Origin of the sequence: Micromonospora sp. NBC_01740, from assembly GCF_035920365.1 — a bacterium.
GTDB lineage: Bacteria > Actinomycetota > Actinomycetes > Mycobacteriales > Micromonosporaceae > Micromonospora > Micromonospora reichwaldensis.
Window position 1 is genome coordinate 7256253 of record NZ_CP109150.1, and the last position, 57003, is coordinate 7313255.

Here is a 57003-nt window from a genome sequence, read left to right on the forward strand (position 1 = left end):
CTCGACCGGGTACTTCCTGTCGGAGGAGGGACGCGAGGGCGTCCTGGCGTTCCGGGAGAAGCGGCCGGCGCGCTGGGTGCCCGCCGACGGCGACGCGGGCGCCGACCGGTGACACCGGGCCGGGGCGGGGGTGTGGCCGCGCGGTGAGCGGGGACTGCGGGTTGCGTCCCGGCGGCCCGCCGGGGCGTCCGCCCGGCGGGCCGGTGCCACGCCCGGCGCTCTTGGAGAACCGGTCGGACGACCCGGAAGGCACCACGAGGGACGTACGCTTGTCGGACTGTCGATCAGGGGGTGTGGGTGCGTACTCGGGCAGTCGTGGCGGGCGGTGTCGTCCTCGTCGTCCTCGTCGCGGTCGGGATCTGGATCGTCATCCGGCAGATGGGCGGGCAGCTGCGCCTTCCCCTGGCCAGCCGGACCTGCACGGTGCAGGCGGACGGCCGGGTGGCGCTGGACCCCGACCAGATGGCCAACGCGGCGACGATCGCGGCCATCGGCATCCAGCGGAAGATGCCCGAGCGGGCCGTCGTCGTGGCGCTGGCCACCGCCTACCAGGAATCCGGCCTGCGCAACCTCGCGGGCGGCGACCGCGACTCGGTCGGGCTGTTCCAGCAGCGCCCCAGCCAGGGGTGGGGCACCCCGGAGCAGATCCGCGACCCCCGCTACGCGGCCAGGAAGTTCTACGCCGGGCTGAAGAAGGTGCGCGGCTGGGAGCAGATGCGGGTCACCGACGCGGCGCAGAAGGTGCAGCGCTCGGCCTTCCCGGAGGCGTACGAGAAGTGGGCCGACGAGTCCGAGGTGCTGACCCGGGCCCTGGTCGGGCACGCCACCGGCGCGGTCGCCTGCACGGTGGGCCGCGACCCGGCGATGCGCGGCGAGGCCGCGGCGACCGCGCTGACCCGCGGCCTGTCGTTGGACTGGGGCCTGGCCGGCGCGACCACCGCGGCGGACCTGACGGGCCTGACGGTCCCGGCCGCCGACGAGCTGCGGGGCTGGCGGTACGCGCACTGGCTGGTCTCGCACGCCCAGGACCACGGCGTGAAGCGGGTGCGCTTCGGCGACCTGGAGTGGACGGCCCGCGACGGCACCTGGAACCGGACCGACGACACGCCGGCCACCGGGCGGGTCGTCGCGGAGGTCTTCGCCGAGGCGTAGTGGCCCCCGATCTCCTTACCGGCAGTCACCGCATAAACCGGCATTACCGGCGATAACTCTCGCCACGCCACCCGGCTCTGACAGATCGTCACCGCGCCGCTCCCCACAGTCCGGACAACGGTCGCATATCGTGCTGGGCAGTACCCCGCCCCGAAACCAGCGGGTTACGATCGGCGGCCTGTGCCAGCAATGGTTTCGCCTCATGGGGAGGGGTACGTCGAAGTGTTCGACTACGGCGACCGGACCGGTTACGAACCGATCAGTGACACCGACCGCAAGGAGTTCCACGAGCAGGGCTTCCTCCTGCTGCGCAACGTCCTGACGGAGGACCACCGGGCGGCGCTGGAGGCGGCGGTGGACCGCGTCTACGCCGAGGAGAAGGCGAAGGGCACCACCACCAAGGACGGCACCCTGCACCTGTTGGGCTTCCTGGAGCGCGACGAGCTCTTCGGCGACCTGCTGACCCACCCGATCGCCTTCCCGTACATGTGGGGCCTGGCCGGCTGGAACATCTACACCCACCACAACCACCTGGACGTCACCCCGCCGGCGGCGGAGCCGGAGAAGCCCTACTGGGGGTGGCACCAGGACGGCTACCGGCAGAACTCCGACCCGGAGACGATGGACCCGAACCTGCCCCGGCCGATGTTCTCGCTCAAGGTGGCCTACGTCCTCTCCGACCTGTCGGAGAACGGCCGGGGCGCCACCAAGGTGATCCCGGGCAGCCACCTGTGGAACTCGCTGCCCCGCCCGGCGGACACCTCCGTGCACAACCCGGACCCGGAGGGCACGGTGGAGATCACCGCCAACCCCGGTGACGCCTTCATCTTCGACCGCCGCCAGTGGCACTCGCGGTCCACCAACCTGTCGACCATCACCCGCAAGATGCTCTTCGTCGGCTACACCTACCGGTGGATCCGACCGCTGGACGAGCTGCACATCGACAAGGACGGCGAGTGGTGGGCCAACCGCACGCCGGTGCAGCGCCAGCTCTGCGGTGAGGGCACCCACACCGCCAACTACTGGGGCATCAACTGGGACGGCTACATCGACGACGAGATCCCGCTGCGCAAGGAGCTCAAGCAGCGCGGCCTGCTCGACCGCAACGTGCCCTGGCTGCGCTGAGCCGGTCACCCGGCGCGCGCCGAGCCGACGTCGGACGGGCCCCCTCCCCCACGGGACGGGGCCCGTTCCCGTTCACCCGCCCGCCGTCAGCTCCGGCCGGCGAGCCGGCGGCGCACCTTCTCCCGGACCCCGTCTGGCAGGTCGGGCGCGTCGAGCAGCCGGGGCAGCAGCTCAGGCTCCAGGCTCAGGGCCCGGAACACCTCGCCGATCGTCACCCCGTGCGCGGGCCGGTCCACCACCTCGACCGGGTCCCCCGCGCCGACCTCCCCCTCGCGCAGCACCCGCAGGTACGCCCCGGGCGTCGCCCGTACCGTGAACCGTTTGATCAGGTCGGGTACGCCCCAGAAGCCGGCGAAGGTGGTGCACGGCGTGCGCGGCTTGGTCACCTGGAGCAGCGCGGACCCGACCGCCCACTGCTCGCCGATCACGGCCCCCGTCACGTCCACCGCGTACGTGGTCAGGTTCTCCCCGAAGCCGCCGGGGCGGATGCTGCGGCCCATCTCCCCCGCCCACCAGGACGCGTCCTCCTCGGCGTACGCGTAGACCGCCTGCTCCGGACCGCCGTGGTGGGCGCGTTCGCCGATGAAGTCGCCGGCCACCCCGTCCACGCGCAGCAGCACCGGGCCGCCGACGGGCCGCTTGTCGATGCCGCTGCGGCCGCTCGCGTCGCCCGCCCATTCCGCCTCGGTCACGCCGCCGAGGTTCACCGAAGCCAGCCTGCCCGTCATGGCGGTCAGCCTAGCCCGCTGCCGAACGCCCCCGACACGCGAAGGAAGGGCCCTCGTACACGAGGGCCCTTCCTTGCACTGCGCGTTTGGAGCCGGCCAGGGCCGGCTCCTCCCCGTGCGGGGGGTCAGCCCTTGACGGCGCCGGCCACCAGCCCGGAGACCATCCGCCGTTGCACCAGCAGGAAGAAGATGATCACCGGCAGGGTGAACAGCGTGGACGCGGCCATCACCGGGCCCCAGGCGGTGTCGTCGCGGCCGAAGAAGAACGTCATCGCGACCGGCAGGGTGTAGCTCTCCTGGTCGTTGATGAAGGTCAGCGCGAAGATCAGCTCGTTCCAGGCGGTGATGAACGAGAAGATGCTCGTCGCCACCAGGCCGGGCGCCACCAGCGGGAAGAGGACCTTGCGGAAGATCTGCGCCCGGCTGGCCCCGTCGATGGCGGCGGCCTCCTCCAGTTCCTTGGGCACCGCGGCGACGAAGCCGCGCAGCATCCAGACCGCAAACGGCAGCGAGAAGCCGAGGTAGGTGAGGATCAGGCTCGGCAGGGTGTTGTAGAGCCCGAGCCGCTGGATCATCAGGAACAGCGGGATGACCAGCGCCTCCAGCGGGATCATCTGCACTATCAGCAGCATGATCAGGAAGGTGGTCCGCAGCTTGAACCGGAACCGGGCCACGGCGGTGGCGGCCAGCAGCGCCACCAGACCGCTGAGCACCACGGTGGCGACCGCCACCAGCGCGCTGTTGAGGAAGAAGTCGCCGAAGGTGACGCCCGGGATCAGGTTGCCGGTGAGGATCTGCCGGTAGTGCTCCAGGGTCGGCTCGGTGGGCACCGGCCGGGGGGTGGACGAGAAGATCTCCGAACTCGGCTTCAGCGAGGTCGCGATCATCCAGTAGACCGGGAACGCGGCGAAGAGCGCCACCAGCAGCCCCGCGCCGTTGAGCGCGAGTCGCTTCGCGCCCCCGCCGCCTCCGCGTCGGGTCACGCGTCCTCCTCCTGCTTGAGCACCATGCGGACGTAGAGGCCGGTCACCACCAGCAGGATCAGGGTGAGGATCACCGCGATCGCGGCGCCGAGACCGTACTTCGGCGGGGGTGAGAACGCCTCGGCGTACGAGTAGATGGAGAGCATGAACGTCGGCCGGTCCTGCGTGCCGCCGGCCAGCACGAACTGCTGGGTGAAGACCTTGAAGTCCCAGATCGTGGAGAGCACGATCAGGATCCCGAAGACCGGCCGCAGCAGCGGGAAGGTGATCTTCCAGAACACCTTCCACGGTCCGGCTCCGTCGACCCGGGCCGCCTCGTGCAGCTCACTCGGCACGCTCTTCAGCCCGGCGAGCACGCTGACCGCGATGAACGGGAACGAGTGCCAGACCACCACCAGCGTCAGGATCGAGAAGAACAGCAGCGGCGAGTTGAACCAGCCGTAGCCCGTCCAGTCGCTGCGCCCGAAGAGGCTCTGCGACAGCCCGTCGGGCAGCGCGTTGAACAACCAGGTGACCAGGCCGCTGGTGTCGTCGAAGATCCATTTCCAGACGATCGTGCCGGTCAGCGCCGGGGTGGCCCAGGCGAGCATCACGCAGCTGGCCACGAAGGCGGCCATCTTCTTGCCGAGCCGGTTGAGCAGCAGCCCGACCAGGGTGCCCAGGATCATCGTGAGCACGACGTTGGCCACCGCGAAGAGCACGGTGTTGCGCAGCACCGTCAGGAAGAACGGATCGCTGAGGATCTCGGCGTAGTTGCCGAAGCCCACCCACGGCCACTCACGGTCGCCGCGCAACTGTCGGACGTTGTTGAGCTGGTGGAAGGACATCACCACCACCTGGCCGAGCGGCCAGAGCAGCAGCACGCCGATGATCACCAGGCAGGGCAGGAGCAGCAGGTAGGGCAGGCGGTCCACCCGGCGACGCCGCCGCGCGGGGGTCTCCCGCGCGGCGGCCGTCTCCGGCGCCTCGGTCAGCGTGGTCACTTGGCGTTGAGGATGCTTTCCATCTCCGCGGCCGCGTCGGCGATAGCCTTCTCGACCGTCTTCTGACCCTTCATGACCGAGCTGTTCATCGCCTGGGTCACCGTCTTGGTCCGGCTGACCTCCACCCACTTCGGGGTGAGCGGCGTGAGCTTGGTGTTCTGCATCGTGGTGGCGAACGCCGACATGATCTTGTCGTTGGCGTACTTGTCGCCGCCGACCAGGTCCTTGTAGACCGGGAAGAAGCCGAGGCTGTCGGCGAAGGCCTGGTCGTTCTTCTTGTTCACCAGCACGGTCAGGTAGTCCCAGGCGAGATCCTGCCGCTCGCTGTCCTTCCAGACCGCGACGTCGGAGCCGCCGGCGAAGCCGGGTGCCGCCTTGCCGTCGGGGCCGGGGATCGGGAACGTACCCCAGACCTTCTCGATCTCCGGGTTGTCCTTCTTGATGGCGCCCTGCTGCCAGCTGCCGCCGAAGGCCATCGCCGCCTTGCCGGTGGCGAACTGGGTCCGGGCGTCGATCTCGTTCCAGCCCGCGGCGGCCGGCGGGGCCACCTTGTGCACGGTCACCAGGTCCGTCCAGAACTTGACGGCCTTCTGCGCCTCGGGCGTGTTGTAGCCGGACTTCCAGGAGTCGCCCTGCTGCGTGGCGATCTCCGCGCCGGCGCCCCACAGGAACGAGTAGAACGGCAGCTCGGAGTTGCCCGGCAGTGCGATGCCGTAGGTGCCCGGCTTCTTGGCCTGCACGGTCTTGGCGGCGGCGACCAGCTCGTCCCAGTTGGTCGGCGGCTTGACGCCCGCCTCGGCGAACCAGTCGGCGCGGTAGTACATCCCCCGGACACCGGCGTACCACGGGACGCCGTACTGCTTGCCGTCGAGCTGGGCGTTCTTGACCAGGTCGGGGAGGAGGTCCTTGCCCTCGGTCCAGCCGTTCATCCGGTCGGTCACGTCGGCCAGCGCCTCCTGCGCCGCCCAGCCCTGGGTCTCGGTGTTGCCCAGCTCGGTGATGTCCGGCCCCTCGCCACCGGCGAGCGCGGCCTGGAACTTCTTCGGCGCCTCGAGCCAGGGGATGTACTGGACCACCACGTCCGTGTCCGGGTGCTTCTGCCGGAACTCGGTCTCGACGCCGTCGAGGAACTTGGTCTGCGCCTCGCTGCCCTCGCCCATCATCCAGACCGTCAGCTTGCTGTTGTCGGCGGCCTTGTCGTCATCCGAGCCACCGCAACCGGCCAGGACCATCGCGGCCGAGGCCACGACGGCGGTGACCGGGGCCAGCCGCTTCCACCTGTTCACGCCACATCTCCCTCGCGCCGCTTGGCACTAACCTTCTCCGCCGCACCTTAGTAGGAAAAATTCCTTTACGACAGTGGGCGGTTGGCGAAAGAGAGGCGACGGTACCGCAGCGGGTCGGTCACGCGCGGCCGGGCGCGGGGGGCGAAACCGGGCGCACCCAGACGATCGGGCGTACGCGAAACGGGCGCCCGACCTGTGCGGTCGGACGCCCGTCGAGCGGTACGGGAATTACCGGTGGGTGACGCTGCGGCGACGACCCACACCGGCGACCAGCGCCACGGCGATCGCAGCCAGCACCACCTGGACCAGCAGCTCGCCCCAGTCGACACCGGCGGTCGAAGTGGCGATACCCATCGCCCGGGCCAGCACGGTGCCCAGCAGCGCGGCGCCGACACCGATCAGCATGTGCAGCCACATCGGCATGTTCTGGCGGCCCGGCACGAGCAGGCGACCCAGAGCGCCGACAATGAGACCGACGATGAGCGCAGTGACGATGCCCCAAACGGTGAGCTCCATGTCGCCCTCCTCCTTGAGAAAGTCAGTTCCACGATCTGTGGTGTTCCTGTCGTGACCGCTAAGTTCCCGACCCGCCGAAATTCCAAACCGCTTTTCTGGGGCACCGGTTCGGCACGCTCCAGACCGGACTTCCGGCACCGCCGCAGCGCCGCCGGGTCCGGCCGGGACCGGGCGGACGGACGCCCCGGACTGCCCGTGAAGGGCCCCGGGGCGTACGCGAAACGGGCGCCCGACCTGTGCGGTCGGACGCCCGTCGAGCGGTACGGGAATTACCGGTGGGTGACGCTGCGGCGACGACCCACACCGGCGACCAGCGCCACGGCGATCGCAGCCAGCACCACCTGGACCAGCAGCTCGCCCCAGTCGACACCGGCGGTCTCCGTGGCGATACCCATCGCCCGGGCCAGCACGGTGCCCAGCAGCGCGGCGCCGACACCGATCAGCATGTGCAGCCACATCGGCATGTTCTGGCGGCCCGGCACGAGCAGGCGACCCAGAGCGCCGATGATAAGACCAACGATGAGCGCAGTGACGATGCCCCAAACGGTGAGCTCCACGTCGCCCTCCTCCTTCAAAAAGAATCAGTTCCACTGTCTGTGGTGTTCCTGTCGTGACCGCTAAGTTCCCGACCCGCAGAAAACCCAAACCGGTTCGACCGACGAAGACGACGTCGTACATCAATGGCGCACCGGCGGTGACCGCACCCGCGCGATCATTCGCGCAGGTGGCGCCCTTCTGCCCGGCGGGCGGAGCCCGGGGGCCACGGGGCCGAAAAATTCCTCCGACGCGAACGGCCGGCGCCCCGGGACGGGCGGGACCACCGAGGGTCCGCAGCCCGGCCGGGGCGCCGGCCGTCGTACGTCGTCATCCGCCGGACGCACCGGCGGCAGGTCACTTCTTGCCGGGGGCCTTCCCGTCGCCGGAGTCGGAGGAGAGCGCGGCGATGAAGGCCTCCTGGGGGACCTCCACCCGGCCCACCATCTTCATCCGCTTCTTGCCCTCCTTCTGCTTCTCCAGCAGCTTGCGCTTGCGGCTGATGTCACCGCCGTAGCACTTGGCGAGCACGTCCTTGCGGATCGCCCGGATGGTCTCCCGGGCGATCACCCGGCTGCCGATCGCCGCCTGGATCGGCACCTCGAACTGCTGGCGCGGGATCAGGTTGCGCAGCTTCGCCGCGATCGTGACGCCGTAGTTGTACGCCTTGTCCTTGTGCACGATCGCGCTGAACGCGTCCACCGGCTCACCGTGCAGCAGGATGTCGACCTTCACCAGGTCGGACGCCTGCTCGGTGGAGGGCTCGTAGTCCAGCGAGGCGTAGCCCTTGGTACGGCTCTTCAACTGGTCGAAGAAGTCGAAGATGATCTCCGCGAGGGGCAGCGTGTAGCGCAGTTCCACCCGGTCGGCGGAGAGGTAGTCCATGCCGAGCAGGCTGCCCCGGCGGCCCTGGCAGAGCTCCATCACCGCGCCGACGTAGTCGTTCGGGGTGAGCACCGTGGCGCGCACGACCGGCTCGTACACCTCGGCGATCTTGCCCGTGGGGTACTCGCTCGGGTTCGTCACGACGATCTCCTCGCCGTCCTCCGTGATGGCCCGGTAGACCACGTTCGGCGCGGTGGAGATGAGGTCGAGGTTGTACTCGCGCTCCAGCCGTTCCCGGATGATCTCCAGGTGCAGCAGGCCGAGGAAGCCGCACCGGAAGCCGAAGCCGAGCGCGCCGGACGTCTCCGGCTCGTAGTCGAGCGCGGCGTCGTTGAGCTTGAGCTTGTCCAGCGCCTCGCGCAGGTTGGGATAGTCGGAGCCGTCGATCGGGTAGAGGCCCGAGTAGACCATCGGCTTCGGGTCCTTGTAGCCGCCGAGGGCCTCCTTCGCCGGCCGGGAGTTGATGGTGATCGTGTCACCGACCCGGGACTGGCGGACGTCCTTCACGCCGGTGATCAGGTAACCCACCTCGCCGACGCCGAGCGCGTCGCCCTTCACCATCTCGGGCGAGATGACGCCGATCTCCAGCAGCTCGTGCACGGCGGCGGTCGACATCATCTTGATCCGGTCGCGGGCGCTGATCCGCCCGTCGATGACCCGGACGTAGGTGACCACGCCCCGGTAGACGTCGTAGACCGAGTCGAAGATCATGGCGCGGGCGGGTGCCTCCGCGTCGCCGACCGGGGGCTTGAACTGCCGGACGATCTCGTCGAGCAGGTACGGCACGCCCTCGCCGGTCTTGCCGGACACCTTGATGCAGTCCGCCGGGTCGCCGCCGATCAGGTGCGCCAGCTCCTCGGCGTACTTCTCCGGCTGGGCGGCCGGCAGGTCGATCTTGTTGAGCACCGGGATGACGTGCAGGTCGTTCTCGAGCGCCAGGTAGAGGTTCGCCAGGGTCTGCGCCTCGATGCCCTGCGCGGCGTCGACCAGCAGGATCGCGCCCTCGCAGGCGGCCAGCGACCGGGACACCTCGTAGGTGAAGTCGACGTGGCCCGGGGTGTCGATCATGTTGAGCACGGCGGTCTCGCCGGCCCGGTCGCCCTCCCGGATGGTCCAGGGCATCCGGACGGCCTGGCTCTTGATCGTGATGCCGCGCTCGCGCTCGATGTCCATCCGGTCGAGGTACTGCGCACGCATCTGCCGGGGGTCGACCACGCCGGTGAGCTGCAACATCCGGTCGGCCAGGGTCGACTTCCCGTGGTCGATGTGGGCGATGATGCAGAAGTTCCGGATGCGCGCCGGGTCGGTGGCACCAGGAGCGTTCGCGCCGGAATCGAGCGTCGGTGGCACAGCGGTCCGTTCTGATCGGCTGACGTGAGCGGGCCGGCACGACGCCGGCTCCCTCTATGCTCCCACGTCGCCGCCGCGCGTCCGCTGCGCGGGCGATCCCCGCCGCCGGGACCGCCCCGGGAGCGCCGCCTCGCCCGGCGTCGCGAGCACCGCCCCCTCACCCGGCGTCGCCTCCCGCGCCGCGCCGAGCGGCGAAGGGGCGAGCGGCGGAGGGGCGAGCGGGGTCACTCGGCGGGGGGCTCGACGAAGAGGGCGGCGAGCTTGGGCAGCCGCCGCTTCGCCTCCTCCTCGTCGTCGAAGTCCCAGAAGTCGTTGAGGTCGGGCACCGGCGCCAGCTCCGGGTCCGCCGGCAGCTCGGCGGCGGTGACCCGGCGGTACGCGTCCCACGGCGCCGCCAGCATCTCGGCGGCCGAGAACTCCTCACCGCTGAGCGAGGCCGCCCTGACCTGGGACAGCCCGGCCAGCGAGTCCGGGTCGGCGACGGCACGTGCGAACACCTCGCGACCCTGGGTCATCAGCCAGCCCCGGAAGTGGTGGAAGCCCTCGTCGGACACACCACCGTTGATCAGGTAGGCGGCACCCCAGAGGTCGACCTTGTGGGAGGCGGACAGCACCCGCGCCTGGTGGCGGGCGTACCCGACGATGTCCTCCGGGTCGCGCTCGGCGAGCAGGGCGACGGCCCGCGCGGCGACCGCGTGCGGCTCTCCCCCGCCGCCGGCCCGGGCCCGGTCGATCAACTGCCAGAAGTCGTCGGTCCTCATGGCCTGGCAGTCTGGCAGACCTCGCGCCGCTCCCGCCCCGCCAAGGGAGGCACGGCGGGTCGCGGGCGCCGGGCGCAGTGGCGGTGCGGGCCGATGCCCCGCCAGGCAGCATGGTGGCGTGACCCCGACGTCCCCGCCGCCCGTGCCGTACCACGCGACCGCCCGCCGGCCGGAGTGGGCGACGCTGCCGGCGGCGCTGCGTACCGCCATCGGCGACCGCCTCGGCGCGCCCGTGGTCGCGGCCCGGGTCGCCGGCGCCGGCTTCACCCGCGGCTTCGCCGCCGTGCTCCGCACCGCCGCCGGGGACCGGGCCTTCGTCAAGGCCGCGGCCACCGCCGAGCAACCGCGACTGGTCGACTGGTACGCCCGGGAGGCCGCGATCCTCGACCGGCTCCCGGCCGGGCTGCCGGCGCCCCGCCCCCGGTGGACCCTGTACGAGGCCGGCTGGTTCGCGCTCTGCCTCGACGCCGTCGACGGGCACACGCCCCGACTGCCCTGGGACCCCGCCGAGCTGACCGCGACCCTGACCGGGTACGCCGACGTCGCCGCCGCGCTGGCCGGTGCGCCGGCCGGGCTGCGCGAACTCGGGCTGCCCCACCTCGCCGACCTGGCCCGCGACGACATCCTCTGGTGGGGCGAGGTGGCCGCCGGCCGGGAGCCGGCACCGCCGCTGCCCGCGCCGCTCCGGGACCGCCTGCCCGAGCTGGTCGCGCTGGAGTCCCGCCTCCCCGCGTACGCCGCCGGCGCCACCGGCCTGATCCACGGCGACCTGCGGCTGGACAACGTGCTGATCGACGGGGCGGGGCGGGCCTGGTTCTGCGACTGGACGTGGCTCTGCCAGGGGCCGCCCTGGTTCGACCTGGTGACCCTGCTGCTCACCGCGTACGCCGACGGCCTGGACGCCGACGCGCTCTTCGCCCGGCACCCGGCATCGGCGGGCGCGCCTCCCGACGCGCTGGACGCCAGCCTCGCCGCCCTCTCCGGCTACTTCCTCACCACCGCCGCCTCGGCGCCCGGTACCGCGTCACCGCACCTCCCGGCGCACCAGCGGTGGAGCGGCGAGCAGTCACTCGGCTGGCTCGCCCGCCGGCAGGGCTGGACCTGACCGTTCGCCGTGGGGCGCGGCGCCCACCAGGGCGGGGACCGAGCCGTTTTGGCTCGTCCCGGGCGACCTGGTAACCTGGCTCTTCGCGCAGCGATGACGCATGCTCGTCGCGCGCGGAATGCAGACCAACCCGAGCTATCAAGACGAGGCTGTCGCGTGGCGAACATCAAGTCCCAGATCAAGCGCAACCGGCAGAACGAGAAGCGCCGGCTGCGTAACAAGTCGGTCAAGTCGTCGCTGAAGACCGCCGTCCGGAAGTTCAACGAGGCCGCTGAGGCCGGTGACGTCGAGAAGGCCACCATCCTCATGCGGGACGCCTCGCGCAAGCTGGACAAGGCGGTCAGCAAGGGCGTGATCCACTCGAACCAGGCCGCGAACCGCAAGTCCGCGATCGCCCGGCGCGTGGTGTCGCTCTCCGCCTGACGAGGCGACCTCAGACCTGACCGGAAGCCCCGGGCACGACCCGGGGCTTCCGGCTGTCTGCTTTTCACGCGCTGCGCTGCGAACGCGCCGCCGTTCGCCATGGCCTGGCGTCGTTCGCTGCGGCTCGCCGTCGGTCGCACAGCAGATCTTGGCGGGAACAGGCCCTCACCGGGGCCGTTTCCTTCCAAGATCTCAAGCGGGGCGGCCTCGGGTGGGCCACGGCCTGCTGGGCACCGATCGGTCGCCGGGTTCGCCGTCGGATCGCTGTGACCGGCCTCCGGTCGGCGGCGGATCGTCAGCCCAACGGATCGGGGTGGGCACGCTGCGGGCCGAACTCGGCGTCCGCGCGGCCACCGTCGCGCTCCCCCGTGCCGTACTGCGCGTCCAGGTACACCTGCCGGTCGCGTACGGCCCGCGCGGTGTGCGGCACCGGCGACGCCGTGACGACGACGCCCTGCACGGTGTGCGCGACCCAGTCGACCCTGGCCCGCCCGACCACCGGCTCCATCTGCTGGCGGAAGCGGTCCCGTTCCTGCTCGGGCACGAGGGCGGCGGTGCGGACCACCATCGCGGCCACCATGTCGTTGAGCTTCACCATCGCGGCCACCGTGGCGGGCAGGACGAGCACCGACCACCAGGTGACCAGCTCGGCGAGGGCGAGCAGCGCGGCGAGCGCGACGGCGCCCTCGAAGAAGAGGAAGCAGAGCACCCCGCCCGGGTTGACGAAGCGCAGCCGGAGCAGGCGCGCGTAGAGCGGACGGTACCGCTCCTCGTCGGCGGGGATCGTGGCCCACGAGCCGCGGGGTGCTCCGCTCACCGGGCGCCACCCTGCCGGGCGGCGGCGACCGAGAACACGGCCCGCTCCAGCGCGTACGCGCGGTCGTCCGAGCCGCCCTTGACGGCCGCGTTGCACTCGGCCGCGGCCCGCATCGCCTCGACCAGCCCTTCGGGCGTCCAGCCACGGGCCCGCTGCTGAGCGGACCTGATCTTCCATGCCGGCATGCCGAGGGTGCTCGCCAACTGGAAGGGGTCGCCCCGACCGGCGGCGGCGACCCGGGCCACGGTGCGGACGCCGTCGGCGATCGCGTCGGCGATCGGCACCGGGTCGACCCCCACGTGCAGCGCCCAGCGCAGCGCCTCCAGTGCCGCCGGCACGTCGCCCACCATGGCGGCGTCGGCGACGGTGAAGCCGGTCACCTCGACCCGCCCCCGGTAGTAGCGGGCGACCGTGTCGGCGCCGATGCGCCCGTCGGTGTCGGCCATCAGCTGGGAGCAGGCGGCGGCCAGCTCGCGCAGGTCGTTGCCGACCGCCGCGATGAGCGTCTCGGCCGCGTCGTCGGTGCACTTCCCGCCAGCCCGGCGGATCTCGTCCCGGACGAAGGCCACCCGGTCGCGGTGCCCCTTGAGCTTTGCCGCCGGCACCACCGTCGCCCCGGCCGCCTTCAGCCCGTCGGCGAACGCCTTGCCCTTGGCCCCGCCGAGGTGCAGCACGATCAGCTGCACGTCCGGGTCGGGATTCTTCGCGTACGCCAGCAGGGCCGCCACCAGGTCCTTGCGGGCGTCCTGGCCGGCGCGCAGCACCAGCACCCGTCGCCCGCCGAAGAGGGACGGGCTGAGCATCTCGGCGATCTCGCCGACGACGAGGGCGCCGGCCTGGTATTCGCGGACGTCCACGTCGGGGTCGACGCTGCGGGCCTTCACGACGGCTTCGGTGACCGCGCGCGTGGCGAGCAGCTCCTCGTCGCCGAGGACGAGCAGAATAGGAGCGAAGCTGGCGGCGGTCACGCCGCCCATATTCGCACGGCCGGCGGCCGGATCCAGTCTGCTCGTCCGCACTCCGGTTGCGGAGCCCGCACTCAGCGCAAATCCAGACATTTACCTCAGTGCACCGCTAAAGCGAATAATCGGCGTCGATTCCTACCGTTGTCGGCCCGGCGGCGTGCCTCGTGTCGCCACCCCCAGGCCGGCCCGGCCGAGCACCGCCGCCACGTCCCCCTCCGTGTCGGTACGCAGCACCCGCGCCCCGCCCCGGGCCAGCCGCCCGAGCACCGCCGGATTGGGGTGCCCGTAGGTGTTGCCCGTCCCCACCGGCACCAGGGCCACCACGGGACGCACCGCGTCCAGGAAGGCCGGGTCCTGGTAGGCCGACCCGTGGTGCGCGACCTTCAGCACCTCGGCCCGCAGGCCGCCCGGCGAGCTGTCGTCCAGCAGCGCCCGCTGCTCCTCGGTCTCAGCGTCCCCGGCGAGCAGGATCCGTACGCCGGAGACGGTGGCGAGCAGCATCAGCGAGTTGTTGTTGGGATCCGACCGGGTGCCGCGCATCGGGCGGGGCGGGCCGATGACGGTGAACTCGACGCCACCCTCCCGGTACCGCCACCCGGCCGCGCCCGCCACCACGTCGACGGAGTGCGCCGCGGCCTCGGCGAGGACCAGTTCCCGCCCGGCGGCGGGCTCGGACCACTGCGGGGTGAGCACGGCACCCACCGGTCGACCCCGGAACACGCCCGCCACGCCGCCGGTGTGGTCGACGTGGAAGTGGCTGACCACCAGCAGCGCGACCTCCCGTACGCCCAGCCGACGCAGGCAGCCGTCCGCCGCCCCCGGGTCCGGCCCGGCGTCGACCACCACCGCCCGGCCGGCCGCCACCGGCAGCACGACGGTGTCGCCCTGGCCGACCGCGCAGGCGGCGACCACCCAGCCCGCCGGGGGCCAGCCGGGGGCGGCCAGCCGTACGGGCAGCGTGCCGACCACGACGGCGACGACGACCACCGCCACCAGCCGGCGGACGACCGGGTGCCGGGTGGCCACCAGCAGCGCGACGGTCAGCCCGGTCAGCAGCAGGGCCCCCGGCACCCCGCCCGGCCACGGCAGCGTGCCCGCCGGCAGCCGCGCGCCGTGCCGCGCCACCATGACCAGCCACCAGGCCGGCCAGCTGGCCAGCCACGCGACGAACTCCGCCCCGGCCGGCCAGACGGGCGACACCGCCGCCGCCAGCACCCCGAGCACCGTGGCGGGCGCGATCGCCGGCACCGCCAGCAGGTTCGCCGGCACGGCGACCAGGCTCACCGTGCCCGAGATCCCGGCCACCACCGGGGCGCAGGCGAGCTGCGCGGCCGCCGGCACGGCCAACGCCTCGGCGAGCCCGGCCGGCACCCCGCGCCGACGGAGCCCGTCGCGCCACCTCGGGGCGAGCAGCAGCAGACCACCGGTGGCCAGCACGGAGAGCGCGAAGCCGGCGTCGCCGGCCAGCTCCGGGTCGACCAGCACCAGCACGGCCACCCCGGCGGAGAGGGCGGGCAGCGCCGCCCGGGGACGTCCGGCCGCCAACGCCGCCAGCCCGATGGCGCCCATGGTGGCGGCGCGCACCACGCTCGGTGAGGGACGGACCAGGATGACGAAGCCCACCAGCGCCAACCCGCAGAGCCCGGCGGCCAGCCACGGCCCGGCCCGCGCCCACCGGGCCAGCAGCAGCACCGCCCCGACGACGATGGCCACGTTGGAGCCGGAGACCGCGTTCAGGTGGGTCATGCCGGTGGCGAGGAAGTCCTCCTCGACGGTGGGCGGCAGCCGGCTCGTGTCGCCGACCACCAGGCCGGGCAGCAGCCCGCCCTGCTCGTCGGGGAGCGGCAGGCAGGCGCGTTGCAGGCCGGCCCGCAACGATCCGGCGGCGCGCTGCGGCGACGGGGCGGCCCCGTGCGGCACCGGCGGTCCGGCCGCGCTCAGCACCGCCGCGGTCAGGTCGCCGCCGCGCGGGGCGGCGAGCCGTCCTTCGGCGGTCAGCCGCTGACCGGGCAACTGCCCCCGCCAGGCGGGATCGGTGGCGAGGACCAGCACGTGGGCCGGCGTCGCGACCCGTCGTCCGTCCGGGCCGGTGAACCAGGTCAGCTCGGCCGGCACGAGCAGGGTGGCCGGGCGCCCGGCGACGCCGCGTACGGGGCGGGGGTCGTCGCGGACGACCAGTTCGGCGGTGACGACCGCCCGCTCCTCGACCAGGGCGCGGACGGGACCGGAGTCGCGGACGGACAGCCGCGCGGCGGTGGCCGTCGCGCCGCAGACGACGCCGAGCAGCACGGCGACGGCGATCCAGCCGTACCGCCGGACGGGGTCGGCCGGCCGCCCGAGGACGCCGGCCAGGTGCAGCCCGCCCAGCACCGACCCTCCGGCCGCCACCGCCGCCAGGAGCAGGGTCCGGCCGACGGTCAGGTGCAGCCCGGCCAGCGCGGCGAGCCAGGTGGCCACCGCCAGTCCGGCCAGCCGCAGGTCGATGGCCGCCGCGACCCGCTCGCCCCCGGCGTCGACGCCGGAGGCCGCGGGGCCGGCCGGGCCGGAGCCGGACGAGCCGAGGCCAGGGCCAGTGCCGGACGGGCCGAGCGCGCCGCCGGTCGTCACACCGTCACCAGGTCCTTGAGCTGCTCGTAGCGGGCGTCGCCGATGCCGTCCACCTGGCGCAGGTCGCCGACCGAGCGGAAGCCACCCTGCTGGTCGCGGTGGGTGAGGATGCGCTGGGCGAGCACCGGCCCGACGCCCGGCAGCGCGTCGAGCTGCGCGAGCGTCGCGGTGTTCAGGTTGAGCCGGCCGCCCGCGCCGGGCACCCCCGGCGCACCGCCGGAAACTGCCCCGGGCGGGGGTGCCGCGCCCGGCGGTGCCGCGACGCCGACCAGGATCAGTTCCCCGTCGGTGACCTTGCGGGCGGGGTTGAGCAGGGCCACGTCCACCCCCGGCAGCGCCCCGCCGGCCGCCTCCACGGCGTCGGCGACCCGCGCGCCGGCCGGCACCCGGACCAGCCCGGGACGGCGTACCTTGCCGGCGACCGCGACCACCAGCTCGCCGGCCGACGTGGCGGCCGGTTCCGCGAGGCCGGTCACCGTCGCATCGGATGCCTCGGCGGTGGCGACCGGGCGGACCGGCTCGGTCTGCGGCCGGGACCGCCAGGCCCAGAAGCCGGCCCCGAGCACCACCAGCACGGCGACGACGGCCAGCGCCCGCACTCCCCGCCGGCCGGGGTCGAACGCCCCGGGCCCCGGCAACCGGGACGCCACGCCGGCATCGACGGCCCGGGTCGGCGGGTCGGGTTCCGGCGGCCCCGTCGCGCCGGCCGGCGACGCCGGTGCGCGGGACGGAAACGCCGGTGTGCGGGGCGGCAGCGCCACGACCGGCTCCGGCACCCCGACCGAGCCCGGACCGTCGACGGACAGTCCGGCGAGCCTCCGATGATCGCCGGACAGCCCGGCCGGCCCGTTACGGTCGCCGAACGGCCCGGCCGGCCCCTGACGGTCGTCGAACTGCCCGGCGGGTTCGCCGGTCCGTTCCAGGGGATCGGCGGACTCGCCGAGGTGCGCCGGTGCGGCGCTCGACGGCCAGCCCGCCACGAGCTGGCGCAGTCGTTCCCGGACCACCGTCTCCTCGTCTTCTGACACGACGCGAAGCTAGGTCCGCGAGCCCGGGGCGCGCGGCCGGCCGGGGCACGGCTGTGGATGACGGCACCGCCTGTGGACAACCGCCTGATCATGCGGGTGATGTGCTAGGGCGGCGAAGAACGGCAGCTCAGCGGTTGCTGGCGTCGAGGGCAGCCTGCTCCACCCGCTGGCGGTGGTCCCGCCACCACGGCTCGTCAGCAGGTGGCAGGTTGTCGTTACTCGGCAGCAGCCCGGCCGCGCCGTCGACCAGCTCGCGCACGATGTCCGCGTGGCCGGCGTGCCGTTGTGTCTCCGCGACGACGTGGACCAGGACGCGGTGCAGTGTGACCGCGGCATCGCCCCACCACGGCACCCGGCCGATGTCGTCGAGCGCGAGGGCTTCGATGGTGGTGTCGGCGTGGGAGCTGGCGCGACGGTACAACGCGACGATCTCTTCGCGACTCTCGTCCGCGGTCGCCCACATGTCGGCATTGGTCTCGGCGCCGTCGCCGACGTACGGCAGCTCCTGCTCGAACGGCCGGCCGAACACGACGCCGAAGTAGAGGATCTCCATGGCCGCCGCGTGCTTCACCAGGCCGAGCAGGTTGGTCGCGGTCGGGGTCAGCGGGCGCCGGGCGTCGTACTCGCTGAGCCCGTCGAGCTTCCACAGCAGCGCGTCACGGCCGCCCTTCAGGTAACTGTGCAGGTCGTCCTTCATCGGGTCACGATGGCATCCGGACGGGTGCCGGCGCTGCCCCGCATGATCGACAGAGATCACGAACGAGAGGACGCACCTTGGCCGGCGGCCGGCGGCCGGCGGTGCACGACCACGCAGGCCAGGCCGGGCCCGGCGTGCGCGGCGACCACCGCGCCGGCCTCCGAGACGTACGAGTCGTGCAGCCGGTCGCCCAGCCGGGCCGTCAGCGCCTCCAGCAGCGCCTCCGCCCGCTGCGGCGCGGCGAGGTGGTGCACCGCCAGGTCGACGTCGGCGTCGCCGGCGGCCTCGACGGCCAGGTCGGCCAGCCGCGCCACGCCCCGGCTGGCCGTACGCACCTTGTCCCTGAGGACGATCGCGCCGTCCGGCATGTGCATGATCGGCTTGACCGACAGGGCGGTGCCGAGCAGCGCCTCGGCGGCGCCGATCCGGCCGCCCCGGCGGAGGAACTCCAGCGTGTCGACGTAGAACCAGATGCTGGTACGGGCGATGGCGTCGACGGCGGCGTCGCGTACCGCCGACAGGTCCTCGCCCCGCTCGGCGGCCGTGGCGGCGGCGACGGCGGGGAAGCCGAGGCCCATGCCGGTCGAGCGGCTGTCGACCACGGCGACCCGGTCGTCGAACCCGGCGGCGGCCAGCCGGGCGGCCTCCACCGTGCCGGAGAGTTCGGCCGACAGGTGCACCGAGACGATCCCGTCGGCGCCCGCGTCGAACAGCTCCCGGTACGTCTGGGCGAACTGCTCCGGCGCGGGGCGCGAGGTGCTCACCGAGACGCGCCGGCCGCCGAGCACCCGGGTGGCGTCGGCAGGGGTGGTCTCCACCCCCTCCAGCCCTTCGGCGCCGTTGAGCACGACGGCCAGCGGCACCACCGTCAGCCGGTGCACGCGCAGCAGCTCGGGCGGGAGATAGGCGGTGGAGTCGGTGACGACCGCGACGGGCATGCCCGGCACGCTAGCCGATGTCGTCGGGGAACGCCCGGGTCAGACGGCCTCGGTGGCCGGGACGGTGATCAGGCCGACGTTGTGGGCGCGCAGGTGCCAGCCCCGGGCGGCGTCGTGGCGCAGCTCGGTCCAGTGGCAGTTCTGCAGCGAGCCGATGGTGCGCAGGACGGCGTGCTCCCAGCCGAGCAGGTGGCCGCAGCCCTGCCGGGCCGCGCCGCCGTGGGTGGCGACCACCACGGTGCCGCCGGGCACGGCGTCGGCGGCGTCGGACAGGGCCGCGCCCATCCGCTTGCCGAGGTCGTCCAGGGTCTCGATGCCGGCGCCCGGGTCCGGGTCGCCGGCCCGCCAGCGGGCGAACTCGGCGGGATGGCGCTCGGCGGCCTCGGTGAGGGCCAGCCCCTGCCAGGAACCGAAGTGCCGCTCCCGCAGCCGTGGGTCGGTGCGCACCGGCAGCCCGGTCAGCGCGGCCAGCGCGCCGGCGGTGTCCGCCGCGCGGCTCAGGTCGCTGGCCACGATGGCGTCGGGCCGCAGCCCGGCCAGCAGGGGCGCCGCGGTGCGGGCCTGCTCGCGGCCGAGGTCGTTGAGCGGTACGTCGGTCTGCCCCTGGACCCGGCTGGCGGCGTTCCAGTCGGTGTTGCCGTGCCGCCAGATGATCAGGCGGGTCATTCCGCGGTGGTGGAGCCGGTGCCGGACTCGGCGTCGACGAGGTCGCGGTCGACGAACGGGATCGTCGGGCAGTCCTTCCAGAGCCGGTCGAGGGCGTAGAACTCGCGCTCCTCGGTGTGCTGGACGTGCACCACGATGTCGACGTAGTCGAGCAGCACCCACCGGCCGCCCCGCTCGCCCTCGCGCCGGATCGGCTTGGCCTTCTCCGGCAGCTCCAGCAGCCGCTCCTCGATGGCATCGACGATGGCGAGCACCTGACGCTCGTTGGGAGCCGCGGCGAGCAGGAACGCGTCGGTGATGGCGAGCTGGTCGCCCACGTCGATGATGACGATGTCCTGCGCCTTCTTGTCGGCCGCGGCCTGGGCGGCGGCGATGGCCAACTCGTGGGCGCGTTCGGAAATTGTCACCGTTCTCCTTCGATCAACCGTGCGATCCTCCAAGCGTCTCACACCCGGTGGAATCCCGACTCGTCAGTTCTGGCGCGTTACCCGCCCGAACCGCCCCATACCGGGCCGAATCACGTCTGATAGAGGCGTCGCTTGGCGATGTACTGCACCACACCGTCCGGCACCAGATACCAGACCGGCTCCCCTCGGGCGACCCGGGCCCGGCAGTCCGTGGACGAGATGGCCATGGCCGGGACCTGCACCAGGCTCACCGTGTCGGCCGGCAGGTGCGCGGCGGTCAATTCGAAGCCAGGCCGGGTCACCCCGATGAAGTGGGCCAGTTCGAAGATCTCGTCCAGGTCCTTCCAGGAGAGGATCCGCTCCAGCGCGTCCGCCCCGGTGATGAAGAACAGCTGCACCTTCGGGCCGTACTCGGCGTGCAGGTCACGCAGGGTGTCGACGGTGTAGGTGGGCCCGCCCCGGTCGATGTCCACCCGGCTGACCTGGAAGCGGGGGTTGGAGGCGGTGGCGATGACCGTCATCAGGTAGCGGTCCTCCGCCGGGCTGACCGGCTCGTCCGCCTTCTGCCACGGCTGGCCGGTGGGGACGAAGACCACCTCGTCCAGCCCGAACCGGTCCGCCACCTCGCTGGCCGCGACGAGGTGCCCGTGGTGGATCGGGTCGAAGGTGCCGCCCATGATCCCGACCCGCCGGATGTCTTCCTCCACCCCGCGATCCTAGGCCGGGCGGAACCGGCGGCCCCGAGGGGTCGCCGGACCGTCCCGTCCGGCGACCCGGCCCCTGCGCGCTCACGGTGGCCGCCGGCGACCACCCTCTTCGGCCGTCAGGCCGCCGCCGCGGCGACCGCCGTCCGGGCGACCAGGGCGCGGCGCAGGTCGTCGTCGGCGTCGGTCACCACGCGGCGCAGGCCTGGGGTGACGTCGTCGCGGGCGAGCAGCGCCGCGGCCGCCTCCCGGGTGGGCTGCGCGACGGCGTGCCGGGGGAAGGCCAGTCTCGCGACATGGTCGGCCACCCAGGGCGTACGCGCCCGCGCGGCGGCCGGCATGTCGGCGAAGTAGCGCGCCACGTAGCCGGCGGTCAGCTCGGCCTGCTCCGGCTGCCAGAACCCCTCCGCGGTCGCCTCGACGAGTCGGTTCGACAGCTCGGTGTTCGACACGACGATCTCCCATGCGGCCCGCTTGGCGGCCGGGTCGGGCAGCGCCGCGCGGCAGCGGGCGGCCCGCTCGGCACCGGCGGCGCTCGGGTCGGCCGCGGCCTCGGCGGCGACCTGCGCCGCGCCGGCCGCGCCGAGCACCACCAGCCGCAGCAGCAGCGCCCAGCGCAGCTCGGCGTCGACCGCCAGCCCCGGCGGGACGTCCCGGCCGGCGAGCCAGCCGGCCAGCCGGTCCGCGTCGGTGCTGGCGGCGATCCAGCCCCGGGCCGCCGCGAGCTGGAGCGAGCCGCCTGCCGGGGCGCCGTCGAGCAGTTTCCGGCAGGCGGCGGCGACCTGCGCCAGGGCGGCCTCGCGGGCGGGCGGGTCGAGGTAGCGGTCGACCAGCGAGCGGCTGAGCGTGAGCACGTCCTCGGCGATGATCACCTCGGTCTCGGCGGGGAGGGCGGCGGCGATCAGGGCCACCAGGCCGGCGACCGGGCGCTCCCCGTCGGTGGCGGCATCCAGCGCCTCGCCCCAGAGCAGTGCCCGGGCCAGCGGGTCGGCCAGGCCGGGCAGCACCAGCGGCACGGCGTCCGCCGACGCGGGATCGAGCCGGATCTTGGCGAACGTCAGGTCGCCGTCGTTGGGCAGCAGCAGCCGGGCCGCCGGCTCGCCGACCAGCCCGGTCAGCACCGTACGGCCGCCGTCGGCGTCCGGGTCGAGGTCGACCTCCGCCCGGACGACCGTCCCGTCGGCGGCGTACCGGCCGACGCCGATGCGGTGCGGGCGCAGCACCGGGTGCGAGTCGGGGGCGCTCTGCCGGATCGCCACCTGGGTGTAGCGGCCGTCCGCGTCGACGCTGACCTCGGCGCGCAGCGTGTCGACCTGCGCCGTACGCAGCCAGCGCTCCGCCCAGCCGGACAGGTCCCGCCCGGCGGCTGCGGCAAGGCTGCCGAGCAGGTCGGTCAGGGTGGCGTTGCCGAAACGGTGCTTCGCGAAGTGGGCGTTGAGGCCGGCGAGGAAGGCGTCGTCGCCGAGCCAGGCGACCAGTTGCCGCAGCACGCTGGCGCCCTTGGCGTACGAGATGCCGTCGAAGTTGAGCAGGCCCTCGGCGGCGTCGGCGACCTCCTCGGGCGCCACCGGGTGGGTCGAGGGGCGCTGGTCGGCCGCGTAGCCCCAGGCCTTGCGCCGCAGGGCGAAGGTCGTCCAGGCCTGGTCGAAACGGGTCGCCTCGGCGGTCACCCGGGTGCCGAGGTACTCCGCGAAGGACTCGTTGAGCCACAGGTCGTCCCACCAGCGCATGGTGACCAGGTCACCGAACCACATGTGCGCCATCTCGTGGGCGATGGTGGTGGCGCGCTGCTCCCGCTCGGTGTCGGTGACCGCGGAGCGGAAGACGTAGTCGTCGCGGAAGGTGACGAGGCCCGGGTTCTCCATCGCGCCGGCGTTGAACTCCGGCACGAACGCCTGGTCGTACTTGTCGAACGGGTAGCGCTCGGCGAAGAGCTGGTGGAACCGGTCGAGGCACTGCCCGGTGACCGTGAGGATCTCCTCGGCGTCGGCGTCCAGGTGTGCCGCCAGGGAGCGCCGGCAGTAGACGCCGAGCGGGATGCCGTCGTGCTCGCCGCGCCGGACGTGCCAGGGGCCGGCGATCAGCGAGACGAAGTACGTGGCCAGCGGCGCCGTCGGGGCGAACTCCCAGCGCCCGGGGCGCGGCGTGGCGGCGAGCTGGCCGTTGGCCGCGACGGTCCACTCCGGCGGGGCGGTGACCGACATGGTGACCGGAGCCTTCAGGTCGGGCTGGTCGAAGGCGGCGAAGATGCGCTGCGCGTTGTCCAGGAAGGACAGTGCGTAGACATAGGTCTCGCCGTCGGCGGGGTCGACGAAGCGGTGCATCCCCTCCCCGGTGTTCGAGTACGCCATCTCGGCGGCGACGGTGAGCGTGTTGGCCTCGGCCAGCCCGGTCAGCGGCAGCCGGTTTTCGTCCAGCGTGGCCGGGTCGACGTCGCGGTCGTTGAGTCGTACCGCCAGCAGTTTCGCGGGTTGGACCTCGACGAAGGTCTCCGCGCCGGGGGTCGCCCGGAAGCGGATGGTGACGTCGGAGCGGAATCGCTCGCCGTCGCCGGTCAGGTCGAGGTCCACCTGATAGGACTCGACGGTGATCGCCGCGCCACGCGCGGTCGCCTCTACACGGGTCAGGCTCGGCATCCGCTTATCCTGCCCGATGGGGAACCGTGCGTGTTTCCCTCATGACCCCTGGCACTGGAGGACTGAACGATGGCTTCGCACCCCAAGGGTGACTTCGACCTCTCCCGGGCGGTCTGGCAGCGGGCCGAGGGCGACACCTCCGAGAGCGCCGTCGAGGTCGCCTTCGTCGACGACCTGATCGGCATGCGCAACTCCGCCGAGCCGGAGGGCCCGGTCCTGGTCTTCACCCAGGCCGAGTGGGACGCCTTCGTCGCCGGCGCCCAGGACGGCGAGTTCGACCTGGACTGAGTCGGGCTGACCGCTTGCCTGCCCGAGCGTGCGGGCCGGGCTGACCGCGCCCGGCCCGCACGCCCGGCCGTCAGGTGGCGGTGCAGGTCAGCGGCGGTACGGGGTTGGTGCCGCTCCACGAGCCGAGGAAGCCGATGACCGTGTCGGCACCCGGGCCGAGGCTGCCGTTGTAGCCCACGTTGCGCGCGGCGACGGCGGATCCGCTGGTGGTGACCGTCGCGTTCCAGGCCTGGTTGACGGCCTGGCCGGAGGCGAGGGCCCACGTCACGGTCCAGCCGCTGATCGCCGCGCTCCCGGCGGTGATCCGGATCTCCCCCTGGAAGCCGCCCGGCCACTGGCCCACGATCCGGTAGGCGGCGGTGCAGGACTTGCTGCCGCTGGTCGGGGTGGGCTGAGCCGTCGGGCTGACCGTGGGCGTCACCGTCGCGGTGGGGCTCGGCCCACCGCCGAAGATCGTGGCCTCCCTGGCGGTCGCCCTGATGCCGTTGGCGCCGTTGAAGATCCGCTCGCCCCAGGTGGTGAGCCGCGTGGGGTCGAAGCTGGTGGCCATGTCCAGGATCGGGTCGGTGTTGCCGCTCCAGGACCAGCCGAGGTAGCCCAGGCCACGGGCCTGCGACTCGGCCAGGATCGTCTCGTGGTCGACCTCGTTGGCGTTGAACCGCCAGCCGAACTCGCCGATGACCAGCGGCCAGCCGTTGTCCTCGAACCGGTCCAGGTAGTCGGTGATGGCCGCGGCCGTGTTGAACACCGCGTACATGTGGATGGAGAGCACGGTGTTGTGCCGGCTGTCGGCGTCCAGGATCGCCTGCGCGTTGTCCCGCATGACGTACTGCCAGTCCTGGCCCCAGTTCGGCCCGTCGACCATGAGCAGGTGCTCGAAGCCGTTGGCCCGCATCTTCGTGATCGCGGCGGTGGTCGCGGCGGTCCACTGACCGGCGTTGACGTTGCCGATCGGCTCGTTGCCGATGTTGATGACGACGTGGTTCTCCTGGCCGACGAGCGCGTTCTTTTGGCTGATCCAGTAGTCGACCGCCTCGTCGAGCGACGCGGCGGTGCCCTCCTCGCCGTAGCCGGTGGTGTCGTGGACCTCCAGTACGCAGATCAGCCGGTTCTGCTTGCACAGTGAGATCACGTCGGCGACGTCGGTGGACGGACCCCAGCGCTTGCCGCTGCCCAGCACCACCCGGACGGTGTTGGCGCCGAGCGCCTTGACGTCGGCGAACGAGTCGGTCTCGCCCGTGTACCAGACGTGAGGGTGGTTGACGCCTCGCATGACGAACGGCTGGCCGTTCGCCTCGACGATGTTGCGTCCCTCGACGTGCAGTCCCACCGCCGCGTCCGCCGGCTTGACGAACATCAGGACGGACGCGGCGACGGCGAGCAACGCGGCGCCGACGGAGAGAAGTCTTCTCTTCATGGCCTACCTCAGGGTGAGGCCCCGACGGATCGGGGCACAGGCACGCCTGCCCAGGCGCACGCGGATGGCGGTGCGCGGCGCGCTCGTGACGAGTGCGACGTACGGGTGCGAGGCCGGCTCGGCTCTGCAACGGTGCCAAGCTACTCGTGGTCACGCAGGCTTCGCAATAGGACATTGTCGATGGGTCGGCTGTTCCCCCGGCCGGCGGCGGTACGGGACCGGGCGCTCCGCGTACCCGGCCCCGCACCGGTGGTCGGTCAGGTGGCGGGGCGGGGCCAGGCGCCGCTGGCGGGCCCGCTCACTGGCTCGGTCGCCGTGCCCGCACCCGCTTGGCCACCGCCGACCAGAGCCGGCCACCGAGCCGGGTCCGTTTGACCCAGCGCAGTCGGGCGACCGCGCCGCCGGCCGGCTGGCGTTGCTGCGGGGGCGCGGTGATCCGGGCGTACGCGGCGCCGGTGGCGGCCCGGGTGGTGCCCGGTTCGAGCTGCTCGGAGGCGAGCGCCAGCCAGGTGAACTGTTGCAGCGTCCGCTGGTCGGGTCGGCCGCCCCGGGCGGCGGTGCGGAGCGCCTTCTCCACGGCGGGCCGCCGGACGAGACCGGTCAGCGGGCCGTGGGCGGTGTCCAGCAGTTCGGCCATGGCCTGGAGGCCGTCGCCCTCCCACACCCGGGTGGCGGTGGACGGGCCGGTGGAGACGCTGACGAACGGGACCTGCGCCCACTCGGGCACCAGGCGGGCGATCAGCCCGGTGTGCATCAGCCGCTCGCGCTTCTGCCCGGGAGTCAACGCGAAGGTGGCGGCGACGAAGCCGGGCGAGAGGAACGGGGTGACCATCCCGATCGCGTAGGCGGAGGTGTACCAGCGGCGGACCCGCTCCACCAGGTAGATGTAGTCGACCAGGCGCAGGTCGTGCAGGCCGAGCCCGCTGCCGTGGTCGAGCAGGCCGCGGATCCTCTCCCGCTCCGCGGTGACGACGGCCGCGTCGGCCACGCCCGTCGGCACGGCGTTCAGCAGCCGGGCCAGGGCGGTCTCCTGCGGGGACGGCTCGCCGTCGTCGCCCGTCGGGGGATACCAGTATTCGGTGGCGAGCTCCCCGGCGGCACCGGTGAAGGTCGCCGGGCCGGCCTGGTCGACCAGACGCCCGGGGCCGGCGGGGCGCACCAGGTAGCTGGAGGGGAACTGGTGGTCGGTCAGCTGTTGCAGTCGCCGGGCCCGCTCGTACAGGCCGGTCCCGAGCACGTTGGCCCGCGCCCCGGCGAGCCGGAGCGTGTGCTCGGGGTGCAGTCCCCGCTTGTCGCGCAGGATCCGCACCAGTTCGCGGGCGACCTCGCCCTCGGCGCGGGTGTCCTCGTTGGTCAGGAACCTGGGGGTCCGGCCGGCCGCGATCAGCGACGCGGCGATGAGCCGGGAGTCCTTCCCGCCGGACAGCCCGAGGGTGATGTCCTCGTCGTAGAGGCCGTGGATGCTGGCCGCGGTGGTCGTGATGGCGTCGGCGGCGCGGTCCAGCAGCTCGGTCACCGGTCGCCCCTGCGCCGCCAGCCCGTCCCGCACCACGTCGTCGGTCGCGTACTTCGTGGTGGTGGTGAGCTGCCACCCGCCGCCGTCGCGCCGGCGGCCGGTCACCCGCTCGCCGGGGCGGAGCAGTCGGGCGCCCCGCACCGGGGAGCTGTCGCCGCCGAAGTGCCCACAGAGGGTGTACGACGCCCAGCCGTCCAGGTCGGGCCGCAGGTCGCCGTGCAGGAACGCGGCCAGCAGGCTGGGCCGGGTGCAGAAGGCCGTCAGGCCGGCCGACCGGCCCGTGAAGACCCGGCACATGCCGATCCAGTCCTGTTGCAGGGCGAAGTTCCCGGCCGCGTCGAGGGCCAGCAGGCCGAACGGTGGCACCACCTCGCGGTGCACCTCCTCGCCCACCAGCAGGCGCCCGGCCAGCGCCGCCGGGCCGCCCGTCACGTCGACCCCCACGGGCAGCCCGAGCGACACGGCGGTGACCGGCCCGACGGTGTCGACGGTCGGCCACCGGTAGGCGCCCCGGTCGCTGCGGTGCAGGACGGTCACGCCCCAGTCGTCGGCGCCGAATTCGTGCCGTACGAAACTGTCGGGCACCACGTCGGCGACGGCCGTTTCAAAGCGATGTCTCGCGGCGCGCCGGGCGCTCTCCGACAGATTGTCGTCGGCGAACCAGGCCAACATCACGTGCATGTGCGATTCCCCCGAACTCGCAGGAGCGGTCGTTTCCGCCTGATGGGGAGTCAACCTCCGGATCACCTGGCGCGGTTGCCTCAGTGAACAAACGAGGTACTTCCGGCATTGGTGATCGGGGCCGACCTTTCGGCGTCGCCGCCGCTGCGAATTCGACCACTAAATAACCACAAAACGGGCTACTGGCGAAGAGGTTGCTCCGGCGCGGATCTTGAGATCAATTCCTCAGCAGAGCTGTCGCCGCTTCGAAATGAGCCGCTGGCGGGATTCCCGGCACGGCATTTCTTCGATGACGGCAAATACGATGTCCCCGCTCCCGGATTCACGTCCGCGACGGGTATCCGACAGCCGCGCACGGGTCGATCTTTCCCATCGCCCGCGCGCGCGACTGCCGCATCGGTGATCTCGAATGGCGGGCTAGTCGCCGTCGCCCCAGCCGAGCCCGCCCGGACCCGGAGCGTGATGGAAGCCGGGATGGCCGGCGACGTCGGCGCAGCGCTCGCCGTCCGGGCCGGACGCGCCGCAGAACAACCGCTCGGCCTGCTGCCACGCCTCGGCCGGCGACAGCGCCGACGCGCCCAGGGCCACCTCGGACCGCAGCAGACTCAGCGCCTCCGCGTACCCGACGGCCAACTCCCGGGCCGACGCCAGGTCGGCGGCGGTGAAGCCGAGGTGCACCGTGAAGAACCGGCCCGGCCGGGCAGAACGGCGGGGCGGCGCGATCAACGAGGCGCGGGCAACCTCCCCGGCCGCGCCGAGCGCCTCCCGCGCCTGCCGTTGCCGCCAGTACGCCGGCCTGTTGTCACGCATGTGTCCTCCCCGTGGCGATCGTGGGCGGCCTCGTCCTGCGGTGGACCGCCCGCGTTCCGTCCCGGCCACCGCCGCGGTCGTGCCGGCGGCGGACCGGCGCGGACCGCTCTCCCGAGACAACCAGCTCGCCGCGTCCCTGGGAGGGGCCAGCAGACGCGTCGTCCGCTGGCCCCTCCCCCGGGCACCACCCGCCGCCCGCCCCGCGCCCGCGGCCGACCCGGCGGCGGGGTTCAGGCACGCCGGCCCGGGTAGACGCAGAGGTACGGACAGGACCCGGCCGGCAACGGCCGCCACCTTCGGTCAGGAGGCCCGATGGCGACCATCCCGACGGAGCGCAGCCCGGACAGCTCGGTGGCGTTCCTGCGCGACGGCTACCGCTTCGTCGGCCGACGCTGCGACCGCCACGGCACCGACATCTTCCAGGCCCGGCTGCTGCTGGAGCCCACCATCTGCCTGCGCGGCCGGGCGGCGGCGGAGCTCTTCTACGACACCGAGCGCTTCGTCCGGGCGGGCGCCATGCCGAAGCGGGCGCAGCGCACCCTCACCGGCCGCGGCGGTGTGCAGGGCCTGGACGGGGCGGACCACGCCGACCGCAAGGCCATGTTCATGTCGATCATGACGCCGGCCGCGGTCCGGCAGCTCGCGCAGCTCTTCGACGACGAGTGGCGGGCCCGCGTCCCGTCCTGGGAGTCGGGCAAGCCGGTGGTGCTCTACGACGAGGTCGGCCGGATGCTGACCCGCGCGGTCTGCGCCTGGGCCGGCGTGCCGCTCGCGAACTCCGAGGTGGACCGGCGTACCGCCGAGCTGCACGCGATGATCGAAGGGCCGGCGGCGCTCGGCCCCCAGCACTGGCGTGGCCTGTGGGGCCGCCGCCGGGGCGAACGCTGGATCGGCCGGATCGTCGACCGGCAGCGCGCCGGCACGCTCCCCGCCCCCGACGGCAGCGCGCTGCGGGTGGTCGCCGAGCACCGCGACGCCCACGGGCGGCTGCTCCCCCGCCGGATCGCGGCCGTCGAGCTGCTCAACGTGCTGCGGCCCACGGTCGCCGTCGACCGCTTCATCGTCTTCGCCGCGCTGGCCCTGCACGACCACCCGGCCTGGCGGGAACGCGTCCGGGAGAGCGACGAGGCCGCCGAGAGCTTCGTGCAGGAGGTACGCCGCTACTACCCCTTCTTCCCCGTGGCCGCCGCCCGGGTCCGGCGCTCGTTCGACTGGCAGGGCTACCACTTCCCGCGCGGCCGGCGGGTGCTGCTCGACCTGTACGGCACCAACCACCACCCGGCGCTCTGGCCGGAGCCGGAGCGGTTCCGGCCGGAGCGCTTCACCGGTTGGCGGGGCGACCCGTTCGCCCTCGTGCCGCAGGGCGGCGGCGAGCACCTGACCGGTCACCGCTGCGCCGGGGAGTGGATCACGATCGAGCTGATGAAGCGGGCGGTGACGAACCTGACCACGACGATGCGGTACGACGTGCCACCGCAGGACCTGGCGTTGAGCCTGCACCGGATGCCGGCGCTGCCGCCGAGTGGGTTCCTGGTCACCAACGTCCGCCGCACGGCCTGAACGCGACACCGCCCCGGGGACCTCGACGGCCCCGGGGGCGGTGCGGTCGCGACGCGCTCAGGCCGGGTGCAGGACGCTGCGCAGGCAGCCGTCCTCCTTCTTCTCGAACATCTCGTAGCCCCGCGCGCCCTGCTCCAGCGACATCGGGTGGGTGGCCAGGTAACCGGGATCGATCTCGCCGGCCGCGATCCGGTCCAGCAGCATCGGGATGTAGCGCTGGGCGTGCATCTGCCCCATCCGCAGCACCAGCGCCTTGTTCATCGCCGCGCCGAGCGGGAACTTGTCCACCAGGCCGGCGTAGACGCCGACGATGCTCACCGTGCCGCCCTTGCGGCAGGCCATGATCGCCTGCCGGACCGACGTGGGGCGGTCGGTCTGCAGCCGGGCCGTCTGCTTCGCCTTGTCGTACGCGTACACCGGCCCGACGTCGTGCGACTCCATGCCGACGGCCTCGATGCACGCGTCCGGCCCCCGGCCGGCGGTCATCTCCCGCAGCGCCTCCAGCACGTCGGTCTCGGCGTAGTTGACCGTCTCCACGCCGAGCCGGTCGGCGGCGGTGGCGAGCCGCTCCGGCAGCCGGTCGATCACGATCACCCGCTCGGCGCCGAGGAGCTGGGCGGAGCGGGCCGCCATCTGGCCGACCCCGCCGGCGCCCCAGACCGCGACCACCTCGCCGCCCTTCAGCGCGCAGAAGTCGGCGGCCATCCAGCCGGTGGGCATGGCGTCGGAGGCGAACACCACCGAGTCGTCGGGCACCCCGTCCGGCACCTGGAACGCCCCGATGTCGCCGAAGGGCACGCGGACGTACTCGGCGTGGCTGCCGGAGTAGCCACCGGCGGCGTGCGAGTAACCGAGGATGCCGGCCGGCGAGTGGCCCCAGAGCTTCTCGGTGAAGACCGGCTGCGGGTTGGAGTTGTCGCAGAGCGAGTACTGCTCGGTGCGGCAGTACCAGCAGCCGCCGCAGGCCACCACCGAGCCGACCACGACGCGGTCGCCGACGCGCAGCCGCCGTACGCCGGGACCGGTCTCCACGACCTCGCCCATGAACTCGTGGCCGAGGACGTCGCCCTCCCGCATCGCCGGCAGGAAGCCGTTGATCAGGTGCAGGTCGGAGCCGCACACGCTGCTGGCGCCGACCTTGACGATGATGTCGCCCTCGGCGCGGATCCGCGGCTCCGGCACGTCGCGCACGGCCAGCTTGCCGACGCCTTCCCAGCAGAGCGCCCTCATGCCCGCCCTCCCGTCCTCAGCCTCTCCCGCACCTTGTCTGTCGCCTTCTCCTGGGCCGGGCCGCGCCCGGACGGGTCCCGCCGGGTGTCGATGACCTGGCCGCACTCGACCAGCGCCTTCACCCGGCGCAGCGCGTCCCGCAGGGCCTGGTCCGGGTCGTCGCCGCCGAGGAGTCCGAACGCCCGGCGCAGCGGCCCGGAGCGCCACCGCAGCTCGGCGCGGACCTCCGTGCCCCGGTCCTGGGGCGCCGGCGTCAGGTGGACCGTGCCCTCCTGCTCCGGCCCGTCGGTGACCCGCCAGCGCAGCCGCCCGGGACCCTCGACGGTGATCTCCGCCCGCCACTCGGTGCCCCCGCCGGCCGGGTCCCGCGCGACGCAGCGCCACCGGTCGTCGTCGAGCCGCTCCAGGGTCGCCCACCCGGCCAGCGCCCGGTCCATCCGCTCCCGGTCGGTCCAGAAGCCGATGACCGCCGCCGCCGGCCGGTCGATCGTCACCCCGCGCCGCACCACGTACCAGCCGTCGCGGCGCTCGGGCTGGTGCCGGCGTCGTCGACGGGCCACCGCCCGGCCGACGCCGACCACGGTCACGGTGGTGGCGCCGAGCAGCGCCCACCTCGTTCCGTTGCTGGTCATCTCGTCTCCTCCACCCGGGTGTTCGGGAATCGACCACCCGCACCAGTTGCGCTACCCGGGACCGCCCCACCGAAACGACGGGCCGGTTTGCCCGGTCGATAACCGGGCACCTGCTGCGGGCACCCACCGCCACCGGGAGGCACCGTGTCCTTCGACGCCAGCGAGTACGGCCGGCACGCCGCGGACGTCTACGACGAGACGTACGCGCACCTGGCACCGGACGCGGCGGTGGAGCGGCTCGCCGCGCTCGCCGACGGCGGCCCGGTGTGCGAGTTCGGCATCGGCACCGGCCGGCTCGCCCTGCCGCTGGCCGCCCGGGGACTGACCGTCGCCGGTGTCGAGGGCTCCCCGGAGATGGCCGCCGGGCTGCGCGCCAAGCCCGGCGGGGACGCGGTCGAGGTGGCCGTCGGCGACTTCGCCGAGACCCGGGTGCCCGGCGAGTTCGCCCTGGTGGTGCTCGCGTTCAACACGATCTTCGCGCTGCCGGACCAGGCCGCCCAGGTGGCCTGCTTCCGCAACGCCGCCGCCCACCTGCGCCCCGGCGGCCGGTTCGTCGTCGAGGCGTGGGTGCCCGACCCGGGCGCCTTCCGCGCCGGCGGTGCGCTGCGGCCGGTGCGGGTGGCGGAGGACGTGGTGCTGCTGGAGGCGGCCCTGCTGCACCCCGCCGAGCAGCGGATGACCACCACGAAGGTCCGGATCGGCAACGACGGGGTGCGCCTGCTGCCCGCCAACCACCGCTACGCCTGGCCGGCGGAGCTTGACCTGATGGCCCAACTGGGCGGGCTGCGCCGCGAGCACCGGTGGGAGGACTGGAGCGGCCGGCCGTTCACCGACCACAGCCGCGAGCACGTCTCCGTCTACCGCCGCCCGGAGCAGGCGTGAGCGCCCCGGCCCGCCCGGCCGGTGCCGCTCCCGGCGGCGACGGCCGCGGCACCGGCGCGCCGACGGCCGGGAGCGCCGGCGAGCGTCGGCTTCCCCTGGCGTACGTGCTGCCGCTGCGCTGGACCGACGACGCCGGGCTGGCCGAACTGACCGCCTACCTGCGGCGGCTGAGCGCCCGGGTCGACGTGACCGTGGTCGACGGGTCGCCGCCGGAGGTGTTCGCCCGGCACGCGGAGGCCTGGCGCGGCCTGGTCCGGCACCTGCGGCCGGATCCCGCCCTGCGCGGCGTCAACGGCAAGGTGACCGGGGTGCTCACCGGCGTCGGCGCGGCCCGGCACGAGCACGTGGTGATCGCCGACGACGACGTCCGGTACGACGAGGCGGGGCTGCTCGCCGTGCACCGGCTGCTCGACCGGGTGGACCTGGTCCGGCCGCAGAACTACTTCGACCCGCTGCCCTGGCACGCGTGGTGGGACACGGGGCGCACCCTGCTCAACCGGGCGCTCGGCGCCGACTACCCCGGCACCCTGGCGGTACGCCGGAGCACCTTCCTCACCATGGGCGGGTACGACCCGGACGTGCTCTTCGAGAACCTGGAGCTGATCCGCACCGTGCGCGCGTACGGGGGGACCGAGGCGGCACCCGCCTGGCTGCACGTACGCCGGCTGCCGCCGGACACCGCCCACTTCCTGGGCCAACGGGTCCGCCAGGCGTACGACGACCTGGCCCAGCCGGCCCGCCTGGTCACCTCGCTCGCGGTCCTGCCGGCGCTGGCCGTGGCGGTCGCGACCCGGCGGCCGAGGCTGCTGCTCGGGGCGGCCGTGACCACGGTGGCGCTCGCCGAGGCGGGCCGGCGCCGGGGCGGGGGCGCCGCGGTCTTCCCGCCGGCCACCGCCCTGGCGGCCCCGCTCTGGTTGCTGGAGCGCGGCGTGTGCGGCTGGCTCGCCGTCGGCCGGCGCCTGCTCCTCGGCGGGGTCCGCTACGCGGGCGGCCGGGTGCGTCGCGCCGCCCACTTCGAACGCACCCTCCGCCGCCACCTGCGCTGACTTCCCGCACCCTCACCCGCCCGGGACGCAGACGACAGCTCGCGGCCACTGCCCGGACGGTGCTCCGGGAGTGGCCGCGAGCTGCGGCGTACGGTGATCGGGCTGGTCAGTACCGCACCTGTTCGCGGGAGTGCTGCGCCTGGTCCTTCACGTCGTGCGCGGCCGAACGGGTGTCGTCCTTGACGGCGTGCACCGCGTCCTGGGCGGTGGAGCGCACCGACTGGGTGGCGTGCTGCGCCGGCTCGCGCAGCTCCTCCTTCAGCTCGTTGGCGACCTCGCCCAGCTTCTCCTTCACCACCCCGGCGTGCTCGCCGGCCTTCTCCTTGACCTGCGACGCCACCTGCTGCTCGCGGCGGGTCGACGGGATCAGCGAGGAGGCGAGCCAGCCGACGCCGAAGGCGATCAGGCCGGCGGCCAGCGGGTTGCCCTCGGACTTCTGCCGGATCACGTGCGGCGCCCGCTGCGCGGCGTCGCTGACCGTCGAGGCCGCCGAGTGTGCCTTGTCGCTGACCGTCGAGGCGGCCGAGTGGGCCTTGTCACTCACGGTCGATGCTGCCGAGGAGGCATGGTCGCCCACCGCGTGGGCGCCGTGCTTGGTGCTGTGACCCAGGTCGGAAGCGCTTCCCATCACCTTGTCCCTCACATTCTGCAGTGCGTTGCGGGCCCGCTGCTTGCGGTCGTCGACGATGCGGGCGGGGCTGACCTTGTACGCCAGCGCGTCCACGTCGGAACTCAGGTTGTTCCGGGTGGCTTCGATCTCCCGGCGGATCTGGTCCGGGTCGGTGCTCATCGGGCGACCTCCTGCGGGTGGGGCTTGAGCGCGTCGGGGATCCGCTGCACGCTGTCGTTGGTCTGCTTGAGGCCGCGGATGTGCTCGGCGCTCTTCTTGGCCTTGGTGTAGAGGACCGCGGCGATCGCGCCCCAGATGACGGCCACGATCAGGGCCGCCCAGCCGGCGTCCATCACGTTGGACAGCCCGGCCCAGAGGGCCAGCGACAGGAAGAGGGCCACCATGTAGCCGCCGAAGCCGGCGCCGCCGAAGAAGCCGGCGGTCTTGCCCGCCTTCTTGCCCTCCTGGCGGATCTCGGCCTTGGCCAGCTCGACCTCCTGCCGCATCAGGGTCGACAGGTCGCTGGTGACCTGGCGCATCAGCTCACCGATCGAGCTGCCCCTGACCTCGTCCGCGTCGTGGGGGTGGTAGCCGGAGTCCAGCCCCGCCCCCTGCGTCGGCATGCTCATGCCGCCGCCTCCCTTCGGGTGATTCCTGGGCTCACGGACGGGTGGTCCCGGTCGACGGCACGCCCGGCAGCGGGTCGGTCTGGCTCACCGGCGGCAGCGGCTGGCCCACGCCACCGGCGGGGTCGGCGTAGCTGGTGGTGGTCTGCGGGTCGGCGTACGCGCCCGGGGTCGGGTCGAGGTAGCCGCCCGGCGGTACGGCGTCCGGCACCGCACGCGGGGCCGGCGGGGTCGGGATGACCGCGGTCCGCTCCGGGTCGTAGCCGGCGCCCGAGCCGTACGCGGGGTAGCCGTTGCCACCCTGGCCGTCGCCGGCGGCCGAGATGTTCTTGGTCAGCCGGCCGGCGAGCACACCCAGCACGGCGGCGCCGACCAGGAAGGTGCCCGGGTTGCGACGCGCGTAGTCGCGCACCTCGGCGATGAGGTCGCCGGGCTCGCGCTGCTCCAGCCAGCCGGCCACGCCGTGCACCCGGTCGGCGGCCTGGCGGGCGATCTCGCTCACCGGGCCGGCCTGGCCGCCCTGCTCGGCCATCGAGCGCATCTCGTCGGCCAGCGAACGGAGCCCGCCGGCGGCACGCCGCTGCTGGTCGCCGGCCTGGCTGGCGAGCTGGCTGCGGGCCTCGCCGTAGAGGTTGCGCGCCTGGAGCTTCGCCTCGCCGACGACCTCCCGGCCCTGCTCCTTGGCCGTCCCGGCGACGGCGCCACCGGCGTGCTTGGCCTCCGAGCCGACCTGACGGGCCTGCTCGCGGACGCCGCTGCCGTTGCTCGACTCCTGCCCGTACGTGGAAGTCGTGGGTGACAGATCGTAGGTCATGATTTCCCTTCCGCTCGGAAAGTCTCCGCGGGTGTGTGCTGGGGGGATGCGTCGGCCGTTACTGCCGTCGCACCTCTTGACCTACCCTGCGTTGCCGGTTCCATACCTCCTTCGTGACTTTCCCTGCGGGCCGCCGCCGGACCGCTACAAAATGGAGGATCGGCGGATCGCGTGTCGTCCTTGTCACGCACAGTGTCCGACGCTCCCCCGCCGCCGGCGCCGCGGGCAGGGCGTTCCGCAGGTCCACGGAGGTGAATCGATGGCACGACATGCACGCGGCGGCCCGGCGGGCCCGAAGCCGAAGGTGCAGCTCGCCGCCGTGGCCGCGGCCGGGGTCTTCACCCTGATCGGAGTGCTCGGGTTCATCCCCGGCATCACCATCAACTACGCCGACATGACGTTCGCCGGCCACCACTCCGAGGCCCGGCTGCTCGGCCTGTTCCAGGTGTCGATCCTGCACAACGCGCTGCACCTGGGCTTCGGACTGGCCGGTCTGCTGCTGGCCCGCAGCGTCGCCGGGGCCCGGGTCTTCCTCGCCGGCGGCGGCGCCCTCTACCTCGGCCTGTGGCTGTACGGCTTCGCGATCGACCGGGAGAGCGCGGCGAACTTCATCCCGGTCAACGACGCCGACAACTGGCTGCACCTGGTCCTCGGCTTCGGCATGCTCGCCTTCGGGCTGCTGCTCTCCAACCAGGTGGGCACGGGCACCCGGGCCGACGACCCCTTCGACCGCCCCTGACCCGCGCCGCGTGGCGGCGTTTGCCCGCCGCGCCCTCCGGGCACGGAGGTCGGAGGCCGTCGACGAGGAGGGGCGTCATGCCGAGGTGGTTGCGTGACAACGCGCTGACCGTGGCGATGTTCGGCGCTTTTCTCGTCTTCCTGGTGTTGCAGAGCGTGTTCGGTTGGCAGACGTACAACCAGGAGCTGGCCGAGTTCGGGGCCGCGCCGACCAGCTGGCCGGCGTACCTGGGCACCGGGCACTTCATGGAGTCGGTCTTCGAGAACTGGGAGTCGGAGTTCCTCCAGATGGGCGGCTACGTCCTGCTCACCGCCTACCTGGTGCAGCGCGGGTCGGCGGAGTCGAAGCCGGTGGGGCAGACCGACCGGCCCGAGGACGACGAGCGGCGGGCCACCCCGGACTCCCCCTGGCCCGTACGCGCCGGCGGGCTGCCCTTGGTGGTCTACCGCAACAGCCTCTCCATCGCGCTGCTGCTGATCTTCGCCGGCTCGTTCGTCGGCCACCTGCTCGGCGGGACCGCCGACTACAACCAGCAGCAGGCGCTGCAGAGCGACGCGCCGCCGATCGGCGTGTGGGAGTTCCTCGGCACGAGCGACTTCTGGTTCCAGTCGATGCAGAACTGGCAGAGCGAGTTCCTCGCCGTCGGCACGCTGATCGTGCTGAGCATCTTCCTGCGTCAGCACGCGTCGCCGGAGTCGAAGCCGGTCACCGCCGTACACGCGCACACCGGCGACTGACCGTCCGGCCCCGTCAGGCCGGCACGCGCAGCCGCTTGGCGAAGCACACGCTGTACGGGTTGCCGACGTACTCGCCGTAGACCGGGATCGGCTCGTACCCGCTGGAGGTGTAGAGCCCGATCGCGGCCGGCAGGTACGTGCCGGTCTCCAGGCGGAGCACCGCGTACCCCTGCTGGAAGGCCAACTCCTCCAGCGCGGTCAGCAACTGCCGGGCGATGCCCCGCCCCCGGTGGGCCGGGCGGACGTACATCCGCTTCACCTCGCCGGTGCCGGCGTCGAGCGCCTGGATCCCGCCGCAGGCGACCGCCCGCCCGTCGGCGACCACCACCAGGTAGCGGATGTCGTCGTGGGTGACGGTCGCCTGGCCGTCCAGCCCGCCGTCGGCCGCCCGCAGCTCGCGCTGCTGGGCGGTGACCAGGGCGTCGATCTCCGCATCGGTGGCGGGGCGCGACTCGATCAGCATCAGGCCACGCTAGGCGGCGGGGATTTCGGGCAGGTTTCCGGCAATCGACCCGCGCACGGAGCGCGACGAGCCATTCGGCGTCGCCCGCCTGGGCGGGCTATTCGGCGTCGCCCGCCTGGGCGGGCTGTTCGGCGTCGCCCGCCGCCGCGATGCGGGACGGGCCGGGCCCCTGGGAGGCACCGGGCCCGTCGGACGGGTCAGCCTCCCGGACCGGCCCGGCGTCGCCGAAGCCGTCCGCCGGGGCGACGTCGTCGGAGACGTCGGCGTCGGTGCCCTCGACGTCGTCCTCCGGGCGCTGCCGGCGGGCCTTGCGGGCCGCCAGCCGCTCCGCGGCGGACGCCCGGGTGGACTTCTCCTCCAGCCGGACGTCGGTGCCCCGGTTGCCGGGGATGAAGTCGGCCCCGGCGTAGAGGGTCGGCTGCCAGTCGAACTCCCGCTCGCCGATCCGGACCAGGTCGCCCGGTTCCGCGCCGGCCTTGCCCAGCTTCTCCTCGACACCCAGGCGGGCCAGCCGGTCGGCCAGGTAGCCGACGGCCTCGTCGTTGTCGAAGTTCGTCTGCCGCACCCACCGCTCGGGACGGACACCGTGCACGACCCAGGCGCCGTCCGGCGCGGCCTCGATGGTGAAGCCGGCGTCGTCGACCGCCCGGGGGCGGATCACGATCCGGGTCGCCTCGGCCGGCGGCGCGGCCTTGCGTCCCTGCTCCACCAGCTCCGCCATGGCGTACATGAGCTCCTTGAGCCCCTCCCGGGTCGCCGCGGAGACCTCGAACACCCGGAAACCGCGCTCCTCCAGGTCGGGGCGGACGATCTCGGCGAGGTCCCGGCCGTCGGGCACGTCGACCTTGTTGAGCGCCACCAGCCGGGGACGGTCGGCCAGGCCGCCGTACTCGGTCAGCTCGGCCTCGATGGTGTCGATGTCGGCGACCGGGTCCCGGCCGGGCTCCAGGGTGGCGGTGTCGATGACGTGCACCAGCACCGCGCAGCGCTCGATGTGCCGCAGGAACTCCAGGCCGAGGCCCTTGCCGGCGGCCGCCCCGGGGATCAGGCCGGGCACGTCGGCGACGGTGAAGGTGTGGTTGTCCAGCCGGACCACGCCCAGGTTGGGCACCAGGGTGGTGAAGGGGTAGTCGGCGATCTTCGGCTTGGCGGCGGAGATCACCGAGATCAGCGACGACTTGCCGGCCGACGGGAAGCCCACCAGCCCGACGTCGGCGACGCTCTTGAGCTCCAGCACCGCGTCGAGCTGCTCGCCGGGCTCGCCCAGCTCGGCGAAGCCGGGGGCCTTGCGCCGGGCGTTGGCCAGCGACGCGTTGCCCCGGCCGCCGCGCCCGCCCCGGGCCACCTCGAAGGTCGTGCCGGTGCCGACCATGTCGGCCAGGACCGTGCCGTCGGGGGCCTGCACCACGGTGCCGTTCGGCACCTTGAGCACAAGGTTGCGGCCGTTCGCGCCGTCCCGGTTCGACCCGGCGCCACCCTTGCCGTTCTCGGCCTTCACGTGCGGGCGGAAGTGGAAGTCCAGCAGTGTCGTCACCTGCGGGTCGACCACCAGGGACACGCTGCCGCCGTGCCCGCCGTTGCCGCCGTCGGGGCCGCCGAACGGCTTGAACTTCTCCCGGTGGATCGAGACACAACCGTGCCCACCATCGCCGGCCTGCAGGTGCAGGACGACCCGGTCAACGAACGTCGCCACGGGCGTCAATCCTTCCAGCGAGGGTCACGCCCCGCACGAAAAAAGCGAAGCGGGCCGGGACACGAGGTCCGCGGCCCGCAACGCCTTCGAACTACTGCTGCGGCACGATGCTGACGGTCTTGCGACCGCGCTTGGTGCCGAACTGGACCGAACCGGCGGCCAGCGCGAAGAGCGTGTCGTCTCCGCCGCGGCCGACCAGGTCACCGGGGTGGAACTTGGTGCCACGCTGACGGATGAGGATCTCACCCGCGCTGACGACCTGACCACCGAAGCGCTTCACGCCGAGCCGCTGCGCCGCGGAGTCACGGCCGTTGCGCGAGCTGGACGCACCCTTTTTGTGAGCCATCTGAGGACGACCTACTTCCCGCTGGAGATGCCGGTCACCTTGACCTGGGTCAACGGCTGGCGGTGACCCTGGCGCTTGTGGTAGCCGGTCTTGTTCTTGAACTTGTGGATCCGGATCTTCGGGCCCTTGGTGTGCGCGGCGATCTCGCCGGACACCGCGACCTTGGCAAGCTTCGCCGCGTCGGTCACCAGGTCGTCACCGTCGACGAGGAGCACCGCGGTGAGCTTCACCGCGTCGCCGGGGGCACCGACGAGCTTCTCGACCTCGATCACGTCGCCCTCGGCGACCTTGTACTGCTTGCCGCCGGTCTTGACGATCGCGTACATCGGAGGCGGACTCCCTGTCGTTGAGGCTGCTGGCGGGTGTTCCCGCGGCGGCTCGCCGGGTAGCAGAGGCACGGCGGCGCGGGCACGCGAGAACTCGGTACACCAAAGTGCACCGCCGGCCAGCGTACGCCATCGGAGGGCCCACACCCAAACCGGGCCCCGCCGGTCAGCGGGCGCAGAGCTGGTCGAGGCGCTGCCGGAGCCGGTCGAGCCCGGTCTCGTCGATCGAGTCGACGTCGGTGCCCAGCGTGCCGACCTCCGCCGCCATGTCCGCGAGGAGGGTCTTGAGCTGGGCGTCCTCGGCCCGGGTCGACTCGCGCCGCAGCGTGCTGCGCCAGTCGGTCAGCGCGGTGGAGATGCGGTCCCGGGCGGTCCGGGCCGCCGCGGCGTCGTCCGCCCCGACCGCCGCGACCATCTTGCCGAGCTCCTCGACGTACGTCCGTACGGCCGTCTCGCCGGCCCGCTGTGCCGCGGCACACACCTCGGGCGCGTTGCCGCCGGCCGCCCCGCTGCCGGCCCCCGGCGCCCCGCCGCCGACGGAACCGCCCGGCGTGACGCCACCGCTAGGTGCGCCGCCGGGTGGGCCGGCCCGCTCCGGGCGCTCGGCCGCGCACCCGGTGCCGGAGAGCAGGACGGCGGTGAGCGCGGTGACGGCGAGCATACGGCGCATCGTTCTTCTCCTGACCGCAGGCGGCCGATCGTGGCCGGGGATCGACCATACGACAGGGCCCCTCCCGCCGGACATCACCGGGAAGGGGCCCTGTCACACGTCGGGTCGGTCAGCCGGTCACGGCCGGGTACGCCGCCGCGCGCCGCTGCGGCGGGACCGGCGCCGGCCGGAGCCCCCCTCCGACTCGTCGCCGTCGGCGTCGGAGAGCGCGTCCGGGTCGTCCGGGGCGGCCAGCCGCGCCGACTCGCCCGTCTGGCTGTCGGCGACCTCTCCGGCGGCGGCCGTGTCCGCCTCGTAGCGGGACAGGTCGTAGCCCATGGTGTCGTGGTACTCGGCGTTCGGGGCGGCGTCGGCGTCGGTCTCGGTGACCTCGGCCACGGTGCGCTCGGCCGGCGCGCTCTTGCGCGCCCGCCGCCGGGAGGTGCCGGCGCCCTGCTCCGCCGCCGCCGGGGCGGCCACGGCCGAGGCGACCGCCTTGACCTTCTCCCCCGCACCGCCACCGCCGGAACGCGGCTTCTCCGGCACCGGCTCGGTGTGCATGATCAGGCCCCGGCCCTTGCAGCACTCGCAGGTCTCGCTGAACGCCTCCAGCAGGCCCGCGCCGATCCGCTTGCGGGTCATCTGCACCAGCCCGAGCGAGGTGATCTCGGTGACCTGGTGCTTGGTCCGGTCCCGGCCCAGGCACTCGGTCAGCCGGCGCAGCACCAGCTCACGGTTGGACTCCAGCACCATGTCGATGAAGTCGATCACCACGATGCCGCCGAGGTCGCGCAACCGGAGCTGGCGGACGATCTCCTCGGCCGCCTCCAGGTTGTTCCGGGTGACCGTCTCCTCCAGGTTGCCCCCGGAGCCGGTGTACTTGCCGGTGTTGACGTCGATGACCGTCATCGCCTCGGTCCGGTCGATCACCAGCGAGCCGCCCGAGGGGAGGAAGACCTTGCGGTCCAGCCCCTTGATGATCTGTTCGTCGATCCGGTACTCGGCGAAGACGTCCGTGGTGCCGACGTGCCGGCGCAGCCGGGCGACCAGGTCCGGCGAGACGTGCGACAGGTACGACTCGACGATGTCGTACGACTGCTCGCCCTCGATCACCAGCTCGCGGAAGTCCTCGTTGAACAGGTCCCGGACGACCCGGATGACCAGGTCCGGCTCCTCGTAGAGCAGCACCGGGGCGCCGCCCTCGGCCGCCTTGGCCTGGATGTCCTCCCACTGCGCCTGGAGCCGCTTGACGTCGCGCGCCAGCTCGTCCTCGCTGGCGCCCTCGGCGGCGGTCCGGACGATCACGCCCGCGCCGTCCGGCACCAGCTTCTTCAGCACGTCCCGCAGCCGCTTGCGCTCGGTGTCGGGCAGCTTGCGGCTGATGCCGGAGGCGTTGCCGTGGGGCACGTAGACCAGGTGCCGGCCGGAGAGCGCGATGTGGCTGGTCAGCCGGGCGCCCTTGTGGCCGATCGGGTCCTTGGTGACCTGCACCAGCACCGAGTCGCCGGAGCGCAGCGCCTGCTCGATGGAGCGGGCCCGCCCCTCCAGGCCGGTGGTGTCCCAGTTGACCTCGCCGGCGTAGAGGACGGCGTTGCGGCCGCGCCCGATGTCGACGAACGCCGCCTCCATGCTGGGCAGGACGTTCTGCACCTTACCCAGGTAGACGTTGCCGGCCATGGTGCCGGAGGAGTTGCGGGTGACGTAGTGCTCGACGAGCACCCCGTCCTCCAGGACGGCGATCTGGGTCCGGTCGCCGCGCTGGCGTACCGCCATCACCCGGTCGACGGCCTCCCGGCGGGCCAGGAACTCCGACTCGCTGAGGATCGGCGGCCGGGTCCGGCGCTGCTCGCGGCCGTCGCGGCGGCGCTGCCGCTTGGCCTCCAGCCGGGTGGAGCCGGAGACGCCCTGCACCTCGTCGACGGTCTTGCGCGGCTCGCGGATCTTGACGACGGTCGGCACGCCGTCGTCGGCGCCCGCCTCGACGTCACCGGCGCCCCGACGGCGGCGACGACGACGGCGGCGGGTCAGCCCGTCACCGCCCTCACCCTCCTCGTCCTCGTCGCCCTCGGACTCCTCCGCCTCGGCCTGCGCGGCCTCCTCGGACTCCTCGTCCTCGGCGTCCTCCGCGCCGCCCTTGCCCCGGCCGCGTCCACGGCGGCCACGGCGGCGCCGGCGGCGGGCCGCGGCGCTCTCGTCCTCGTCCTCGTCTTCGTCCTCGGCGGCTTCCTCGGCCTCCTCGGTCGGCTCCTCGGGCTCGACGACCTCGACCGCCTCGACGTCGCGGCGGCCACGCCGGCGGCGGCGCGCCGGCTCGGCCGGCTCCTCGGCGGCGGGCTCCTCCGGCTCCGGCTCCGGAGCGGGAGCCACGACCCGGGCGACCGGGACGTCCTCCGGCTGCGGGGCCATGAACAGCACGGTGGGCGCGGAGAGCGCGGCCCGCCGGCGGCGGGTGCGCGGCTCGGGCTCGACAACCGGCTCGGGCTCGACGACCGGCTCGGGCTCGACGGCCGGCTCCGGCTCGACGGCCGGCTCGACCGCCTCGGTCGGCTCCTCCTCGGCGGGCGGGGTGACCGCCACGCCGGGCGGGACCTCGCCGGAACGGCTCTCCGCACCGCTGACCGCGGCGGGCGGGGCGGCGGCGCCGAACCCGGTGCCGGCCTCCGGCTCGATGCCGGCGGCGGCCGGCGGCTGCTCAGTGGGCGCGGCGCCGGTCCGATCGGCCCCGAGGGCGTCGCTCGGGGTCTCCGCGGCCGGCTCGGCCGCGGCGGGGGCCGCCTTCTTCCGACGGGTACGCGTCGCCTTGGCCGGCGGCGCAGCCGGCTCGGCGGGCGCCTGGTCCGCCTCGACCGGAGCCTCCGCGGCGGGCGGCGCGGCGACCTCGGGGGCCGGCCCGGCGGCCTCGACGGGCGGCGCGGTGGCCTCCTCGGAGGCCTTCGCGGTGGTGGCCTTGCGGCGGCGGCGCGTCGCCTTCGGGGCGGCGTCGAGGTCGCCGGAGACGGGGGCGAACACCTCGGCCTGGAGCGCCTCGCCGCTGCCCGGCACGGGCGCCGTCGACGCCTCGACCGGCACCTCGGTCTGCTCCGGCTGGTTCAGCGGCGTGGCCCGCCGCCGGGTCGTACGCCGTCGGACCGGCGCGGCCGGGGCCTGCTCGGCCCCGCCAGCGTCGGCGTCGGCGGCGCCGGCGGCGTTCTCCGCCCCGGCGGTGTTCTCGACGGTGCTGCTGTCAGCGGTCTCGTCGGCCGGCTGTGAACCGGTCCGTTCGCCGCCCTCGGGCTCGTTCTCGAGCATGGACGTTCTCCAGTTCTGGCTGCCCCGGGCGCGGGTGAGCGCTGCCACGCAGGGTCGCCGCAAAAGTGTTTCCGCCGGGCGCGCACGGTGCGCGACCGCCGAAGTCTGCCTACCTGAACGTCGACCGACGGTCAGCGTTCACCGATGGTTGCCCCGTCGCGGTCCGCTTCCAACGGATCCGCGATCGCATCCTGCGCGGTCAGCGTGCCCTGTGCCAGCCGGATCACCCTCGGTGAGACCGGCGGCTCCAGGTCGGCCACCACGCGGAGGCCGGAAAGGACGTCATCGGGCCGCACGGAGGGGGTGACCTGCCGCACGACCAGTTCGAGTATCGCACACGGTACGGCCGGCGCCCCGGAAGGCGTCTCCGGCGACGCGATCACATCGATGCGGATCACCGCTGCCCGGGCGTCGAAGGTGCGCCGGCCCTGCTTGGTCATCCGCTCGACCAGCACTTCCTCGGCGGCCGTGAAGGCGGAAACCGCCCGTTGCAGGACGGCTGGGTCGACCTCGGGCAGCTCGATGCGCCAGTGCGACGCCTCGATCCGGTCGGCAAGACTCCCGCCGGCGGCCACGACGGCGTCGAGCACGTCGAGACCGGGCGAGAGGGCCGCGTCCAGCGCGGCGCGCAGCTCCGCCGGGTCGACCTGCTCGCGGAGGCCGATCTCCAGGTATTCCGCCTCGCTCGCCACGCCCGTCGGGGCCGCGCTGGCGTACGAGATCTTGGGGTGCGGGGTGAAGCCCTGGGAGAAGGCGATCGGCACGCCCGCCCGGCGCAGCGCCCGCTCGAACGCCCGGGCGAAGTCCCGGTGCGAGGTGAAGCGCAGCGGGCCGCGCTTGGCGTACCGGATCCGGACCCGCTGCACGACGGGTGCCTGGCCGCCCTCTGGCTGTGGTTTCCTACTGATCGTCGTGCTCCTCGTGTCGGAACCGGTTGATCGTGACGGCACTGCTCGCGACTCGCGTGCCGCTGACGATAACCACATGATCAACCCGGCGCACGGCGGGCGTGCCCGCCGTGCGCCGGAGCTACTGCTGGGCGCCGGTGGGGAGCTTCAGACCGTTGATCGGGGTGAGCGGGAGAAGCTTCTTCCCGGTCGGGCCGATCTGGATCTCGGTGTCCATCGACGGGCAGACGCCGCAGTCGAAGCACGGGGTCCACCGGCAGTCGTCCTGCTCGTACTCGCTGAGCGAGTCCTGCCAGTCCTGCCAGAGCCAGTCCTTGTCCAGGCCCGAGTCCAGGTGGTCCCAGGGCAGGACCTCCAGCTCGTCGCGCTGGCGGGTGGTGTACCAGTCGAGGTCGACGCCGAAGGCCGGCAGGACCTCGGTCGCCGCCTCCACCCAGCGCTGGTAGGAGAAGTGCTCGCTCCAGCCGTCGAACCGGCCGCCGTTCTCCCACACCCGCCGGATCACCGCGCCGACCCGCCGGTCACCCCGGCTGAGCAGGCCCTCGATCAGCGACGGCTCGCCGTCGTGGTAGCGGAAGCCGATCGCCCGGCCGAGCGACCGGTCCGCGTTGATCGCCTGCTTGAGCATCTTGAGCCGGCCGTCGATGACCTCCGGCCGCTCCATCGACGCCCACTGGAACGGGGTGTGCGGCTTCGGCACGAACCCGCCGATGGAGACCGTGCAGCGGATGTCCTTCGAGCCGGTGGCGGCCCTGCCGGCCCGGATGACCTCGTGGGCCATGTCCGCGATCTCGAGGACGTCCTCGTCGGTCTCGGTGGGCAGGCCGCACATGAAGTACAGCTTCACCTGCCGCCAGCCGTTCGTGTACGCGGTGACGACGGTGCGGATCAGGTCTTCCTTCGACACCATCTTGTTGATGACCTTGCGGATCCGCTCCGACCCGCCCTCGGGGGCGAAGGTCAGGCCGGTGCGCCGCCCGTTGCGGGACAGCTCCTGTGCGAGGTCGATGTTGAACGCGTCCACCCGGGTCGACGGCAGCGAGAGCGACACGTTGGTGCCCTCGTACTGCTGGGCCAGGCCGGAGCACATGTCGCCGATCTCGGAGTGGTCGGCCGACGACAGCGACAGCAGGCCCACCTCGTGGAAGCCGGAGAACTCCAGCCCCTCCCGCACCATCTGCCCGACGGTGGTGATGGAGCGCTCGCGCACCGGGCGGGTGATCATCCCCGCCTGGCAGAACCGGCAGCCCCGGGTGCAGCCCCGGAAGATCTCCACGGCGTACCGCTCGTGCACGGTCTCGGCCAGCGGGACCAGGGGCTTCTTCGGGTACGGCCAGGCGTCCAGGTCCATGGTCGTGCGCTTGTGCACCCGGAACGGCACGTCCGCCCGGTTCGGCACGACCCGCTGGATGCGGCCGTCGGGGAGGTAGTCCACGTCGTAGAAGCGCGGCACGTAGACGCTCTCGGTGCGGGCCAGGCGCAGCAGCAGCTCGTCGCGCCCGCCCGGGGAGCCCTCGGCCTTCCACTCCCGCACGATCCCGGTGATCTCCAGGACCGCCTCCTCGCCGTCGCCCAGCACGGCGGCGTCGACGAAGTCGGCGATCGGCTCCGGGTTGAACGCGGCGTGGCCGCCGGCCACGATCACCGGGTCGGCGTCGGTGCGGTCGGCGGCGAGCAGCGGGATGCCGGCCAGGTCGACCGCGGTGAGCAGGTTGGTGTAGCCCAGCTCGGTGGAGAAGGAGACGCCGAAGACGTCGAAGTCGCGCACGGAGCGGTGCGCGTCGACGGTGAACTGCGGCACGCCGTGGGCGCGCATCAGCTTCTCCAGGTCCGGCCAGACCGCGTAGGTCCGCTCGGCGAGCACGTCGGGCAGCTCGTTGAGCACCTCGTAGAGGATCTGCACGCCCTGGTTGGGCAGGCCGACCTCGTAGGCGTCGGGGTACATCAACGCCCAGCGCACGGCCGCCGCGTCCCAGTCCTTGACCACCGCGCCCAGCTCGCCACCGACGTACTGGATGGGCTTGGTCACCTGGGGCAGCAGCGGCTCCAGCCGGGGCCAGACGGAATTGGCCGCGGCGGGGCGCGGCGTGGTGGACGGGACGCTCATGATGCCCAAGGGTACGCGGCCCGGCAGCGGCCACCGCGCGCACGCCGGTCGCCACGCCCTCGGGGCGCCGGTCGCCACGCCCTCGGCACCTCGCAAGCGCCCGTCCGGCCTTGCGGTACCGGCGACGGCGGTGGCCGGAATCGCCCCGCTGGCGCATCGGTACTAACCTCGGACCGGCGCGAGAGGAGATTGCCGCGATGCCGCAGCCGCAGCCGGGCACGGACCGGCCGGCCGACGGGAGCCCCCCGGGTCAGGACCAGGGTCCGGATCCGGCGGTCACCGAGGAGCCCCCGACCTCCCCCGCAACGCCCGCCCCCGCCGGCGGCACGGGCCCGGAGGGCACCCGTGAGCTGCCCACCGAAGACCCCGAGCCGACCGCGACGTCCGACATCGGGCAGGACCCGGACGACGCCGGGGCCGACGCCGCGCTGCCGGACACGGGCGACGCCACCGCGCCGCACGGCTCGGGCGACGCCGCCGGCCGGCCAGACCCGGGCGACGCCACCGCGCCGCAGGACGCCGACGACGCCGGGGCCGAGGACACCCGGGACGCCGGGCCCGGGCGGGTCGCCGGCACCGGCCCGGAGGGCACCCGCCTGCTGCCCGACGACGGCCCGTCGGCCGTGGGACCGCAGGGCACCCGGATGTTCCCCGGCGACGAGCGACCGGCCGTGGGGCCGCAGGGCACCCGGATGTTCTCCCCCGACGAGCTACCGGCCGAACCGCCCGCGCCCCGGTGGAGCGGTTCGGCGGCGGTGCCCCCGCCGAAGCCGCGCAAGCGGGCCTGGGGCGAATCGGCCGTGATCCCCCCGGTGCCGGCGCCTCCGCCGGCGCCCCCGCCCGAGCAGTCCGCCGAGCACCGCACGCCGGTCGACCCGTGGGCGGGCGCGGACACCGGCGGGTGGGACCTCCCGCCGCCCCCGCCGCCCTCGCCGACGTTGCCCTACCCCGCCGCGCCGTCGCCCAGGCCGTACTCCGGGCCACCGGCGCCACCCGTGCACTCCCCCGCGCCGCCGACCCCACCCGTGCACTCCCCCGCGCCGCCGGAGCCACCGCGTCCCGCACCGCCGCGGGTCGCGTACCCGGCCGCCCCGCCGCAGTCGGCGTACCCCGTCTCCCCGCCGCCGGTCTCCCGGGCGCCCGGCCCGGCGCGGCCGGCGTCACCCCCGCCTCCGCCGCCCGCGCCGCCGAGGCAACGTCGGGCGACGGCGCCGCCGGCCGGGCCGCCACCCGGCCAGCAGGCCCCCCGGGGGTACGCCCCGACGCCCGCCCGCAAGCGTCGCCGCTGGCCGTGGTACCTGCTGCTCATGCTGGCCTGCTGCTGCGGCTGCCCGGCCTACTACGGGGTGCCGATGGCGTCGCAGTACCCGGCCGAGGCCAGCCTGCCGGCCGAGGTGGCCGACCTGCGGCTGCGCGACGACAACACCAGCAAGGCGACCGCCAAGCAGTTGGAGGCGGACGTGCGCAAGGCGCACTGGCTGGCCGAGAAGACCTTCGCCGGCGTCTACGCCACGCCCGCCGGCAAGCGGGTGACGGTCTTCGGCGGCACCGGCTTCCGGTTCACCCCGGAGTCCGACGCGGAGGACGAGATCACCCGGCTCACCGGGCAGTACTCCCTCGGCGAGGCCCAGGTGGTCGACACCGGCGTACGCGGCCGGCACCAGCGTTGCGCGGTGGGGCGCGCCGACGGCCAGGACGTGGTGGTGTGCACCTCGGTCGACCACGGCAGCATCGCCACCGCGGTCTTCACCCGGCTCTCCCTCGACGACAGCGCCACCCTGCTCGGCACCCTGCGGGAGCAGATGGTCACGACCAGCCAGAAGTAGCGGCTCCACCGGCTCGACGCCGTCGAGCGGGCCCGGCGGCCCGGTCGACAGGTCGCTGCGGTCCCACGTCCGCGACGGGGCAGCGGCGCGGCTCCGGCCGCCCCGTGCCCGGGCTCAGGCCGGGGCGTCGCCCGGGGTGGCGGAGTGCCCGCGCGGCGGGGCGTAGCGGGGCACGTACTCCTGGCCGGTGAGCTTCTGGATCTCGGCCATGACCTCGTCGGTCATCTCGCGCAGCGACGTGCGGTCGTCCGACCGGCCGGTGAAGTCGAGCGGCTTGCCGAACCGGATGGTGATCTTGGCGCGGCCGGGACGGGGCACCCGGGTGCCGATGGGCTGGGCCTTGTCGGTGCCGGTCATACCGACCGGGATGACCGGCACACCGGCCGCCACGGCCAGCCGGACCGCCCCGGTGCGCCCCCGGTAGAGCCGGCCGTCCGGCGACCGGGTCCCCTCCGGATAGACCGCGACCAGGTCGCCGGCCCTGAGCACCGGGATGGCGGCGTCGAATGCGGACAGCGCCGCCCGACCGCCGGCCCGCTCGACCGGGATGGCGCCCAGGCCGGTGAGCACGTGCTTGGAGAGGGCGCCCTTCGGGCCGGTGCCCTTGAAGTACTCCGACTTGGCCCAGAACGCCAGGTGCCGGGGGACCACGGTGCCGAGGAACAGCTCGTCGGCGACCGAGAGGTGGTTGCCAGCGAAGATCGCACCCCCCGCGTCCGGAATGTGCTCCAACCCCTCCACGGTCGGACGGAAGGCCAGCCGGAGCGCGGGCGCCACGGTGAGCTTGCCGATGGTGTAGAGCAGGGGCACTGGTCCTCCGGCGGAGTGTGTGCGAACAGGCGGTGTCACCGTAACCGACGGGTCCACGCGTCGTCGCCCGGGTGGCGGGTCGACCGCCTGGTGAGCGGGCCTGTCGGGGCCGGTGGGGGCGGTCCGGCGACACTCCGCCGGACCGCCCCCGTCTCACCGACTCATACCCTGCGGACGGCCACGGTCACCCGCTCGCCCTCGCCGACCTCCCCGGTGAAGCCGTCCACCCCGTCGGCGAAGTCGACGGAGTCGGCCAGCACCTCGCGGGCCACGAAGTCGGTGTACGCGGCCACCGCCGCACGCACCTCCTCGCCGGCCGACAACGCCACCACGATCCGGTCCGAGACGTCCAGGTCGGCGTCGCGGCGGGCCTGCTGCACCACCCGGACGACGTCCCGGGCCAGCCCCTCGGCGGCCAGCTCGGGGGTGACCTCGGTGTCCAGCACGACCACGCCCTCGCCGCCGGGCAGCGGCGCGGAGTGCTCGGCGTCGGCGGCGACCAGGCGCAGCTCGTACTCGCCCTCGGCGAGGGTGACGCCCGCGGCGACCGGGGCGCCGTCGACCAGCTCCCACTCCCCCGCCTTGACCGCCCTGATGACCTGCTGCACCTGCTTGCCGACGCGGGGGCCGAGCGCGCGCGGCACCACGGTCAGCACCTGCTGGCAGTACGCCGACACCTCGTCGGTGAACTCCACCGCCTTCACGTTGACCTCGTCGGCGACCAGGTCGCCGAAGGGCCGCAGCTGCGCCGCGACGGGCGAGGCCACGGTCAGCGTCGACAGCGGCAGGCGCACCCGCAGGCCCTTGGCCTTGCGCAGCGACAGCGCCGCCGAGCAGACCTCCCGGGTGGCGTCCATCGCGGCGACCAGCTCGTGGTCGGCCGGGAACTCCCCGGCGGACGGCCAGTCGGTCAGGTGCACCGACCGCTCGCCGGTGAGGCCGCGCCAGATCTCCTCGGCGGTCAGCGGCGCCAGCGGCGCCACCACCCGGCACAGCGTCTCCAGCACCGTCCACAGGGTGTCGAACGCGTCGGCGTCGCCGGACCAGAACCGGTCCCGGGAGCGCCGCACGTACCAGTTGGTCAGCGCGTCCAGGTAGGACCGCACGGTGACGCAGGCGCCCGAGATGTCGTACGCGTCCATCTGCTCCTGGACCGTCGACACCAGCTCGTTCGTCTTCGCCAGCACGTACCGGTCGAGCAGGTGGGTGCTTGTCGTGTTCCGCTTCGCGGTGTACCCGTCGGCGTTGGCGTAGAGCGAGAAGAAGTACCAGACGTTCCACAGCGGCAGCAGCACCTGCCGGACGGCGTCGCGGATGCCCGGCTCGGTCACGGCCATGTCGCCGCCGCGCAGCACCGGCGAGGACATCAGCATCCAGCGCATCGCGTCCGAGCCGTACGAGTCGAACACGTGGTAGACGTCCGGGTAGTTGCGCAGGCTCTTGGACATCTTGCGCCCGTCGGAGCCGAGCAGGATGCCGTGGCTGAGGCAGTTGCGGAACGCCGGCCGGTCGAACAGCGCGGTGGCCAGCACGTGCATGGTGTAGAACCAGCCGCGGGTCTGCCCGATGTACTCGACGATGAAGTCGCCCGGGTAGTGGTGCTCGAACCAGTCGCGGTTCTCGAACGGGTAGTGCACCTGGGCGAACGGCATCGAGCCGGACTCGAACCAGCAGTCCAGCACCTCCGGCACCCGGCGCATCGTCGAGCGCCCCGTGGGGTCGTCCGGGTTGGGGCGGACGAGGTCGTCCACCGCCGGCCGGTGCAGGTCGCTCAGGCGTACGCCGAAGTCCCGCTCGATCTCCTCAAGCGAGCCGTAGACGTCGAGCCGGGGATAGTTCGGGTCGTCGGACTTCCACGCCGGGATCGGCGAGCCCCAGAACCGGTTCCGGCTGATCGACCAGTCGCGGGCGTTGGCCAGCCACTTGCCGAACGAGCCGTCCTTGATGTGCCCCGGCGTCCAGTTGATCTGCTGGTTCAGCTCGACCATCCGGTCCTTGAACTTCGTCACCGCGACGAACCACGACGACACCGCCTTGTAGACCAGCGGGGTGTCGCAGCGCCAGCAGTGCGGGTACGAGTGGGTGTAGGTGTCCTGCTTGAGGACGACCCCCCGCTCCTTGAGCTCCCGGATCACCGGCTTGTTGACGTCGAAGACCTGCTCGCCCTCGTAGGGCGGCACCAGCGCGGTGAACCGGGTGTGGTCGTCGACCGTGACGATGGTGGGGATGCCGGCCGCGTTGCAGACGTTCTGGTCGTCCTCGCCGAAGGCCGGGGCCAGGTGGACGATCCCGGTGCCGTCCTCGGTCGTGACGAACTCCGCGCCGAGCACCTGGTAGGCGTTCGGGCCGGCCTGCTCGACGAGGAAGTCGAACAGCGGGGTGTAGCGGCGCCCGGCCAGGTCACGGCCGGAGACGGTGCCGACCTGCTCGTAGCCCTCCAGCTCCTTGGCGTACGCGGCCAGCCGCGCCGCCCCGACCACGTACCGCTGGCCGTCGCGCTCCAGCACGGCGTACTCGATGTCGGGGCCGACGGCGAGCGCCAGGTTGGACGGCAGGGTCCACGGCGTGGTGGTCCAGACGCCGAGGCGCACCGGCCCGCGCAGCAGCTCCGGCGCGCTCTCGTCGGGAGTCAGCGCGAACCAGACCGACAGCGTCGGGTCGTGCCGGTCCCGGTAGACGTCGTCCATCCGGGTCTCGGTGTTCGACAGCGGCGTCTCGCAGCGCCAGCAGTACGCCAGCACCCGGAAGCCCTCGTAGACCAGGCCCTTGTCGTGCAGGGTCTTGAAGGCCCACATGACGCTTTCCATGTAGTCCAGGTCGAGGGTCTTGTAGTCGTTGGCGAAGTCGACCCAGCGGGCCTGCCGGGTGACGTAGCGCTCCCAGTCGTGGGTGAACTCCAGCACCGAGGTGCGGCACGCCTCGTTGAACCGGGCCACGCCGAGGTCGAGGATCTCCGCCTTGCTGGTGATGCCGAGCTGCTTCTCGGCGACCACCTCGGCGGGCAGGCCGTGGCAGTCCCAGCCGAAGCGCCGCTCCACCCGCCGACCGCGCATCGTCTGGTAGCGCGGCACGACGTCCTTCACGTAACCGGTGAAGAGGTGGCCGTAGTGCGGCAGGCCGTTGGCGAACGGCGGGCCGTCGTAGAACACGTACTCGTTGTCGGCGTCGCCCGCGACGCCGCCTCCGGCCGCGTCCGTGCTCTCCGGTCGCCGGCCGGAGGCCGGCCGGGCCTCGACGGAGGCCTCGAAGGTCTTGTCGGCCGTCCAGTGCTCCAGGACGCGGCGCTCGACCGCGGGCAGGTCCGGGCTCGCCGGGACGCCGGCGGCGGTCGGTTCGTGCAACGGATAGACCATCGGGGGTCGCTCTCCTCGCGCAGCTCACTGTCGTGTGGGTCTGCGAGGACGAGCCTTCTCGGGTACGCCTCGACGGCGCCCCCGGGCAGGCCCGCGGTACCACCCCGCTTGGCGGCCAGGATCGACCGCCCGCTCGTTGGCCGGCTGTGACGGGCCGGACCCGTCCGGTTCTACTGGGCCGGGGTGAACCGGCTGTTCTTCCGGAGGCTCACCGGTGATGGCCGGGTCATCGCCTTACGACCGCCAAGGTTACCCGACCACGCACGAAGATCGCCGCCGAGTAAACCCGCCCGGTGACCGGTTACCCAGGGTGACGAGCGGCGTGACCGGGCTCACGTCCGCCGGTGTCACGCCGCGCCTGCGCGCTTCGTCGGATGGGTGTCGACACAGACCGGACCGAGGAGGACCGTCATGCAACGGATCAACGTGGCCGAGGTGGCACCGCAGGCGTACCAGGCCGTGCTGGGGCTGGAGAAGTACGTCCGGGCGAACGTCGGGCACACCGTGCTGGAGCTGGTGAAGCTGCGGGCGTCGATGCTGAACGGCTGTGCGTTCTGCGTCGACATGCACAGCCGGGACGCGCTGGCGTCGGGCGAGTCGGACCGGCGGCTCTTCGCCGTCGCCGCCTGGCGGGAGGCGCCCTTCTTCGACGAGCGGGAGCGGACCGCGCTGGCGCTCACCGACGCGGTGACCCGGCTCGGCGAGCACGGCGTGCCCGACGACGTCTGGGACGCGGCGGCGAAGGTGTGGTCCGAGAAGGAACTCGCCGACCTGCTGATGGCGATCGCCACCATCAACGTGTGGAACCGGATCGCCGTGACCTGCCGCACCGATCTGCCCACGGACGTGTGACGGTCCGCGACGCGACGCAGGCGCCGGTGCGCGCGACGCGCACCGGCCCCGCGGCGGCGGGTGCGTCAGACCAGCTCGGGGAACCAGAGCGCGATCTCGCGCTTCGCGCTGTCCGGCGAGTCGGAGGCGTGCACCAGGTTCTCACGGTTGGACAGGGAGAGGTCGCCGCGGATCGTGCCGGCCGCCGCCCGCCGCCCGTCGGTCGCGCCGACGAGCCCGCGCACCACGTCGATGACCTGGTCGCCGGCGAGCACCAGCGCCACCAGCGGGCCGCCGGTCATGAAGTCCTTCAGCGGCGGGTAGAACGGCTTGTCGACGTGCTCGGCGTAGTGCTCGTCGGCCAGCGCGGCGTCCATCGTCCGGGACACCATCGCGTCGATCCGCAGCCCCTTGCGCTCGAAGCGGGAGATCACCTCGCCGACCAGCCCGCGGCGGACCGCGTCGGGCTTGATCAGTACGAGGGTGCGCTCATCGGGGCTGCTGCTGGACACGCTGGGTTCCTCCTGTGCGCGGAAGACGGTCGGGCTGGGTACGGTCAGCCTAGCGACCCGGTCCCGGCACCGGCGCGGCGGCCGGTCCTTCCTCCGGCGGCCGATCCGGCCTAGCCTGGCCCTTGACCCTCGGGAGGTCCACTGTGGCGAATGGCGGGAACCGGCCCATCGCACCGGTACGCAAGCTGATCGCCGCGGTGCTGGGCACCGTGGCCACCTTCGTCGTCCTGTTCGGCCTGGGCATGACGAGCTGGGCGATCGTGGCACTCGGCGTCGCCCTGCTGGTGCTGGCCATCGCGCTGGCCACGGTGCGCGGGGGCGGTCGCACCTGGGTGATCGGCGAAGGGCACGTGCACAGCGCCTCCGAGCCGCCCACGCAGTACGCCTTCGGCCGCTGCGAACTCCAGCTGGTGATCGACGCCCCGGGGCTGCCGCCCCGGTCCAAGAAGATCATCGAGCCGCGGGTGCCGGTGGCGAAGTGGCCGTCGCTGGGCCAGACGCTGCCGATCCGGGTGGCCCTGGACGACCAGCGCCACGTCCGGGTGCTCTGGGACGACGTGCCCACCCACGCGGAGACCGCCGCCGCCGTCGCGGCCGACCTGCCGCCCGAGTACGCGGGCTCCGAGTCGCTGGACGACGTGCTGATCCAGCAGGAGGCCCCGCCGTGGGCGGACCGGGCGCCGGACGACGACTTCCGGGACGACTACCGCGACGACTTCCGGGACGACTTCCGGGCGCCGGTGGGCGATCCGCTGGGCGACCCCGTCGGTGATCCGCTGGGCGATCCGCTCGGTGGGGACCGGGTCGGGCGGCCCGAGGAGCGCGAGCCCGTCGTGATGCACCAGCGTCCGGGTGGGCCGGTCGTGCTGGAGGGCACGCTCGTCGAGCAGCCCACCACCGGCACCCTGCCGCGCCGGGCCACCCCGACGCCCCGCCCGCCCGCCGAGGAGCGGTTCGACGCGCCCGGCGAGCGCCTCGACCCGTCCGCGCCGGCGGATCCGCTCGACCTGCCCCTGGACGATCCCGCCCCGCCGCGCAACCGGGTCCGCGACGAGCGGGTCCGCGACGAGCGGATCAGCCCGGAGGAACTGGACGAGGCGATCTTCGGCCCCGGTCCGGCGACCGACGCCGACAACGAGGCCGGGGAGACCGCGGCGGCCGGCGACGAGTTCGGGGCGCCGATCGCCGGCGTGGGGCTGACCCTGCTGGTCACCGACCTGCCCCGCTCGCTGGACTTCTACCGCGACCTGGGCTTCGCCGAGGTCGACCGGGGCTCCGGCAACGCGGTCCTCTCCTCCGGGACGACCCGCCTGGTGCTGCGCGAGGTGACCGAGGCGGCGCCGATCAGCCGCCGGCTGGTGCACGTCAACCTCGAGGTCGACGACATCGGCTCCGCCTACGAGCGGCTGCGCGGCACGGGCGTCCGGTTCACGTACGCCCCCCGCGTGGTCAACCGGGGCACGAAGCTGGAGGTGTGGGCGGCGGCGTTCCGCGACCCGGACGGCCACGGCATCGCCCTCACCCAGTGGCGGGAACGCGCCGAGGCCTGACCCGTCAGCCCAGCTCGCCGAGGCCTGACCGTCAGCCCAGGATGACCCGGCGCACGTGCAGGGCGTAGCCCCACACCAGGGCGAAGACGACGCCCAGCACCAGCAGCGACCAGTGCAGCAGGCCGGCCAGCATGAGCAGTCCCTGCAGGGCGGTGCCGGCGTGCCAGGCCCACGGCCGACGCATCATGCCGGCGAGCAGCACCGCCGCCACGGCCAGCGCCACCACGGCCCCGATCGCGGCGCCGCCCAGGTCGCCGCCGACCACCCGGATCGGCTGGATGGCCAGCACCAGCACCAGCGCCTCCAGGCTGAGCGTGCCCGCGCCGAGGCCACGGACCGCCCGTTCCGGGTTGCGCAGCCCGGAGCGGCGCGGCGGGCGCCCCGCGGGGTTGCCGTCGGCCGCCCGGACCGCGCCGTCGTCCGGGGTGCCGTCCGAGGTACTGGCGGGGAGGTCGCCGGGGAGCCCGTCGGGTGCCCCGGTCGGGCGGTCGTCGCCCGCGGTGGCCCGCTCCGGCCCGGTCATCGCTTCAGCAGCCGACGGGCGTCGGCCACCGTCACCACCGACCCGGTGACCAGCACCCCGACCCCGCTCAGCTCCCCCGGTACGTCCTCCTCGGCCATCGCCACCGCCGCCTCGATCGCGTCCGGCATCTCCTCGGCCACCTCCACCCGCTCGGGTCCGAAGACCTCCGCCGCCAGCGCGGCCAACTCCCGGGCGGGCAGTGCCCGGGGCGAGCTGTTGCGGGTCACCACGACCTGGTCGACCACCGGCTCCAGCAGCTCCAGCAGGCTGGCCGCGTCCTTCTCCGCGAGGACGCCGACCACCGCGACCAGCTTGCTGAAGGCGAACTCCTCCTGGAGGGCGGCCACCGTGGCGGCCATCCCGTGCGGGTTGTGCGCCCCGTCCAGCAGGATGGTCGGCGCGCTGCGTACGCGCTCCAGCCGGCCGGGCGAGCTGGCGGTGGCGAAGCCCTCCCGGACCGCCTCGACGTCGAGCTGCCGCTTCGCCCCGGCGCCGAGGAACGCCTCCACCGCCGCCAGCGCCACCGCCGCGTTCTGCGCCTGGTGGGCGCCGTGCAGCGGGATGAACACCTCCTCGTAGACGCCGCCGAGGCCCTGGAGGGTGAGCACCTGCCCGCCGACGGCGACGGCCCGCCGCAGCACCCCGAACTCGGCGCCCTCCCGGGCGATGGTCGCGCCGACCTCGGCACAGCGCTCCAGGATCGGCCCGGCGGCCTCCTCCTCCTGCGCCGCGGAGATCACCGTCGCGCCCTTGTGGATGATTCCCGCCTTGGCCAGCGCGATGTCCTGGATGGTGTCGCCGAGCCACTCGGTGTGGTCCAGCCCGACCGGGGTGAGCACGCACACCCCGGCCTGGATCACGTTGGTGGCGTCCTCGGCGCCGCCGAGACCCACCTCGACCACCGCCACGTCCACCGGGGCGTCGGCGAAGGTGG

General features: G+C 73.4%; 52 protein-coding genes and 1 pseudogene (2 of these 53 running past the window's edge). 14 read left to right on the top strand and 39 right to left on the bottom strand.

The window, feature by feature from the left end; all coding sequences use genetic code 11:
• The 3 genes from OG989_RS31610 to OG989_RS31620 form a co-directional block, all read left to right on the top strand.
• Positions 1–112, top strand: the 3' portion of a protein-coding gene (locus OG989_RS31610) for an enoyl-CoA hydratase-related protein (protein ID WP_327029325.1). Its footprint begins 692 nt before the window's first position; only the last 112 of its 804 coding nucleotides appear in the window; the start codon falls outside the window, past its left edge; its stop codon occupies positions 110–112.
• A 179-nt stretch (positions 113–291) separates the two neighbouring features.
• Positions 292–1152 (top strand): hypothetical protein, encoded by an 861-nt coding sequence (locus OG989_RS31615; RefSeq protein WP_192581257.1) that lies wholly within the window; start codon positions 292–294, stop codon positions 1150–1152.
• A gap of 189 nt (positions 1153–1341) precedes the next feature.
• Complete coding sequence (locus OG989_RS31620; RefSeq protein WP_151452836.1) at positions 1342–2277, top strand: phytanoyl-CoA dioxygenase family protein; 936 nt, start codon at positions 1342–1344, stop codon at positions 2275–2277.
• Positions 2278–2363: 86 nt separating this feature from the next.
• Here the strand turns inward: OG989_RS31620 and OG989_RS31625 are convergent, their stop codons facing one another.
• The 8 genes from OG989_RS31625 to OG989_RS31660 form a co-directional block, all read right to left on the bottom strand.
• A complete protein-coding gene (locus tag OG989_RS31625; protein ID WP_151452810.1) occupies positions 2364–3005 on the bottom strand; it encodes an MOSC domain-containing protein in 642 nt (213 codons plus the stop codon).
• A gap of 125 nt (positions 3006–3130) precedes the next feature.
• The gene (locus OG989_RS31630; RefSeq protein ID WP_151452809.1) at positions 3131–3988 is read right to left on the bottom strand and encodes a carbohydrate ABC transporter permease; all 858 of its coding nucleotides are present in this window, start codon (positions 3986–3988) and stop codon (positions 3131–3133) included.
• Entirely contained in the window at positions 3985–4971 is a 987-nt protein-coding gene (locus OG989_RS31635) for a carbohydrate ABC transporter permease (RefSeq protein ID WP_151452808.1), read from the bottom strand. Before OG989_RS31635 ends, OG989_RS31630 begins: the two co-directional genes overlap by 4 nt.
• Entirely contained in the window at positions 4968–6257 is a 1290-nt protein-coding gene (locus tag OG989_RS31640) for a sugar ABC transporter substrate-binding protein (RefSeq protein ID WP_327029326.1), read from the bottom strand. Before OG989_RS31640 ends, OG989_RS31635 begins: the two co-directional genes overlap by 4 nt.
• 228 nt (positions 6258–6485) lie before the next feature.
• The gene (locus OG989_RS31645) at positions 6486–6773 is read right to left on the bottom strand and encodes a GlsB/YeaQ/YmgE family stress response membrane protein (protein ID WP_151452806.1); all 288 of its coding nucleotides are present in this window, start codon (positions 6771–6773) and stop codon (positions 6486–6488) included.
• Positions 6774–7042: 269 nt separating this feature from the next.
• Positions 7043–7330 carry a GlsB/YeaQ/YmgE family stress response membrane protein gene (locus OG989_RS31650; protein ID WP_151452805.1) on the bottom strand — a complete coding sequence of 96 codons (288 nt, stop codon included), beginning with the start codon at positions 7328–7330 and terminating at the stop codon, positions 7043–7045.
• A gap of 334 nt (positions 7331–7664) precedes the next feature.
• Complete coding sequence (gene lepA, locus OG989_RS31655) at positions 7665–9542, bottom strand: translation elongation factor 4 (protein ID WP_151452804.1); 1878 nt, start codon at positions 9540–9542, stop codon at positions 7665–7667.
• A gap of 224 nt (positions 9543–9766) precedes the next feature.
• Entirely contained in the window at positions 9767–10303 is a 537-nt protein-coding gene (locus OG989_RS31660; RefSeq protein WP_151452803.1) for a DUF4240 domain-containing protein, read from the bottom strand.
• 118 nt (positions 10304–10421) lie between these two features.
• Here OG989_RS31660 and OG989_RS31665 point away from each other — a divergent pair, with 118 nt between their 5' ends.
• Both OG989_RS31665 and rpsT read left to right on the top strand, forming a co-directional pair.
• A complete protein-coding gene (locus tag OG989_RS31665) occupies positions 10422–11408 on the top strand; it encodes a phosphotransferase family protein (protein WP_327029327.1) in 987 nt (328 codons plus the stop codon).
• 156 nt (positions 11409–11564) lie between these two features.
• Positions 11565–11831: a 30S ribosomal protein S20 gene (gene rpsT / locus OG989_RS31670; RefSeq protein ID WP_132240425.1), complete on the top strand. Its 267-nt coding sequence runs from the start codon at positions 11565–11567 to the stop codon at positions 11829–11831.
• Between the two features lie 295 nt (positions 11832–12126).
• Here rpsT and OG989_RS31675 read toward each other — a convergent pair whose 3' ends face one another.
• The 10 genes from OG989_RS31675 to pepN form a co-directional block, all read right to left on the bottom strand.
• Entirely contained in the window at positions 12127–12648 is a 522-nt protein-coding gene (locus tag OG989_RS31675) for a hypothetical protein (RefSeq protein ID WP_327029328.1), read from the bottom strand.
• A complete protein-coding gene (gene holA / locus OG989_RS31680; protein ID WP_151452801.1) occupies positions 12645–13625 on the bottom strand; it encodes a DNA polymerase III subunit delta in 981 nt (326 codons plus the stop codon). Before holA ends, OG989_RS31675 begins: the two co-directional genes overlap by 4 nt.
• A 123-nt stretch (positions 13626–13748) precedes the next feature.
• Positions 13749–16220: a ComEC/Rec2 family competence protein gene (locus tag OG989_RS31685; protein ID WP_327029329.1), complete on the bottom strand. Its 2472-nt coding sequence runs from the start codon at positions 16218–16220 to the stop codon at positions 13749–13751.
• Positions 16217–17056: a helix-hairpin-helix domain-containing protein gene (locus OG989_RS31690; RefSeq protein ID WP_442791968.1), complete on the bottom strand. Its 840-nt coding sequence runs from the start codon at positions 17054–17056 to the stop codon at positions 16217–16219. The genes OG989_RS31685 and OG989_RS31690 overlap by 4 nt, the downstream gene beginning before the upstream one ends.
• A gap of 319 nt (positions 17057–17375) precedes the next feature.
• Positions 17376–17945, bottom strand: a complete 570-nt coding sequence (locus tag OG989_RS31695) for a DinB family protein (protein ID WP_327029330.1) — start codon at positions 17943–17945, stop codon at positions 17376–17378.
• Between the two features lie 56 nt (positions 17946–18001).
• Entirely contained in the window at positions 18002–18883 is an 882-nt protein-coding gene (locus tag OG989_RS31700) for a DegV family protein (RefSeq protein ID WP_327029331.1), read from the bottom strand.
• Between the two features lie 39 nt (positions 18884–18922).
• The gene (locus OG989_RS31705; protein WP_151452798.1) at positions 18923–19549 is read right to left on the bottom strand and encodes a histidine phosphatase family protein; all 627 of its coding nucleotides are present in this window, start codon (positions 19547–19549) and stop codon (positions 18923–18925) included.
• Positions 19546–19956, bottom strand: a complete 411-nt coding sequence (gene rsfS, locus OG989_RS31710; protein WP_132240430.1) for a ribosome silencing factor — start codon at positions 19954–19956, stop codon at positions 19546–19548. Before rsfS ends, OG989_RS31705 begins: the two co-directional genes overlap by 4 nt.
• 110 nt (positions 19957–20066) lie before the next feature.
• Positions 20067–20663: a nicotinate-nucleotide adenylyltransferase gene (gene nadD, locus OG989_RS31715; protein ID WP_151452797.1), complete on the bottom strand. Its 597-nt coding sequence runs from the start codon at positions 20661–20663 to the stop codon at positions 20067–20069.
• A 116-nt stretch (positions 20664–20779) separates the two neighbouring features.
• A complete protein-coding gene (gene pepN, locus OG989_RS31720; protein ID WP_151452796.1) occupies positions 20780–23296 on the bottom strand; it encodes an aminopeptidase N in 2517 nt (838 codons plus the stop codon).
• A gap of 69 nt (positions 23297–23365) precedes the next feature.
• On the opposite strand from pepN, the gene OG989_RS31725 reads away from it, so the two are divergent.
• The gene (locus OG989_RS31725; protein WP_151452795.1) at positions 23366–23584 is read left to right on the top strand and encodes a DUF397 domain-containing protein; all 219 of its coding nucleotides are present in this window, start codon (positions 23366–23368) and stop codon (positions 23582–23584) included.
• Positions 23585–23654: 70 nt separating this feature from the next.
• On the opposite strand, the gene OG989_RS31730 is transcribed toward OG989_RS31725, so the two are convergent.
• The 3 genes from OG989_RS31730 to OG989_RS31740 form a co-directional block, all read right to left on the bottom strand.
• Positions 23655–25001: a cellulase family glycosylhydrolase gene (locus tag OG989_RS31730; protein WP_327029332.1), complete on the bottom strand. Its 1347-nt coding sequence runs from the start codon at positions 24999–25001 to the stop codon at positions 23655–23657.
• 298 nt (positions 25002–25299) lie between these two features.
• The gene (locus OG989_RS31735; RefSeq protein WP_327029333.1) at positions 25300–27198 is read right to left on the bottom strand and encodes a hypothetical protein; all 1899 of its coding nucleotides are present in this window, start codon (positions 27196–27198) and stop codon (positions 25300–25302) included.
• A 417-nt stretch (positions 27199–27615) separates the two neighbouring features.
• On the bottom strand, positions 27616–28008 hold the full coding sequence (locus tag OG989_RS31740) for a hypothetical protein (protein ID WP_151452792.1): 393 nt from the start codon (positions 28006–28008) through the stop codon (positions 27616–27618).
• 312 nt (positions 28009–28320) lie between these two features.
• Between OG989_RS31740 and OG989_RS31745 the strand changes: the two genes are divergently transcribed.
• Positions 28321–29568, top strand: coding sequence for a cytochrome P450 (locus OG989_RS31745; protein WP_327029334.1), 1248 nt, complete (start codon positions 28321–28323; stop codon positions 29566–29568).
• 57 nt (positions 29569–29625) lie between these two features.
• Here the strand turns inward: OG989_RS31745 and OG989_RS31750 are convergent, their stop codons facing one another.
• Together OG989_RS31750 and OG989_RS31755 are read right to left on the bottom strand one after the other, a co-directional pair.
• Positions 29626–30798 carry a zinc-dependent alcohol dehydrogenase gene (locus tag OG989_RS31750; protein WP_327029335.1) on the bottom strand — a complete coding sequence of 391 codons (1173 nt, stop codon included), beginning with the start codon at positions 30796–30798 and terminating at the stop codon, positions 29626–29628.
• Entirely contained in the window at positions 30795–31430 is a 636-nt protein-coding gene (locus tag OG989_RS31755) for an SRPBCC family protein (RefSeq protein ID WP_132240437.1), read from the bottom strand. The genes OG989_RS31750 and OG989_RS31755 overlap by 4 nt, the downstream gene beginning before the upstream one ends.
• Positions 31431–31574: 144 nt before the next feature.
• Here OG989_RS31755 and OG989_RS31760 point away from each other — a divergent pair, with 144 nt between their 5' ends.
• Both OG989_RS31760 and OG989_RS31765 read left to right on the top strand, forming a co-directional pair.
• A complete protein-coding gene (locus tag OG989_RS31760; RefSeq protein WP_151456427.1) occupies positions 31575–32312 on the top strand; it encodes a class I SAM-dependent DNA methyltransferase in 738 nt (245 codons plus the stop codon).
• On the top strand, positions 32309–33358 hold the full coding sequence (locus tag OG989_RS31765) for a glycosyltransferase (protein ID WP_327029336.1): 1050 nt from the start codon (positions 32309–32311) through the stop codon (positions 33356–33358). The genes OG989_RS31760 and OG989_RS31765 overlap by 4 nt, the downstream gene beginning before the upstream one ends.
• Before the next feature lie 106 nt (positions 33359–33464).
• Here the strand turns inward: OG989_RS31765 and OG989_RS31770 are convergent, their stop codons facing one another.
• From OG989_RS31770 to OG989_RS31780, 3 genes are read right to left on the bottom strand one after another with little or no spacing between them, the layout of a single operon-like run.
• Positions 33465–34148 (bottom strand): DUF3618 domain-containing protein, encoded by a 684-nt coding sequence (locus tag OG989_RS31770; protein ID WP_151456425.1) that lies wholly within the window; start codon positions 34146–34148, stop codon positions 33465–33467.
• Positions 34145–34597 (bottom strand): phage holin family protein, encoded by a 453-nt coding sequence (locus OG989_RS31775; protein ID WP_151456424.1) that lies wholly within the window; start codon positions 34595–34597, stop codon positions 34145–34147. Before OG989_RS31775 ends, OG989_RS31770 begins: the two co-directional genes overlap by 4 nt.
• 31 nt (positions 34598–34628) lie before the next feature.
• Complete coding sequence (locus OG989_RS31780) at positions 34629–35408, bottom strand: hypothetical protein (RefSeq protein WP_327029337.1); 780 nt, start codon at positions 35406–35408, stop codon at positions 34629–34631.
• Between the two features lie 259 nt (positions 35409–35667).
• On the opposite strand from OG989_RS31780, the gene OG989_RS31785 reads away from it, so the two are divergent.
• On the top strand, positions 35668–36147 hold the full coding sequence (locus OG989_RS31785) for a DUF4383 domain-containing protein (RefSeq protein WP_151456422.1): 480 nt from the start codon (positions 35668–35670) through the stop codon (positions 36145–36147).
• A 77-nt stretch (positions 36148–36224) separates the two neighbouring features.
• Positions 36225–36884: a DUF6766 family protein gene (locus tag OG989_RS31790; protein ID WP_327029338.1), complete on the top strand. Its 660-nt coding sequence runs from the start codon at positions 36225–36227 to the stop codon at positions 36882–36884.
• Between the two features lie 13 nt (positions 36885–36897).
• Here OG989_RS31790 and OG989_RS31795 read toward each other — a convergent pair whose 3' ends face one another.
• From OG989_RS31795 to OG989_RS31830, 8 genes and pseudogenes are all read right to left on the bottom strand, one after another.
• On the bottom strand, positions 36898–37347 hold the full coding sequence (locus tag OG989_RS31795) for a GNAT family N-acetyltransferase (protein ID WP_132240444.1): 450 nt from the start codon (positions 37345–37347) through the stop codon (positions 36898–36900).
• 250 nt (positions 37348–37597) lie between these two features.
• A pseudogene (gene obgE / locus OG989_RS31800) lies at positions 37598–39040 on the bottom strand (GTPase ObgE); the annotation flags it as partial.
• Positions 39041–39131: 91 nt separating this feature from the next.
• Complete coding sequence (gene rpmA, locus OG989_RS31805; protein ID WP_013288010.1) at positions 39132–39386, bottom strand: 50S ribosomal protein L27; 255 nt, start codon at positions 39384–39386, stop codon at positions 39132–39134.
• Between the two features lie 11 nt (positions 39387–39397).
• The gene (gene rplU / locus OG989_RS31810; RefSeq protein WP_088975625.1) at positions 39398–39712 is read right to left on the bottom strand and encodes a 50S ribosomal protein L21; all 315 of its coding nucleotides are present in this window, start codon (positions 39710–39712) and stop codon (positions 39398–39400) included.
• 166 nt (positions 39713–39878) lie between these two features.
• Positions 39879–40382, bottom strand: coding sequence for a hypothetical protein (locus tag OG989_RS31815; RefSeq protein WP_327029339.1), 504 nt, complete (start codon positions 40380–40382; stop codon positions 39879–39881).
• A 117-nt stretch (positions 40383–40499) separates the two neighbouring features.
• Positions 40500–43649: an Rne/Rng family ribonuclease gene (locus OG989_RS31820; RefSeq protein WP_327029340.1), complete on the bottom strand. Its 3150-nt coding sequence runs from the start codon at positions 43647–43649 to the stop codon at positions 40500–40502.
• 131 nt (positions 43650–43780) lie between these two features.
• The gene (locus OG989_RS31825; protein ID WP_311413759.1) at positions 43781–44515 is read right to left on the bottom strand and encodes a TIGR03936 family radical SAM-associated protein; all 735 of its coding nucleotides are present in this window, start codon (positions 44513–44515) and stop codon (positions 43781–43783) included.
• A 163-nt stretch (positions 44516–44678) separates the two neighbouring features.
• Positions 44679–46664 (bottom strand): TIGR03960 family B12-binding radical SAM protein, encoded by a 1986-nt coding sequence (locus tag OG989_RS31830; protein ID WP_151457262.1) that lies wholly within the window; start codon positions 46662–46664, stop codon positions 44679–44681.
• A 644-nt stretch (positions 46665–47308) separates the two neighbouring features.
• Between OG989_RS31830 and OG989_RS31835 the strand changes: the two genes are divergently transcribed.
• Positions 47309–48490 (top strand): hypothetical protein, encoded by a 1182-nt coding sequence (locus tag OG989_RS31835; protein ID WP_327031284.1) that lies wholly within the window; start codon positions 47309–47311, stop codon positions 48488–48490.
• Positions 48491–48604: 114 nt separating this feature from the next.
• Here the strand turns inward: OG989_RS31835 and OG989_RS31840 are convergent, their stop codons facing one another.
• Both OG989_RS31840 and ileS read right to left on the bottom strand, forming a co-directional pair.
• A complete protein-coding gene (locus tag OG989_RS31840; protein ID WP_151457160.1) occupies positions 48605–49300 on the bottom strand; it encodes a lysophospholipid acyltransferase family protein in 696 nt (231 codons plus the stop codon).
• A gap of 161 nt (positions 49301–49461) precedes the next feature.
• Complete coding sequence (gene ileS, locus OG989_RS31845; protein WP_327029341.1) at positions 49462–52653, bottom strand: isoleucine--tRNA ligase; 3192 nt, start codon at positions 52651–52653, stop codon at positions 49462–49464.
• Positions 52654–53064: 411 nt separating this feature from the next.
• On the opposite strand from ileS, the gene OG989_RS31850 reads away from it, so the two are divergent.
• Positions 53065–53505, top strand: coding sequence for a carboxymuconolactone decarboxylase family protein (locus tag OG989_RS31850; RefSeq protein WP_151457162.1), 441 nt, complete (start codon positions 53065–53067; stop codon positions 53503–53505).
• Between the two features lie 65 nt (positions 53506–53570).
• Here OG989_RS31850 and ndk read toward each other — a convergent pair whose 3' ends face one another.
• Entirely contained in the window at positions 53571–53996 is a 426-nt protein-coding gene (ndk, locus tag OG989_RS31855) for a nucleoside-diphosphate kinase (protein WP_151457163.1), read from the bottom strand.
• Between the two features lie 143 nt (positions 53997–54139).
• Here ndk and OG989_RS31860 point away from each other — a divergent pair, with 143 nt between their 5' ends.
• Positions 54140–55546 carry a VOC family protein gene (locus tag OG989_RS31860; RefSeq protein WP_327029342.1) on the top strand — a complete coding sequence of 469 codons (1407 nt, stop codon included), beginning with the start codon at positions 54140–54142 and terminating at the stop codon, positions 55544–55546.
• 31 nt (positions 55547–55577) lie between these two features.
• Here OG989_RS31860 and OG989_RS31865 read toward each other — a convergent pair whose 3' ends face one another.
• Both OG989_RS31865 and OG989_RS31870 read right to left on the bottom strand, forming a co-directional pair.
• Entirely contained in the window at positions 55578–56069 is a 492-nt protein-coding gene (locus OG989_RS31865; RefSeq protein WP_225852503.1) for a DUF4233 domain-containing protein, read from the bottom strand.
• Positions 56066–57003, bottom strand: the 3' portion of a protein-coding gene (locus tag OG989_RS31870; RefSeq protein ID WP_151457323.1) for a bifunctional folylpolyglutamate synthase/dihydrofolate synthase. It continues 397 nt past the right edge of the window; 938 of the gene's 1335 nt are visible here — the last part of the coding sequence; the start codon falls outside the window, past its right edge — the gene reads right to left on this strand; it ends in the stop codon at positions 56066–56068. The genes OG989_RS31865 and OG989_RS31870 overlap by 4 nt, the downstream gene beginning before the upstream one ends.

Bases quoted from the DNA above. Each gene is read 5' to 3' on its own strand.
- OG989_RS31620 (WP_151452836.1), top strand. From the start codon at position 1,342: ATGGTTTCGCCTCATGGGGAGGGGTACGTCGAAGTGTTCGACTACGGC.
- OG989_RS31625 (WP_151452810.1), bottom strand. From the start codon at position 3,005: ATGACGGGCAGGCTGGCTTCGGTGAACCTCGGCGGCGTGACCGAGGCG.
- OG989_RS31645 (WP_151452806.1), bottom strand. From the start codon at position 6,773: ATGGAGCTCACCGTTTGGGGCATCGTCACTGCGCTCATCGTCGGTCTC.
- OG989_RS31660 (WP_151452803.1), bottom strand. From the start codon at position 10,303: ATGAGGACCGACGACTTCTGGCAGTTGATCGACCGGGCCCGGGCCGGC.
- holA (WP_151452801.1), bottom strand. From the start codon at position 13,625: ATGGGCGGCGTGACCGCCGCCAGCTTCGCTCCTATTCTGCTCGTCCTC.
- OG989_RS31695 (WP_327029330.1), bottom strand. From the start codon at position 17,945: ATGAAGGACGACCTGCACAGTTACCTGAAGGGCGGCCGTGACGCGCTG.
- OG989_RS31700 (WP_327029331.1), bottom strand. From the start codon at position 18,883: ATGCCCGTCGCGGTCGTCACCGACTCCACCGCCTATCTCCCGCCCGAG.
- OG989_RS31705 (WP_151452798.1), bottom strand. From the start codon at position 19,549: ATGACCCGCCTGATCATCTGGCGGCACGGCAACACCGACTGGAACGCC.
- pepN (WP_151452796.1), bottom strand. From the start codon at position 23,296: ATGCCGAGCCTGACCCGTGTAGAGGCGACCGCGCGTGGCGCGGCGATC.
- OG989_RS31725 (WP_151452795.1), top strand. From the start codon at position 23,366: ATGGCTTCGCACCCCAAGGGTGACTTCGACCTCTCCCGGGCGGTCTGG.
- OG989_RS31730 (WP_327029332.1), bottom strand. From the start codon at position 25,001: ATGAAGAGAAGACTTCTCTCCGTCGGCGCCGCGTTGCTCGCCGTCGCC.
- OG989_RS31735 (WP_327029333.1), bottom strand. From the start codon at position 27,198: ATGCACGTGATGTTGGCCTGGTTCGCCGACGACAATCTGTCGGAGAGC.
- OG989_RS31740 (WP_151452792.1), bottom strand. From the start codon at position 28,008: ATGCGTGACAACAGGCCGGCGTACTGGCGGCAACGGCAGGCGCGGGAG.
- OG989_RS31745 (WP_327029334.1), top strand. From the start codon at position 28,321: ATGGCGACCATCCCGACGGAGCGCAGCCCGGACAGCTCGGTGGCGTTC.
- OG989_RS31750 (WP_327029335.1), bottom strand. From the start codon at position 30,798: ATGAGGGCGCTCTGCTGGGAAGGCGTCGGCAAGCTGGCCGTGCGCGAC.
- OG989_RS31755 (WP_132240437.1), bottom strand. From the start codon at position 31,430: ATGACCAGCAACGGAACGAGGTGGGCGCTGCTCGGCGCCACCACCGTG.
- OG989_RS31770 (WP_151456425.1), bottom strand. From the start codon at position 34,148: ATGAGCACCGACCCGGACCAGATCCGCCGGGAGATCGAAGCCACCCGG.
- OG989_RS31775 (WP_151456424.1), bottom strand. From the start codon at position 34,597: ATGAGCATGCCGACGCAGGGGGCGGGGCTGGACTCCGGCTACCACCCC.
- OG989_RS31780 (WP_327029337.1), bottom strand. From the start codon at position 35,408: ATGACCTACGATCTGTCACCCACGACTTCCACGTACGGGCAGGAGTCG.
- OG989_RS31785 (WP_151456422.1), top strand. From the start codon at position 35,668: ATGGCACGACATGCACGCGGCGGCCCGGCGGGCCCGAAGCCGAAGGTG.
- OG989_RS31790 (WP_327029338.1), top strand. From the start codon at position 36,225: ATGCCGAGGTGGTTGCGTGACAACGCGCTGACCGTGGCGATGTTCGGC.
- OG989_RS31795 (WP_132240444.1), bottom strand. From the start codon at position 37,347: ATGCTGATCGAGTCGCGCCCCGCCACCGATGCGGAGATCGACGCCCTG.
- rpmA (WP_013288010.1), bottom strand. From the start codon at position 39,386: ATGGCTCACAAAAAGGGTGCGTCCAGCTCGCGCAACGGCCGTGACTCC.
- rplU (WP_088975625.1), bottom strand. From the start codon at position 39,712: ATGTACGCGATCGTCAAGACCGGCGGCAAGCAGTACAAGGTCGCCGAG.
- OG989_RS31815 (WP_327029339.1), bottom strand. From the start codon at position 40,382: ATGCGCCGTATGCTCGCCGTCACCGCGCTCACCGCCGTCCTGCTCTCC.
- OG989_RS31820 (WP_327029340.1), bottom strand. From the start codon at position 43,649: ATGCTCGAGAACGAGCCCGAGGGCGGCGAACGGACCGGTTCACAGCCG.
- OG989_RS31830 (WP_151457262.1), bottom strand. From the start codon at position 46,664: ATGAGCGTCCCGTCCACCACGCCGCGCCCCGCCGCGGCCAATTCCGTC.
- OG989_RS31835 (WP_327031284.1), top strand. From the start codon at position 47,309: ATGTTCCCCGGCGACGAGCGACCGGCCGTGGGGCCGCAGGGCACCCGG.
- ileS (WP_327029341.1), bottom strand. From the start codon at position 52,653: ATGGTCTATCCGTTGCACGAACCGACCGCCGCCGGCGTCCCGGCGAGC.
- OG989_RS31850 (WP_151457162.1), top strand. From the start codon at position 53,065: ATGCAACGGATCAACGTGGCCGAGGTGGCACCGCAGGCGTACCAGGCC.
- OG989_RS31865 (WP_225852503.1), bottom strand. From the start codon at position 56,069: ATGACCGGGCCGGAGCGGGCCACCGCGGGCGACGACCGCCCGACCGGG.